This is a genomic window from Paenibacillus sp. S150, from assembly GCF_019352175.1.
GTDB lineage: Bacteria > Bacillota > Bacilli > Paenibacillales > Paenibacillaceae > Paenibacillus_AQ.
Genome location: NZ_JACBYI010000039.1, coordinates 1 through 57,671, shown reverse-complemented (window position 1 = coordinate 57,671; position 57,671 = coordinate 1). Strand labels below are relative to the sequence as shown.

At 52.3% G+C, this 57,671-nt stretch carries 51 protein-coding genes and 3 pseudogenes; 9 read left to right on the top strand and 45 right to left on the bottom strand.

Going from position 1 to position 57,671, the window contains the following annotated elements:
- Window positions 1–460: 460 nt before the first annotated feature.
- Complete coding sequence (locus HYD27_RS25210) at window positions 461–1,294, bottom strand: metallophosphoesterase family protein (RefSeq protein WP_219219789.1); 834 nt, start codon at window positions 1,292–1,294, stop codon at window positions 461–463.
- 202 nt (window positions 1,295–1,496) lie between these two features.
- Between HYD27_RS25210 and HYD27_RS25205 the strand changes: the two genes are divergently transcribed.
- A complete protein-coding gene (locus tag HYD27_RS25205; protein ID WP_219219787.1) occupies window positions 1,497–2,330 on the top strand; it encodes a helix-turn-helix domain-containing protein in 834 nt (277 codons plus the stop codon).
- Between the two features lie 99 nt (window positions 2,331–2,429).
- Here the strand turns inward: HYD27_RS25205 and HYD27_RS25200 are convergent, their stop codons facing one another.
- The 5 genes from HYD27_RS25200 to HYD27_RS25180 form a co-directional block, all read right to left on the bottom strand.
- Complete coding sequence (locus HYD27_RS25200) at window positions 2,430–5,366, bottom strand: glycosyl hydrolase 115 family protein (RefSeq protein WP_219219784.1); 2,937 nt, start codon at window positions 5,364–5,366, stop codon at window positions 2,430–2,432.
- A gap of 202 nt (window positions 5,367–5,568) precedes the next feature.
- On the bottom strand, window positions 5,569–6,267 hold the full coding sequence (locus HYD27_RS25195; RefSeq protein WP_219219782.1) for an SDR family oxidoreductase: 699 nt from the start codon (window positions 6,265–6,267) through the stop codon (window positions 5,569–5,571).
- Between the two features lie 26 nt (window positions 6,268–6,293).
- Window positions 6,294–6,752 (bottom strand): VOC family protein, encoded by a 459-nt coding sequence (locus HYD27_RS25190; protein WP_219219780.1) that lies wholly within the window; start codon window positions 6,750–6,752, stop codon window positions 6,294–6,296.
- Between the two features lie 418 nt (window positions 6,753–7,170).
- Window positions 7,171–7,851, bottom strand: coding sequence for a hypothetical protein (locus tag HYD27_RS25185; protein WP_219219777.1), 681 nt, complete (start codon window positions 7,849–7,851; stop codon window positions 7,171–7,173).
- 134 nt (window positions 7,852–7,985) lie between these two features.
- Window positions 7,986–8,807, bottom strand: a complete 822-nt coding sequence (locus HYD27_RS25180) for a helix-turn-helix domain-containing protein (protein WP_219219775.1) — start codon at window positions 8,805–8,807, stop codon at window positions 7,986–7,988.
- A 142-nt stretch (window positions 8,808–8,949) separates the two neighbouring features.
- On the opposite strand from HYD27_RS25180, the gene HYD27_RS25175 reads away from it, so the two are divergent.
- A complete protein-coding gene (locus HYD27_RS25175; protein WP_219219773.1) occupies window positions 8,950–9,729 on the top strand; it encodes an ABC transporter ATP-binding protein in 780 nt (259 codons plus the stop codon).
- A 251-nt stretch (window positions 9,730–9,980) separates the two neighbouring features.
- On the opposite strand, the gene uidA is transcribed toward HYD27_RS25175, so the two are convergent.
- The 7 genes from uidA to HYD27_RS25140 all read right to left on the bottom strand — a co-directional run bounded on the left by uidA (window position 9,981) and on the right by HYD27_RS25140 (window position 21,212).
- Window positions 9,981–11,804 carry a beta-glucuronidase gene (gene uidA / locus HYD27_RS25170; RefSeq protein WP_219219771.1) on the bottom strand — a complete coding sequence of 608 codons (1,824 nt, stop codon included), beginning with the start codon at window positions 11,802–11,804 and terminating at the stop codon, window positions 9,981–9,983.
- A 45-nt stretch (window positions 11,805–11,849) separates the two neighbouring features.
- The gene (locus HYD27_RS25165; protein ID WP_219219769.1) at window positions 11,850–14,165 is read right to left on the bottom strand and encodes a 3-O-beta-D-glucopyranosyl-beta-D-glucuronide phosphorylase; all 2,316 of its coding nucleotides are present in this window, start codon (window positions 14,163–14,165) and stop codon (window positions 11,850–11,852) included.
- Window positions 14,166–14,215: 50 nt separating this feature from the next.
- Window positions 14,216–16,501 (bottom strand): helix-turn-helix domain-containing protein, encoded by a 2,286-nt coding sequence (locus HYD27_RS25160; protein ID WP_219219767.1) that lies wholly within the window; start codon window positions 16,499–16,501, stop codon window positions 14,216–14,218.
- Window positions 16,502–16,566: 65 nt separating this feature from the next.
- A complete protein-coding gene (locus HYD27_RS25155; protein WP_228745321.1) occupies window positions 16,567–18,087 on the bottom strand; it encodes an extracellular solute-binding protein in 1,521 nt (506 codons plus the stop codon).
- A 108-nt stretch (window positions 18,088–18,195) separates the two neighbouring features.
- The gene (locus tag HYD27_RS25150; protein WP_219219766.1) at window positions 18,196–19,077 is read right to left on the bottom strand and encodes a carbohydrate ABC transporter permease; all 882 of its coding nucleotides are present in this window, start codon (window positions 19,075–19,077) and stop codon (window positions 18,196–18,198) included.
- Between the two features lie 27 nt (window positions 19,078–19,104).
- On the bottom strand, window positions 19,105–20,025 hold the full coding sequence (locus HYD27_RS25145) for an ABC transporter permease (RefSeq protein WP_304623812.1): 921 nt from the start codon (window positions 20,023–20,025) through the stop codon (window positions 19,105–19,107).
- Window positions 20,026–20,090: 65 nt separating this feature from the next.
- Window positions 20,091–21,212, bottom strand: coding sequence for a glycoside hydrolase family 5 protein (locus tag HYD27_RS25140; protein WP_219219761.1), 1,122 nt, complete (start codon window positions 21,210–21,212; stop codon window positions 20,091–20,093).
- Between the two features lie 587 nt (window positions 21,213–21,799).
- Between HYD27_RS25140 and HYD27_RS25135 the strand changes: the two genes are divergently transcribed.
- Window positions 21,800–22,444: a hypothetical protein gene (locus HYD27_RS25135; RefSeq protein WP_219219759.1), complete on the top strand. Its 645-nt coding sequence runs from the start codon at window positions 21,800–21,802 to the stop codon at window positions 22,442–22,444.
- Between the two features lie 99 nt (window positions 22,445–22,543).
- Here the strand turns inward: HYD27_RS25135 and HYD27_RS25130 are convergent, their stop codons facing one another.
- Window positions 22,544–23,116, bottom strand: coding sequence for a TetR/AcrR family transcriptional regulator (locus HYD27_RS25130; protein WP_219219757.1), 573 nt, complete (start codon window positions 23,114–23,116; stop codon window positions 22,544–22,546).
- Window positions 23,117–23,410: 294 nt separating this feature from the next.
- Between HYD27_RS25130 and HYD27_RS25125 the strand changes: the two genes are divergently transcribed.
- From HYD27_RS25125 to HYD27_RS25115, 3 genes are all read left to right on the top strand, one after another.
- Window positions 23,411–24,847: a DHA2 family efflux MFS transporter permease subunit gene (locus tag HYD27_RS25125; protein ID WP_375373942.1), complete on the top strand. Its 1,437-nt coding sequence runs from the start codon at window positions 23,411–23,413 to the stop codon at window positions 24,845–24,847.
- A 349-nt stretch (window positions 24,848–25,196) separates the two neighbouring features.
- Window positions 25,197–26,225 (top strand): HD-GYP domain-containing protein, encoded by a 1,029-nt coding sequence (locus HYD27_RS25120; RefSeq protein ID WP_219219753.1) that lies wholly within the window; start codon window positions 25,197–25,199, stop codon window positions 26,223–26,225.
- A 13-nt stretch (window positions 26,226–26,238) separates the two neighbouring features.
- Window positions 26,239–26,529: a hypothetical protein gene (locus HYD27_RS25115; protein WP_219219751.1), complete on the top strand. Its 291-nt coding sequence runs from the start codon at window positions 26,239–26,241 to the stop codon at window positions 26,527–26,529.
- Between the two features lie 206 nt (window positions 26,530–26,735).
- On the opposite strand, the pseudogene HYD27_RS25110 reads toward HYD27_RS25115, so the two are convergent.
- The 13 genes and pseudogenes from HYD27_RS25110 to sigK (HYD27_RS25050) all read right to left on the bottom strand — a co-directional run bounded on the left by HYD27_RS25110 (window position 26,736) and on the right by sigK (HYD27_RS25050) (window position 35,866).
- Window positions 26,736–27,379 (bottom strand): annotated as a pseudogene (locus HYD27_RS25110) (DNA alkylation repair protein).
- Window positions 27,380–27,487: 108 nt separating this feature from the next.
- The gene (locus HYD27_RS32560) at window positions 27,488–27,739 is read right to left on the bottom strand and encodes an ATP-binding cassette domain-containing protein (protein WP_219219749.1); all 252 of its coding nucleotides are present in this window, start codon (window positions 27,737–27,739) and stop codon (window positions 27,488–27,490) included.
- A 70-nt stretch (window positions 27,740–27,809) separates the two neighbouring features.
- Window positions 27,810–28,364 (bottom strand): hypothetical protein, encoded by a 555-nt coding sequence (locus HYD27_RS25100; RefSeq protein ID WP_228745320.1) that lies wholly within the window; start codon window positions 28,362–28,364, stop codon window positions 27,810–27,812.
- Entirely contained in the window at window positions 28,342–28,896 is a 555-nt protein-coding gene (locus HYD27_RS25095; RefSeq protein WP_228745319.1) for a PadR family transcriptional regulator, read from the bottom strand. Before HYD27_RS25095 ends, HYD27_RS25100 begins: the two co-directional genes overlap by 23 nt.
- A 1,288-nt stretch (window positions 28,897–30,184) precedes the next feature.
- Window positions 30,185–30,691: pseudogene (gene sigK / locus HYD27_RS25090) on the bottom strand (RNA polymerase sporulation sigma factor SigK); the annotation flags it as partial.
- Between the two features lie 68 nt (window positions 30,692–30,759).
- Window positions 30,760–31,358, bottom strand: a pseudogene (locus tag HYD27_RS25085) (ATPase).
- A complete protein-coding gene (locus tag HYD27_RS25080; protein WP_219219808.1) occupies window positions 31,351–31,530 on the bottom strand; it encodes a hypothetical protein in 180 nt (59 codons plus the stop codon). The pseudogene HYD27_RS25085 and the gene HYD27_RS25080 overlap by 8 nt, the downstream one beginning before the upstream one ends.
- A 312-nt stretch (window positions 31,531–31,842) precedes the next feature.
- Window positions 31,843–32,292, bottom strand: coding sequence for a hypothetical protein (locus HYD27_RS25075; RefSeq protein WP_219219746.1), 450 nt, complete (start codon window positions 32,290–32,292; stop codon window positions 31,843–31,845).
- Window positions 32,223–32,657: a hypothetical protein gene (locus tag HYD27_RS25070; protein WP_219219744.1), complete on the bottom strand. Its 435-nt coding sequence runs from the start codon at window positions 32,655–32,657 to the stop codon at window positions 32,223–32,225. The genes HYD27_RS25075 and HYD27_RS25070 overlap by 70 nt, the downstream gene beginning before the upstream one ends.
- 89 nt (window positions 32,658–32,746) lie before the next feature.
- Window positions 32,747–33,247: a DUF4145 domain-containing protein gene (locus HYD27_RS25065; protein ID WP_219219742.1), complete on the bottom strand. Its 501-nt coding sequence runs from the start codon at window positions 33,245–33,247 to the stop codon at window positions 32,747–32,749.
- 270 nt (window positions 33,248–33,517) lie between these two features.
- The gene (locus tag HYD27_RS25060; RefSeq protein ID WP_219219739.1) at window positions 33,518–34,657 is read right to left on the bottom strand and encodes a restriction endonuclease; all 1,140 of its coding nucleotides are present in this window, start codon (window positions 34,655–34,657) and stop codon (window positions 33,518–33,520) included.
- Window positions 34,605–35,000: a hypothetical protein gene (locus HYD27_RS25055; RefSeq protein ID WP_219219737.1), complete on the bottom strand. Its 396-nt coding sequence runs from the start codon at window positions 34,998–35,000 to the stop codon at window positions 34,605–34,607. The genes HYD27_RS25060 and HYD27_RS25055 overlap by 53 nt, the downstream gene beginning before the upstream one ends.
- A 164-nt stretch (window positions 35,001–35,164) precedes the next feature.
- Complete coding sequence (gene sigK / locus HYD27_RS25050; protein WP_036691086.1) at window positions 35,165–35,866, bottom strand: RNA polymerase sporulation sigma factor SigK; 702 nt, start codon at window positions 35,864–35,866, stop codon at window positions 35,165–35,167.
- A gap of 420 nt (window positions 35,867–36,286) precedes the next feature.
- Here sigK (HYD27_RS25050) and HYD27_RS25045 point away from each other — a divergent pair, with 420 nt between their 5' ends.
- Both HYD27_RS25045 and HYD27_RS33085 read left to right on the top strand, forming a co-directional pair.
- Entirely contained in the window at window positions 36,287–36,532 is a 246-nt protein-coding gene (locus tag HYD27_RS25045) for a hypothetical protein (RefSeq protein ID WP_219219734.1), read from the top strand.
- A 233-nt stretch (window positions 36,533–36,765) separates the two neighbouring features.
- Window positions 36,766–37,347: a hypothetical protein gene (locus tag HYD27_RS33085; protein WP_228745317.1), complete on the top strand. Its 582-nt coding sequence runs from the start codon at window positions 36,766–36,768 to the stop codon at window positions 37,345–37,347.
- 198 nt (window positions 37,348–37,545) lie between these two features.
- Here the strand turns inward: HYD27_RS33085 and HYD27_RS25035 are convergent, their stop codons facing one another.
- The 15 genes from HYD27_RS25035 to pxpB all read right to left on the bottom strand — a co-directional run bounded on the left by HYD27_RS25035 (window position 37,546) and on the right by pxpB (window position 54,077).
- Window positions 37,546–38,166: a nucleotidyltransferase family protein gene (locus tag HYD27_RS25035; RefSeq protein WP_219219732.1), complete on the bottom strand. Its 621-nt coding sequence runs from the start codon at window positions 38,164–38,166 to the stop codon at window positions 37,546–37,548.
- Window positions 38,156–39,271: an XdhC family protein gene (locus HYD27_RS25030; protein ID WP_219219730.1), complete on the bottom strand. Its 1,116-nt coding sequence runs from the start codon at window positions 39,269–39,271 to the stop codon at window positions 38,156–38,158. The genes HYD27_RS25035 and HYD27_RS25030 overlap by 11 nt, the downstream gene beginning before the upstream one ends.
- A gap of 51 nt (window positions 39,272–39,322) precedes the next feature.
- Window positions 39,323–41,554 (bottom strand): xanthine dehydrogenase family protein molybdopterin-binding subunit, encoded by a 2,232-nt coding sequence (locus HYD27_RS25025; protein WP_219219729.1) that lies wholly within the window; start codon window positions 41,552–41,554, stop codon window positions 39,323–39,325.
- Window positions 41,551–42,036, bottom strand: a complete 486-nt coding sequence (locus HYD27_RS25020; RefSeq protein ID WP_309242127.1) for a (2Fe-2S)-binding protein — start codon at window positions 42,034–42,036, stop codon at window positions 41,551–41,553. The genes HYD27_RS25025 and HYD27_RS25020 overlap by 4 nt, the downstream gene beginning before the upstream one ends.
- Before the next feature lie 21 nt (window positions 42,037–42,057).
- Window positions 42,058–43,017 (bottom strand): substrate-binding domain-containing protein, encoded by a 960-nt coding sequence (locus HYD27_RS25015; protein WP_219219726.1) that lies wholly within the window; start codon window positions 43,015–43,017, stop codon window positions 42,058–42,060.
- Window positions 43,018–43,047: 30 nt separating this feature from the next.
- On the bottom strand, window positions 43,048–43,887 hold the full coding sequence (locus HYD27_RS25010) for an FAD binding domain-containing protein (RefSeq protein WP_219219724.1): 840 nt from the start codon (window positions 43,885–43,887) through the stop codon (window positions 43,048–43,050).
- 207 nt (window positions 43,888–44,094) lie between these two features.
- Window positions 44,095–44,406 (bottom strand): 2Fe-2S iron-sulfur cluster-binding protein, encoded by a 312-nt coding sequence (locus tag HYD27_RS25005; RefSeq protein ID WP_219219721.1) that lies wholly within the window; start codon window positions 44,404–44,406, stop codon window positions 44,095–44,097.
- Window positions 44,407–45,124: 718 nt separating this feature from the next.
- Window positions 45,125–46,831, bottom strand: coding sequence for an FAD-binding protein (locus HYD27_RS25000; protein WP_219219719.1), 1,707 nt, complete (start codon window positions 46,829–46,831; stop codon window positions 45,125–45,127).
- 22 nt (window positions 46,832–46,853) lie between these two features.
- Complete coding sequence (locus HYD27_RS24995) at window positions 46,854–47,633, bottom strand: LamB/YcsF family protein (RefSeq protein WP_219219717.1); 780 nt, start codon at window positions 47,631–47,633, stop codon at window positions 46,854–46,856.
- Window positions 47,634–48,080: 447 nt separating this feature from the next.
- Window positions 48,081–49,514, bottom strand: coding sequence for a UbiD family decarboxylase (locus tag HYD27_RS24990; RefSeq protein WP_219219715.1), 1,434 nt, complete (start codon window positions 49,512–49,514; stop codon window positions 48,081–48,083).
- Between the two features lie 20 nt (window positions 49,515–49,534).
- Window positions 49,535–50,593, bottom strand: coding sequence for an ABC transporter substrate-binding protein (locus HYD27_RS24985; RefSeq protein WP_219219713.1), 1,059 nt, complete (start codon window positions 50,591–50,593; stop codon window positions 49,535–49,537).
- Between the two features lie 76 nt (window positions 50,594–50,669).
- Window positions 50,670–51,473, bottom strand: coding sequence for an ABC transporter permease (locus tag HYD27_RS24980; RefSeq protein WP_219219711.1), 804 nt, complete (start codon window positions 51,471–51,473; stop codon window positions 50,670–50,672).
- A 14-nt stretch (window positions 51,474–51,487) separates the two neighbouring features.
- Window positions 51,488–52,264, bottom strand: a complete 777-nt coding sequence (locus tag HYD27_RS24975) for an ABC transporter ATP-binding protein (RefSeq protein WP_219219709.1) — start codon at window positions 52,262–52,264, stop codon at window positions 51,488–51,490.
- 47 nt (window positions 52,265–52,311) lie between these two features.
- Entirely contained in the window at window positions 52,312–53,310 is a 999-nt protein-coding gene (locus HYD27_RS24970; RefSeq protein WP_309242126.1) for a 5-oxoprolinase subunit C family protein, read from the bottom strand.
- A complete protein-coding gene (pxpB, locus tag HYD27_RS24965; protein ID WP_219219704.1) occupies window positions 53,307–54,077 on the bottom strand; it encodes a 5-oxoprolinase subunit PxpB in 771 nt (256 codons plus the stop codon). Before pxpB ends, HYD27_RS24970 begins: the two co-directional genes overlap by 4 nt.
- Window positions 54,078–54,452: 375 nt before the next feature.
- Between pxpB and HYD27_RS24960 the strand changes: the two genes are divergently transcribed.
- Window positions 54,453–55,232, top strand: a complete 780-nt coding sequence (locus tag HYD27_RS24960; RefSeq protein WP_219219702.1) for an IclR family transcriptional regulator — start codon at window positions 54,453–54,455, stop codon at window positions 55,230–55,232.
- Window positions 55,233–55,391: 159 nt separating this feature from the next.
- On the opposite strand, the gene HYD27_RS24955 is transcribed toward HYD27_RS24960, so the two are convergent.
- The 3 genes from HYD27_RS24955 to amaP all read right to left on the bottom strand — a co-directional run bounded on the left by HYD27_RS24955 (window position 55,392) and on the right by amaP (window position 56,671).
- On the bottom strand, window positions 55,392–55,838 hold the full coding sequence (locus HYD27_RS24955; RefSeq protein ID WP_219219700.1) for an Asp23/Gls24 family envelope stress response protein: 447 nt from the start codon (window positions 55,836–55,838) through the stop codon (window positions 55,392–55,394).
- A 64-nt stretch (window positions 55,839–55,902) separates the two neighbouring features.
- Window positions 55,903–56,112 carry a DUF2273 domain-containing protein gene (locus HYD27_RS24950; RefSeq protein ID WP_219219698.1) on the bottom strand — a complete coding sequence of 70 codons (210 nt, stop codon included), beginning with the start codon at window positions 56,110–56,112 and terminating at the stop codon, window positions 55,903–55,905.
- A gap of 16 nt (window positions 56,113–56,128) precedes the next feature.
- Window positions 56,129–56,671, bottom strand: coding sequence for an alkaline shock response membrane anchor protein AmaP (amaP, locus tag HYD27_RS24945; RefSeq protein ID WP_219219696.1), 543 nt, complete (start codon window positions 56,669–56,671; stop codon window positions 56,129–56,131).
- Window positions 56,672–57,671: the final 1,000 nt, after the last annotated feature.

The following is a 57,671-nucleotide window of genomic DNA, read 5'->3' as shown; positions in this document are numbered from 1 at the left end:
GTATTACATAGTATTACGACTCCGCACAATAAACCATTTTCAGCAGATAAATAGATTGGGGGAATGCAGTGAAAGGCTTGAGCAATGTAGGGGAAGCTGACAAATAAACAATTATCGCAGCAATAAACTGTATTCCGTACGCAAGCCGGTGGCCCGCCCCGCCCGGATTCAGCCTTATTTTGATCCTGCGCAAGACGGCTTATGCCGATTATGCAAGGATTTGGAAGCTATAACTGCACTGCTCTATTGGCAATCCGTCCGGCTCAGCTCTGTTTAGGAATTCTGCTGCACCCCATACAGCAGAATACGATCCGCCGCCGAATAAGGAGCTTTCTATTGCAGAAAGTACAGCCATTCAACAATGGTACCAGGTTCAGTCTTTACAGAAACCCAAAAAGACGCTCCCGGCATACTCCAAGAACGCCTGCTGCTTATATTCTTATATTGTGTTGCTGTGGGCCTACATAACCTTTATCCCAAACGCTTCAATGCCGGCTTGATTCCCTTTAATCGTCAAAGCGGCATCGTAATAACCCCGGTCCCCGGTCTGCTTGCATTTATAATCTCCCGCGCACCCGCAGACAAAAAACTTGGTCGTGGGGAAGCCCGGATAGATATGATCAAGCTTCCGGTAGAATAAATGCCCATGATGCGTAAAAATGGCCAGCACCCTGTCCCTTGCCCTTGAAGGAATTGCCGAGAAAAACTTGACGGTTTCCGACTGGCTCAGCACATGGCTCGATTCCACCGTAATCCCTTCCAGCCTAAGCGGCCAATGAAAGCCAATCACATAATAATGCTGGTCATCCAGCTTCTTCAGCAGCGCCAGACTGGCCGGACTGAACCGGCCCAATGCGCAATCGAGCCACACATACTTCACCTTCCCCTGCGTGCCCGGGAAGTTCATTTGCCCGGCAGCAGCGCCCAAATATTTGGTGAACAACGTCCGGGTGCCCGCCTCCCAGTTGCCAATCGAAGCTTTATAAGGAATACTCCCCAGCGTGCTTGTCACCGTATCCTTGAAATCCTTGTAAAAAGCTGCCGCATTGCTCCCGCGATCAGCTCCCGCCTGTACATTATCCCCTCCGAAAATTACAAAGCCCGGTTCCATGCCGCGGACCGCTTGGGACAATAGATGCTTAAAAATACCGGAGCTGTTTCCGTATCCCACATGACTGTCCCCGATCACCGCAAAGCGGATAACCCGGGCCTTCGCTGCCGGTCCGGATGCCCGCTTTGCCTTAACCGTCTTGGAAGGGCTGCCTTTTCTGCCTGCCGGGGCCTGTTTTTTCAACTGTTTCACCTCTCTGCAATAAATAAAATGCTTGATATACGCATTTATATTCAATACAGAGTTACATATCCTGGACACGGGAGAGAACTTTGCTTCAATTCATTGCGGACAGAAATTTAAGGCTTGTGCCGGAAAATGGGGGTATGCTATTTATCATTCCAATTCATGATGCTATGATGTACCGGGAGGAGGAAGCGCTGCAATGGACATTAGCAAATATGAGAACTTGGTTCCGAATATTTTTCTGTTCGTGGACCGCAAATGCTTTCCGGACTGGGAGATTGCGAGGAGCCGCATTGATTTCCATGATCTGACGTTCATCCTTGAAGGCAAAGCGGATTATTTTATTAACGGCGATAAGTTCACCGTAGAAGCGGGTGACATGCTCTACGCTCCTTCCGGCAGCGTCCGGGAAGCCCGCACCTTCAGGGAGGCGCCAATGCATTCATATGCGTATAATTTCTTCTGGGAGGGCGCTGACAATCATATCAAGCTTCCTTTTGCAACTGTAACCAGGAACTGGAGAACCAAAGAGATTCTGGAGGATATACGGGAGTTCTCCCATGTCTGGATGGGCAAACAGCCATTCTACCGGATGAAGGCCCGGGCGCTGTTCCAGCTGATTGTGTACCGTTTGCTGAGCATCGCCCACCACCGGGAGACGCCGCTGGTTGATCCGAGAATCCATAAGGTAATGGCCTATATCATGGATCACTATTCGGAGGATGTGACGATTGGCGATCTGGCCGCTTGGGTCGGCCTGAATCCCGTATATCTGGGCAAGCTGTTCAAGCAGAACACCGGCTCGACCTGCAAAGAATTCATGAACAAGGTGCGGGTGAACAACGCCGAGATGATTCTGTCGGCAGGCGGCTTCAATGTGTCGGAAGTGGCCGAGCACTGCGGCTATCATGATGTTGCCTATTTCAGCAATGTATTCAAGAATATAAAGGGATATCCTCCGTCATCCGCGCTGCAAGTGGAAACGGCTTCGCCGTCCTTATATGGACGGTATCCGTTTCAGCGGGAAAGATAAGGCTAATGTATAGCGTGAAACATATACATTCTTATCTTTGAATAAAGGATGCCCGGAACCTGCCCGGGCATCCTTTCCGCTTCCCGTCAGACGGAGCATTTAACGCCCGGCCTGTCCCGTATTGAAGCTTTCCTCCGGACCCAGGTAAGAATAGGGCAGCGGGACAGCGGACAGCACCAGCTTTTGCAGCACCAGCCCGGCATCAAGCCCGTAAAAACGGAGCGTATGCAGCCCTTTTTCCAGAGTATGACGGGTGGCCGGGGTATGAATATTATCGATAACGGCGCGGCACCACGGTTCATTATCATGATCGCCGCCCACATAGCCCGCTGGCAGCGCGTCCGCCACCACCGGCGCTTCATGGTCAAAGCCTGCCGCATATTTCAATCCGCCGCCCGGTGACAGCCGGTTCGTCGGCGCAATATAGGCGGTCAAGGTATACTCTCCGTCCTGCCGCACCAGAAGCCGGTACTCCAGATATGGCGCATGCCCGGGACTGGCAAAGGCTGCACCGTCCGGAAACATTTTAACCGAAGATAAGGTGCGTCCGTAGTTCTCAATTATTCTCCACTCGACTCCGGCTCTTGACACGCGGTTCAGCGCATGCTCTGCCTCAATGGATACTGCATGATGCGTTTCAATGAAGGTCATCGGCGGCACATTCTGAAGATCGGTCCACTCCACCGCCGCTTCTATGTTCACGGTACCTCCGGCACCCGAGAGGGTAATCAGGCCGGATGATGCTCCCGCAGCTTTTTCCCAGTCCACAGAAACCTCAATTGTCACACCCGTGTCTATCCAGCCCTTGCGCTGCTTAATCAGAATCCAGTCCGCGCTGCGCTCCGCCTGGTACTCAAAGCCTGCCTCGCCGCCGTTGCTGATAGTAATGTTATACGCCTCTTGCTGCAGATTGGTAAATACCGGAAGGCGGGCTGTGCCGGACATATACCCCTGCTCCGTCCCCTCCACGTCGACAATCATCCGCGGACCCTTGGCAGGAGAGACGTAGCGCACCTCCGGGTACTTCCAGCCTTCCGCATCCCACTGGACATACCCTACATGGGCGGAGCTCATCATGCCCTTCCATTTCGCTCCCGAGATTCCGGTATTATATTTCAGCTCCAGCCGCTTGTCCTTCTCAATCGCTTCGGTTGTCAGCTTCGCATAGGTGTTGGCCAGCATACTGCCCCGTTCAGCATACAGGCTGTTCAGTCCTGCATAAATCTGCATTTGGACCACATTGGCCGACGCGACAGCGGGGTAATAGACGAGCTGATAGCAGGCATCCATATGCGTCTCCGGAATCAGCGCCTGCAGCGCATCCGCCGCATTTTCGATTTCAACCGCTTGCTGCAGAACTCTCTGTGCTTCATGATGATGAAGAAGACTGAAGGTGGCCGGCCTTACAATTTCCGGCTTGCGCCGGCCGTTCATCCGGGTGTAATCCGACAACAGCTTCGCTATTCCCAGTGCGGCCTCTTTGTCCAGGCCCGGTCCGAACTGCTGCTCCACCCATCTTTGGGTGTACTCCTTAGTCCGGTTTTCTGCTCCGGTTCCCCATGCATCGAAGTCATAGGCCAGATCCATGAAGTACGATATCGGCAGCTCCATAGGCTTCAGATCCCCGACATTGACAACCCATACCTCACGGATGCCGTAATCGAACGCCATGGACATTTGCTCCCAGACCTTCTCCAGCGGAACGGTATTCACCCACTCATAGGAAAAAGGGCCGCCGTGGTAGTCAAAATGGTAGTACATCCCCCAGCCTGCGCTACGGTTCTGCTGATGCGCCGCCGGGATTTTGCGGAGATTGCCAAAGTTGTCATCTGAGAGCAGAATCGTCACATCCCTCAGAGCCTCCCAGTCCTTGAGGCCCTCCACCTCATCCGTACCGTACCAATATTTCTCCACCTCCTTATACACGGCCAGGACTTGAGGCGCTTGCTCCAGATTGTACTTCTTCAACAGAGCCTTTTGCGTAAGGATAATCTCCTTCAAAAGCTCAATATTTTCCCGGTCGGAGCCCTCCAGCGCAGAATCGCTCTCTCCCCGCATGCCAAGTGTAATCAGATTACGGAATTCCTTATTGCGCTTGACTCCATCTTCCCAGAAATCCGTGATGGCCCGTTTGTTCCGGGCAAAATCCCACAGGCTGCTTGTTCCATACTGCCTGTAAACCTTCTGCCATTCACTGCCTGCCCGGAACAGCGGCTCATGATGCGAGGTCCCCATAACGATGCCGTATTCCTCGGCAAGCCTGGCGTTGGCAATGGGGCTGCTTTTGCCGTTCAGGCTGAATTCGGCGCTCCACATAGCCGGCCATAAATAGTTCCCCTTCAACCTTAAGAGCAGCTGGAATACCTTGTCATAAAAGTCTTCGTTGAAGTCGCCGAAGGCATGGGTCACCCAAGAGCCCAGAGACGGCCAATCGTCATTCAGGAAGATTCCCCTGTATTTCACGGAGGGTTCCCGGGAGACGGTATTCAACCGGCTTTCGGGAATCCTCAGGGTCGGGGTCCGTTCGGGGACAACATCCGCCCAGTATACCCAAGGACTGACCCCGATGAATGAGGAGACCGAATAGATGCCGTAGATTGTCCCCAGCTTATCGCTTCCGGCAATGACAAGCGCCTGGTCCACTCCCGCAGCCGGACGTGCAACGGCCTGGATCAGGTAGCATTCCCTCTTGCCTTGAATAGAGGATACATCCAGGGCTCCCTCCGCTATCAAGGCATCGATAAACGCATTGCTGCCGATTGATCCGGCGATGACAACCGTTCCCTCGGGCTGCTCCAATTGCGTGAGAATCGCAGGCACTGCTCCGGTTACCATTTCTATATCTGAAGCAAAGGACTCTGCCACCCGGCGCAAGCCGCTATAATCCCTCCCCTTGGGGTCCACATAAATCTTGGCTGCCTTGCCCTGGTTCACAAGCGTGAATTCCTTGGCAGGCAAGGAGTCGTAATGTTCCTTTTCCCCCGGGCTTCCCGGTGCTTCGGCTCCAGTGTTGTCCAACGCGCGATTTGGTATCATCGTAATATCTCCCCTTGTCATTCTTTAATTCGTATAGGCAGGCCATCCTGTTCTTAGGCACATTATATAGGTAAGCGATTGCATCCTCCATGGGGAAACTAGCGAGTTTTTGTAATTACTAAATGGGAATTAGGCAAAATAAAACGTGGAGGCCCCGGCAAGCACATTCCCTTGCCGGGGCCTCCACGTTTGTTCGGTTCACCTAAATGTCCATATCCTTGCCGGTATAATCCACGAATCTGAAGCGGCCTTCCGGTGCGCGGCGCTGCTCAATCAGGCTGATAATGCCTTCTGCACTTTGGCGCGGATTCGTCGGGGCTTCTTCCCCGCCCATATCCGTATGCATCCAGCCGGGATGCACGCTGAGCACCTGTATGCCGCGCTCCTGCACATACACATGCAGCTGCTGCGAGAACATATTGAGTGCCGTTTTGGAGATGGCATAAGGATAGTCGCCCGGATAGGCATTCGAGATGCTGCCCGCTTCCGACGAGATGTTGATGATCGAACGCTCCGGCCCGGCGAGCAGCGGCAGAAAATGCTTGACCACCCGCATCGGCCCGTACAGATTAATATCCATGGTTGCCAGCATATCCTTCAGATCCAGCTCTTCAATCGGTGTGTCCCGGGCGGTCAGGACAGCCGCATTATTGATGATGGCTCCGAGCGTCCGGCCTTGCCCCTTCAGCTCTGCAGCCAGCGCCGCGACTCCCTCTTCGTCCGTCACATCCAGCGCGGCCACGGTCAGCTTGTCCCCATAGGCGGCAATAAGCCGGGCCAGCTCCGCCTGTGCCTGATCGGGCCGGCGGACCCCGGCGATGACTTCATGCCCCCGTTGCAGCGCTTCGGCAGCCAGCTCCACACCCAGCCCCCGTCCGGCACCGGTAATTAGAATAATCATATCATCCACTCCTTGATTACAAATGTCTATTCATTGTTGTCGTTCTCCAGCAGCTCCACGAGCACCTTCAGCTCCTTGAACGTATCCATATAGGCATAACGTCCTCCCGTATACTCACCCTGCTGCCGGAGCGGGAACCCCTGGCCTTCGAGCAGCATGATCTTTTCCTGCATCCCTTCGGTCACAAAAGCAATATGATGCGGCCCTTCCCCATGCTCATTCAAATAATCGCGCCATGTGCTCGGCTCATGATCCGGCTCGATCAGTTCCAGCTGCAAGGAGCCCATGTCAAAAAAAGCGAGCCTGGCCCGCGCCTCCGTTGCTTCTCCGTTATACCGGGTCCGGGCAATATCCGGCGTATCGGTAACGATAATCTCCGGCTTATCCAGTCCAAAGAAGTCTGCATACGCCCCGCTGACCTTCTCGATGTCATTCACCAAAATTCCAATCTGTGTAACAAAATGATTCCCAAGCCATCCCGGCATCCCCATAACCTCCTTCAAGTCTGACCAGACTACCATACCACCTAGCCCGCATCCGGCGCAATCAGAGGCACTTTTACCCTTCATTCTGCCATTTAGCCCGCATCCGGCGCAATCAGAGGCACTTTTACCCTTCATTCTGCCATCTAGCCCGCATCCGGCGCAATCAAAGGCACTTTTACCCTTCATTCTGCCACCTAGCCCGCATCCGGCGCAATCAGAGGCACTTTTACCTTTCATTCTGCCATTTAGCCCGCATCCGGCGCAATCAAAGGCACTTTTACCCTTCATTCTGCCACCTAGCCCGCATCCGGCGCAATCAAAGGCACTTTTACCCTTCATTCTGCCATCCCGTCTGCATCCGGCGCAATCAAAGGCACTTTTACCCTTCATTCTGCCACCTAGCCCAACTGTAAGTTATCTACCATAGCTCGTTATCCATCAAAGAATGAACGTACTCATACCGGCAGGTTCGATTGCTGCCCCGGGCAATCACAGGTCTTAATTTCCCTTTTACACACAAAGAGTTCATTTGTTTCTTGACAGTACGCGGGTTCACTCCAAGTCCGTTGACCAGATCAACAGGCTTGATGAACCCCTTGGTGCGGCTAGCAATCCGTAGAATGTCCCTCTCCAGCCTGGTATACTGGCGGCTCTCTTCATCCGCGCTCTTCAGCAGGCATGGAGCCAGCAAAGATTTGAATAAAGAAATAGTCAGCTCCGGCACCGACTCCAGATCATCATAGGGAACGGCCACGACACGGTATCCTGCAATTTGCAGATAAGTTTCCCTGTTTAATTCCTGCCGGTATCTGGTCCGGTCCGTATGCTGCACATGAGGGCCATACCCTTTGATTTCAATGGCAAGCCTGACCTGCCCGGACTTCCACACCAGATCAACAAAATAAGGACGTCCCCGCCAATCCGCGACCTCGTACTCCGGATGAAGATCCTCCAAATGTCCAAAAATCGGCCACCACACCCGCTCCACAAACATTTGCTCACCGTGCCCATGCCCGCGCTTCAAACGGTCCAGACGTTCTCCGTTCCTGCGGTTCTTATGATACTCCAGCCATTTCACATGTTCTTCGGCAAATCCCATTCCGAAAGTCTCCTTCTCTGCACAAAAAAATCCCGCACACCAGAATGACATGGAGTACGGGACGTGCTTCGTCCGTTTTGTTAGATTATAATGTCCAATTTTTTCCGCGTCAATGACATCACCGCAGTAAATAACTAGATACTGGTGAATTTGCGGTAATCCGTCGGCGTCATGCCGGTCTGGCGCAGAAAAGCCCGGTAGAACTGCGTAACGCTGGAGAATCCCAAGGCGAAGCTGATTTCCGTCACGGTTTCCTTCGATAGCCGCAGCCTCTCCCGGGCTTCGCCGATTCTAAGTCTTAACACATACTGATAAGGTGTAAGCTTCGTCAAATGTTTGAACGAACGGATAAAATGATACCGGCTCTGCAGAGCGATGACAGCCATGGATTCAATGTCAACGGCAGTCATATAGCAGCTATGCAGATAATCGAGCACCCGGGTCATATGGGGATCAGCCGTATAGGGGCGGGGAAAGGAATTTCTGTCTACAGGCCGGTCTGTTTCCCGGTCCCCCTGAAGCAGCCGCTCAAGGTATCCCCCCACCTGGACCTCCAATTGCTGGACCATCAGAGGGTCCGTTTCATTTCCCAGCAAATCATAGGACCAGTTGCGGAAGAGCGCAGTAATCTCTTCAGGATTAAAATCCTGCATCATTCTATATTCCCGTGAACCTCCCGGCACCGTCTGGTTCATCCGGTTCAGAAGGCTGCCGCGAAACTTGATTACGATAACAGCCGATAAGGCACCAACCTGAAAAGAATGCTCTGTCTGAGGCTGCTGAAGGAAACCTTCTCCGGCCTGGAGCCCGTACCATTTCCTGTTCTGCAGCAAGTCGCATGTCCCTTTTACGGGCAGGGTAACCTGGTACCAGTCCGCATGCTCATGCGGAGTGTTCGCAAAACCGCTTTTGCCTTTCCAAAGCTCAAAGGTATCTGTCAGCACATTAATCTCCATAGTTATCTCACCTGCTGCCATTATAGCAAAAAGTGCTTCGTTTCCGAGCACTTTTCACAATGACTTTCGGCCGGGATGCATTTATCATAATGATAATAGTAGTATTATTAGCTGCATTAACTTGCGGAAAGAAGGTTACCTCATGATTATTGATGTACACAATGTAACGTGGACCCAAGGCAAGCACACCTTGCTGAACGGAATCAACTGGTCTATACGCCCGGGAGAACATTGGGCCCTCCTGGGCCTGAACGGTTCCGGAAAAACCACGCTGTTAAATATGATTACCGGGTATCTCTGGCCCACCACGGGGACTATCTCTGTCCTTGGCGAACGCTACGGCGAAGTGGATCTGCGTGAAATGCGCAAATCCATCGGCTGGGTAAGCTCCTCCTTGCAGGAGAAGCTCTACGGCACCGACCGTACCCAGTACGTCGTCATCAGCGGCAAGCATGCCACTATTGGATTGTACGATCACTTGACGGAGCAGGACAACGCACGTGCTGAAGAGCTCATGAAGCAGCTGGGCTGCTTTCATTTGTGGGACCGGGAATACAGAACCTGCTCCCAGGGCGAGAAGCAAAAGCTGCTGATTGCCCGTGCGCTGATGGCCAATCCCCGCGTGCTGATTCTGGACGAGCCCTGCAACGGACTGGACCTGTTCTCAAGGGAACGGCTGCTGGACAGCATCCGTGGGCTGGCCCTGGGGAAAGAAATGCCGACGCTAATCTATGTTACCCATCACACCGAAGAGATACTGCCGGTCTTCGGCCATACTCTGCTGCTGCGGCGAGGCCAAGCCGTGCAAAGCGGCCTTACCTCTGAAATCCTGACGGCCCCGGTACTGAGCGGTTTCTTTGAATCCGGAGTGATCGTGGAACGTCATGGGGAACGCGTCTACGTGCGGCCGGCCGAAGATTGACAGCCGGAAGAAAATAACCCCACAAAGCCATCCATGCCGCTGACGCGGCACCACAGATGATGGAAATGGGGGCGTAAAGTTATTTCCAGGCCTTCCTGCTGAGGCAAGGCGATAAGCTCAAGTGGAAAAAGTGAACCTAATTCTCCACTCATCCCCTTTTCCGCAAGTGTTGCCTTTTTCCCACTATTCCCTCTGCTTCCAGCTCTTCCGTCCATTTAGGTTACCTAATTCCATTTCATTCTCCATTCCACTTACTTCTCTGCCCCGGCAATGATTTCGGCTGCCCCGGTTTTAACCGGATATTCCCCCATCTCCGCCCAGCGTCTGCGGAGCATTTGGGCTGCTGCCTTGGGCTGTCTTTGGCGGGTGAACACGCCTTTCTTGTTGCCGTTAATTCGGGTAATGCCCTGCTTGGTGGCAAAATCCGCAAACGCCCAGACATGCTCCCCGATCACGAAGTCGAGCCGGTCAAAGACGTTATGATAGCGGGTTAGCAGCTCCTGTTGGTACTCTTCGGTGAACATGGCCGGAGGGTCCTGGTGAAAACCGGCGATGGCATCCGCCCCGTATTCGGTCATGATCACGGGCTTCTGGAAATTGCGGAACCAGTTCGTCAGCTCCCACTCCACCTGATGCTCCACCAGCTCCAGGGCACCCGGGTCCTGATACCAGGAATAATAGCGGTTCACACAGATGATATCAAAAAACTGCGCCACCTTGCATTTATCCGGCAGCGGCCATTGCACAATGGTAATCGGCCGCTGCGGGTCCAGCCTGCGGGCCGTATCCGCCAATTCCTTGAAATAGGGGACCGCTTCTTCTTGAAAGGTAGCCGCTTCATTCGCAAGGCTCCACATGACGACGGACGCATGGTTTTTGTCACGCGCAATCAGATCGCTTAATACCTCCAGATGATGAGCCAGTGTCTCATCGTTGGCCTGGTCGGGCGTATACACCTTGTCGTTATAGTTGAAAAAAGTGAAGCCCACCGCCGGAACCTCGCCGATAACCACAATTCCCTCGCGGTCCGCCAGGTCCAGCAGCTCTTCGGCATACGGATAGTGGGAGGTGCGGAAGGAGTTGGCGTTGATCCATTTCAGCAGGTTCATATCCTTCACATTCACCGCCTGGTCCAGTCCCTTCCCCTTAATATCGCTATCCTCATGCTTACCGAAGCCCTTGAAGTAGAAGGGCTCCCCGTTGATCAGGAACCTTGTCCCTTCCACTTTGACGGTACGGATGCCCACCTGCAGCTGATAATGGTCGGCCAATTGCCCGTCAGGACCCAGAAGCTCTACGTGAAGGGTATAGAGATATGCCTGCAGCGGCTTCCACAGCCGGGCATTCTCTACGCGCAGGTGTCCTGAGCTTCCCTTGCCTGCCGCCGCTTCGATCCCGGCTTCGTCCACCAGCCTGAGCCGGACCTCTCCTTCCGGCCGGGAACACTCCACTGTATAATGGACAATTCCCGTACCGCCCTGCACATCCGCCGTTGCCGTTACATCCTGAATGTGCAACCTGGAGGTCCGGTACAGCTTCACGGGCCGGTGAATGCCGGCATAATTGAAGAAATCATGAAAATATTCCTGCACCCGGTAGCCTGCGGGATGCTTCTCGTCATCGAATGTTTTGATCCGCCCCGGCGGCAGCGTTTGCCAATTGAGGATATTATTGACCACGATCGTTACGCGGTTCTCCTGCCCGGGCAATGCGATGTCCGTAATATCGGCTTCAAAGGGAAGGAAGCCCCCTTTGTGCGAAGCCGCCTCCACACCGTTGACCCACACTGCCGCATGATGGCAGGCGCTTCCCACCCACAGCATGATCCGGTCGCCGGTCCAGGTACGGGGAACCCTGAAGGTCTGCTCGTACCAGACATCCCCGATGTGGTCACGCAGCGCCGCATCCTGGGTGATATCGTTGTAGCTGGCGGGTACCGGCATGAGGATCGTGTCCTGAAGCGGCTCCTTGTACCACTTCTTTTCCCTGCCTTCATTGCCCGGGTCCGCCTTAAAGCGCCATATGCCTGATAGATCCTTAATTTCGCGCGTCATCGTATCTTTTGGAAACAGCATGGGTTTATACGCTCCAATCTATATTTGCTCTGTTATACGCTCCGTTTATTGTTCCGGCTCCAGCCGGACAGCAACCTCATACTCCCTTCCTGCTTCATAAGGAAGGGCGGTACCGATCCAGGCTTCACCATCCACAGTTACCCTTGCCGCCCCCCGGCTTATCCGGTCAGGATTGGCGACATGTATCCGGTAGGTTGCCGTGCGGAACTTCCGCTCCACCCGGTATTCGGGCCATCCGGCGGGAATGCACGGGTCGATGACGAGTCCGCCGGCTGTAGCTCTGATGCCCAGCGCATATTCCAGCGTAGTCCAGAGCATCCAGCCCACCGTACCGGTAGAGACATGATGGCTGGACTTGCCGTAGTTCGGTGAATCGGCCAAGCCAAAATAATAGTTGGGTACAAAAATCGGCACCTGCCCGTTGCTCTCCGGCGGGTTGTCCGGGTGCGTCGGCAGTGTTCTGCTGATCGTCTCCCAGGCCTCGGCTCCCCTGCCTGCGATGCAGTCGGCGAACGCTTTGAACATGGAGGCATGGCAATAGACGGAGCCGTTCTCCGTAGCGCCCGCCAGCTTAAGGCTGATTCTTCCCCACTTGGGATTCCATCCGCGAAACGGCGGCTCCAAAAGCCTCGGGCCAAAAGGGGTGTTCAGGCTGTCGATAGCCGCAAGACACTTGTCCAGCCGCTCTCCTCCGGCGATGCCGCTCATCACGGCCCAGGTCTGGGTGTTCAGGAACAGCTTGCCTTCCTCATCCTGTGCCGTCCCGAACGGTTTCCCGTAATCGTCGAATCCGGCCACATACCAGCCGCCGTCCCAGCAGGTGCTGTTCACAGCGTCCGCAAGCCGTCCGGCAATGGACCGAAGATGCTGTTCGCTGTCCGTGTCGCCAAGCTGTTCACAGAACGGAAGCAGTGCCTGAACGGCATAGGCCAGCGCCATCGTGTTCCAGGCCGATTCGCCGCGGCCCAGCCGTCCGGGGCCGTTGATCGGGTCGTTCCAATCCCCGTCGCCCATAAGGCACAGCCCGTGGGCCCCGGTTGCACTTGCCATATAATCGGCGGCCAACAGCAGATGCTTATAAATGCTGGCGCTCTCACTGGAATCTTTGAACCCGACCTGCCGGTGCAGAAGCTCCGCATCTCCGCATTGATTCAGCAGCGCTGTCATGCAGATGATCAGCCATACCGGACCATCCGTATGGTTAAGAAGGCACAGATGCTTGGGCGGAGATCCGTCCGTCATAATCCACTGCTGAATGAAGCCGCCGGTTTCCTGGCCCTTCAGGACAGATATCATATACTCCGCTGCTCCGGACGGATCGATAAGGGCATAGCCCAGAGCATCCTGAAGCTGGTTGCGGATCGGGCAATAATTGGACATGCGGTTCGTGCGGGTCTGCATTACAATCTGTTTTTTGAGCCAGACATTCATGAACGCATCAACATTCGCATCCGGCGTCGCCACCCGGAAGGTGCCGCTGATCCGCTCCCAGTACGCTTCGGTTTCCCTGCGCAGGCTGTCATATCCCTTGGCGGCAAGCTCCGCCTTGCTGCGGCGGATCTCTTCCGGGGATTGGGCGCAGCCGACCACGAAACGGCTCACCGCCTGTTCTCCCGGCTGAAGCGCGACCGCCTGCTGAAGCGCTCCGAGCGGATGCTCCGCCTCTGCCCGCCGGCCCGAGCAGCTCCCGTTCTGTACGGCGGCCGGCAGCTCATATATGTCATCGCCGCCAAAAAAAGCGCGCTGGCTGCAGTCGTAGGAATCCACCGGACGGTCCGAATAGACATACACATGATTCGTATGGTCGTCGCACCCGGCCTTCTGCTCATAGGTGACATGATAGGGAAAGGAAAAGGCCGACAGAATTTGCAATTCCTCATCGAATTCGCATTTGCTGCCCATGACTCCGCCATTCTCCAGCGCAAATGCTGTGAACAGGGATAGGTCTCTCGGCTTCGCGCCTGTATTCGTCAGTGTGACCGTCCAGATCTCCTGCTGGCCCTTCATGGGCACAAACACATGCACAGAGGTTTCGATATCCTTATATCTGGAACGAATTTCGGTGGCCCCTAAGCCATGAATGCACTCATAAGCCTCCGGTTCAGTCTTCAGCGGCTGGTACATCGGAGACCATGCATTCCCCGTCTCCTGATCCTTAATATAGAAATAGCGGAAGCCCCGTGTAAAGGTGCGGTTCCGGGGCTGAAAAGCAACACTGTCGCCCTGCCCGGTCTGGGAAACCTCCATATAATACGTGTCGTTAAACAAATAGTTGAACCATCTTGCCGGCGTGCGGGGAGTGGTAATGACATATCGTTTCCCCTGATCCTTGAAATACCCGTAAGGCCTGCTTCTGTTCAAATAAATTGCACACCTTTCCTGTTGGCTGAGAGGCTCCTGCAGCCCTTGTTCTATTCCACCAGATTAGTCCGGTATTGACCCGGAGTAATCCCTTCCATCTTGCGGAAATACCGGATGAAGTTCGCCGGATTGTTGTATTTTAATTTCATGGCGATCTCGGTGATCGTCAGGTCGGTGTCTTTAAGCCACTTTTTGGCTACACCCAGCCGGTATTGCGCCAGGTAGTCGGTGAAGCTGATCCCCGTCTCCTGACGGAACACACGGCTGATATATTGCGGATGATAGTTCAGCCTGGCCGAGCATTTCTCCAGCGTAAGATCCGTATCGAACGCTTCTGCGATCAGCTGCTTAACCTCCTCCGAAATACTGGTGAATTGTGTTTCCTGCCGTTCCTCCAGAAGCTGGATCGCAGGATAGACAATGACACTGCGGAACCAGGCTTCAATATCTCTGGGGCTGTGCATCCCAAGCAGCTCCTCGAACAAGGAATCCTCGCCCGCCTTAAGCAGATGATGGGAGATGCCTGCGTCCTGCAGGAGCCGGATGAGATCCATCAGCAGCCGGACCAGCGACATCTGGTATTCCTGATGATCATATTCCTCACTGGAGAGCGCATTCATTACCTGGGACAACGCTGCTTGCGACCGCTCCCTGTCGTGTGATTTGATGGCTTCGGATAATTCATCTTCGAGCTTTTTGGGATACACGATTTCCTTGCGGTTAAGCGGCTGGACATCCTCGATAAACAGAATGACCTCTTCCCCCAGGCGGGCCCTGTACTTCAGCGCATTCTCGCCTTCTTCATAGCCCCTTCCCACCTCGGGCCAGGCTGTGCAGGAACGGCTGATGCCGATGCTGGTCTCAAGCTGGAGATAGCGCTTCACGGAGGTCTGTACCTCGGCCGCCCTGGCATACACGGATTCCTTGAAGGCCTTCTCCGACTGTGTCTTCGTGCCGCTTAGAATCACTACGGACTCCCGGATGACAATCGGCGGGAGCCGGTCCGCTTCCGGGACCACCTCCAGCGCGATATTGCTGATGGCAAACAGCAGCAGATCCCGGTCCTTCTCCGTAAAACGGCTGCTGTCGAGACGGTCAATCTGCACGAGCAGCACCCGCATTGCCGTCCACTGGCGCGTATAGCCGTACCCATAATCCACCAGGCGCTCCTGGATACCCTGGGACCTCGCTTCGCCCAGCATCATTTTGCGCAGCAGAAACTCCGCAAGCTGCTGCTGCTGTCCCGCAAGCTCAAACTTCAGCTTGGTCTGATCGGAGAGAATGCCCTGAATCCGGTCGGAGATGGCAATGAACTCATCTTTTTTGGGCCGCGGCTCCTTATCGGACAACAAGGAACGGTAAATATGCCGTATGGGACTGTACATCCGGCGCGAGCCGATCAGCGCCGTGAGCACCGTGGCCGCAAGTACACCCAGGCTGATCAGAATGGACGTCCTGCCGATGGCTGTGGCCTGGCGGGTAACCGCCTGCGTTGGCACAACCGACACATAAGTCCAGCCGTTGTAAGCCGATTTGCGGAATGAAACAGAAGCCTTGCGCTCCCCGTCCATGCCATTGAATACACCGGCGGCATCCGTCCGGCCTCTAATGGATTCAATATAAGGTTCTCCCGCCAAATCCATACCCAGCAGCGAAGGGTCGGAATGGGTAATTACCCGGCCGTCCCCGTCCAGAATGAACACGCTGCCCATGCCCGGGTCGCTGTCAATCAGATCAATCAGCTGCTGGGAGGACAGCACCACCGCGATCATGCCCCGGGGCCTGCTGGAATTGATCGGCCATTTCTTAATGTTAATGACGGCATGGTCCAGTTCGACCATGCCCTCCGCGCCTTGAATGCTGGCCGAATTGCCGCTGATCCACATGGACCCGTTCGCCATTGCGGAGAAGGGACGCAGCTTCTCCTTCAGGCCCGGCTGGCCGTAGGCATCCATACCGGAATTGCTGATCAGCCAGTTCTGCTCCAGACTGAACAAATACACATCCTTGATCCCCAGCTCGAATGTCTGGATCGACGCGAGATTTTTATACAGCTCATGGATCATTTCCATATCCGCTATGCCGAGCTTTATGGGGATTGCCCGGGTGACCGTGGGCAGCCCCAGCAGCTGCGTCGTGGAGAAATCGATCATTTTGAGCGTCTGTTCTACCCGGAGCTGGCTTTGCCGGAGCACCTGGGAATTGCGTTCCTCGATCTGCTGCAGCACCGATTGGGAGGAGTAGTGATAGGAATACCACCCTAAGATCAGCACCGGAAAAGCGCCGATCATTAAAGTAAGAAGAATTAATTTCAGCAAATAGTTCGATATCCGCATGACTCACTACCCCCGCAATCGTTTGGTTGCCTTTTATTTTAGCATATGGGGATTTTCATTCACGCTTATTGCGCATTATTGTAGGCCTCGGTGTACTCTTCAATCACCTTGTTGCCGCCATCCTGCTCCCATTTGGCCACTGCCTGATTCCACCCGGCCTCATCGATATCCCCCATGATATACCGGACCCGGGCGTCGTCAATAATTTTATTGAGCTCCGAGCCCCGTTCACTGTAAGTGTCGGAGATGAAGGGCTGCACCGGATTCACCACGGCAATTTCCTCGTTCTTCTGCCACATCTCGTCACGCAGATGGACAAGCGGATTGCCGTAAGTCACCACTTTATCTCTTAACACCGCCAGCTGCGAGGAATCGCCCATGCCGTATTCGGCCAGCAGCTTGGAATCCGTTGTTTTGACATAATTTCCGTTCTCCAGCGTGAACTGCCGTCCTTCCAGACCATTGACCAGCATGTTCTGCATATCCTCATCGGACACTTTATCAAAAAAGTTCAGCACAGCCTTGAGATCCTCCTCCGTTTTCACGGAAGTCTTGGGAATCATGAACATGCCGTATGAACCCGACCCGCCGGGACTGCGGAGTCCCTCCGGCCCTTCCAGCGCATTGACCATGGTGATTTTGCCGGCAGGTGTGACCTTCATAACGCTCTCCTCAATGCCGTTGGCATCGTTCAGATTGGCAATCCACGCTCCCGCCTTGCCCGCATTGATCATTTGCTTGCCGTCTTTGACTACGGCGAAATCCAGGTTGATGAGCTTCTCATCATACAGCTTCTTGTAGAAGTTCATGGTTTCCATAAAAGCCGGCGACAGATGGGCCGGACTTGCTTTTCCGTCCTTGATCTCCCAGTCCGCCGGGCCGCCCATCCAGGTCAGCATGGCTCTCCAGCCCGCAGCTACCTGCTGCTCCGCCAGGCCGATGGTATCGGCTTTGCCGTTCTGGTCCGGATCATTCTGCACGAACGCCTTCAGCACCTGATAGAACTCATCTACGGTCCCCGGCTCCTGAAGCCCCAGATTGTCCAGCCAGTCCTTGCGCAGCATCAGGCCGTCTCTGGCCAGATCCCGTGCGCGGTAGATCCCGTACACCTTCCCGTCAATGGAGATGGCATTCAGGGCCACCTCGCTCATCCGGCTCAAATTCGGGTAGTCCTTCAAGTATGGACCCAGCTCCCAAAACATCCCGGAACGCGCCGAATTCACAATGTAGGGGAGCTTCTGATCCAGCACAAGCACGGCGCTGGGCAGTTCTCCCGATGCCACGGTGGCGCTTAATTTATCGGAGTAGGTCGTGGACGGCACCCATGTTATTTTGAGATCGGTGTTGGTCCGTTCCTGGAGCTGTTTATAGATCTCCCCATTCGGGTCCATCGGCTCCGGATTGTAGCTGGTCAGCATGAGGGACATCTTATACCGGGCGGCAGATGGAGCCGTTCCGTCCGCCCCTTGTGCGTTTTCGTCTTTATTGCCGCCGCATCCGGACAAAGCCCCCAGCACCAGCGCCGCAGAAAAAGTCGTCAGTGCCAGCCGTTTCCAGCGTTTTGCCCCTTTATTTATGTTCATCATTATAGATCATTCCTTTATCGTCAGTTGGGTGAGGCGTGGATAAGTCAAACTCAGATTTTCTTGCAAGGGCTGGGCGCGACTCCGGGGAAGTAGTAATAAAAGGATTGGTCAGCCCTTGACCGAACCCAGCAGCACGCCTTTGGCAAAATGCTTCTGCAGGAACGGATACACTATAAGAATCGGAATCGTGGAGATCACGATCACGGCCATTTTCACGGCCTGGTCGGGAGGCACGAAGTTCCCCTCAAGAGAAGAGGTATCCCCGAGGCTGGCACCTTGGGACAGCATAACAATCTGTCTCAGCAGCACCTGAATCGGCCACATTGTAGAATCATTAATGTAGAGTATGGAGCTGAAGTAAGTATTCCAGTGGCCTACGGCGTAGAACAGAGAGAACGTGGCCAGGGCCGGCAGGGATAAGGGAATGACAATCCTCACCAGAATGCCGGGATCGCTGGCCCCGTCAATTTTGGCCGATTCCTCCAGATCCGGCGGAAGCTGCTGAAAGAAGCTGCGGATGATAATCAGATTAAAAGCGCTGATGGCGCCGGGAAGCAGCAGCGACCAGTACGTATCCAGCATCCCCAGTTCCTTGACGACCAGGAACGTCGGGATCATCCCCCCGCTGAACAGCATGGTGAAGATTACCATAAGCTGTATCGGAGAGCGGAAATCCATATCTTTGCGGGATAACGGATAGGCCATCAGGCAAGTAAGCGTAATATTGATCAGGGTGCCCACCACGGTGATGAAGACGGTGACTCCCAAGCTTCGCAGCAGTGTGCTGGTCGAAAAGATGTAGTTGTACGCTTCCATTGAAAATTCTGTCGGGAAGAGAATAAACCCTTTTTCAAGCAGCTCCCGTTGGGTGGCAAATGAACCTGCAACGATATAAATGAACGGGATAATGGTGATGAGAGCGATCACCGCCAGCAGAATCACATTAAACGCATCAAACAGGCGGCTGCCCCACGATGTTTCTTTTACCACAATTCTACCTCCTTTCGCTGTTTTTCCTTAGAGAATTCCTTCCTCACCGAATCGCTTGGCCAGGAAGTTGGAGCCGAAGACCAGAACCAGCCCCACAACGGACTTGAACAATCCGACGGCGGTACTGTAGCTGTACTCCCCCTGGGAGATCCCGGTGGCATACACATAGGTGTCGAAGACTTCGCCTACTTCGCGGTTGAGCGGATTCAGCATCAGCCAGATTTGTTCAAATCCTGTATCCAGGAAATTTCCCAGCCGCAGGATAAGCAGAATAACGATGGTGGACCGGATGGCCGGCAGCGTGATATGCCATAACTGGCGCATGCGTCCAGCCCCGTCGATTCTGGCAGCCTCATACTGCTGTGTGTCCACTCCGGCAAGCGCGGCCAGGAAGATAATAGTTCCCCATCCTGTTTCCTTCCACATCACTTCCCCCGTAATGAACGTCCGGAACCAGCCGGGACTGAGCAGGAACTGGATTTTCTCGCCCCCCATGGACGCAATCGCTTCGTTAATCAGACCGCCCTCGGTAGTGAAGAACAGATAGGCAATCGAAACGATAACGACCCACGACATGAAATGAGGGATATAAACCATAGTCTGAATCCACTTCTTGTACGTCTGCGACCTCAGTTCATTAAGCAGCAGTGCCAGAATAATCGGCAGCGGAAAAAAGAATAAAATATTGTAAGCGGCCAGCACGAACGTATTCTTCAGCAGCCGCCAGAACAGCGGATCGCCGAAAAAACGGTCAAAATGCTTCATCCCCACCCATTCGCTGTCCACGAAGCCCAGAAAGGGCTGATAGTTTTTAAAAGCCAGCAGTACCCCATACATAGGGACATATTTGAAAATGATAAAATACAGCAGTCCGGGCAGCAGCATGATATACAGCCAGCGGTTGCGGACCAGACGCTTCAGCTTCTGCCTGCGGTACACATTTGTCATTGACGGCTTCGAAGCCGCTAATGGATTTCCCATGTTCCTTCCCCATTTCCAGCGTAACCCAAGGGTCAGTTGCCCAGATTCAGCACCTGATCCTTAAGCGCATTGAATTGCCCGGTAGAGCGGTTATAGATTTGATACCAGCCATTGTCATCCCATACGGAAAAAGCAAACTGTCCGGCGATGGCTTTGTTTGCAATCTGCCGGTATGAATCCAGAAGCGTGTCGGTGATGACTCCCCGGTGTTCATATCCGAACTCGCCCAGATATACCGGAATATCATGCACATCTGCAAACTCCCGCTTCACATCGTCCACACGCTTCAGATGATCCTCCAAATTCTGAAAATACGAATGATAAGTGCCTATCACATAGCGGTCCGCCCCCTGCCCCGGCAGGTCCTGCGGATTGCGGTAAGTATCATACAACCCCCAGCCGCTGTTATAGTTGTACCCGCCAAAGATCAGGTTCCGGTAGGCATGCGGCTGCTTGCCGTCTGCGGTGAAGCTGCGGATGGCCGCATATGCACGCTTATTCAATTCGATGACACTGGCTTTGGCCAGAGCGCCGGTATTCAGGCTCAGATGCGGCTCATTGAATAACTCGAACAGCAGCGTTTCAGGCTCATCCTTGAACAGATCGGCAATTCCCGTCCAGATCGTTTCCAGTCTCTGCATATTGGCTTCGAATGCAGGCTCGCCCAGCACCGATTCCATGGCCCATTCTTCATGATGCGTGTTGATGATCAGGATGATTTGCGGCTTGCCTTCGCTTTTCCGCTGGGGGTTCACATCCTTCAGCACATAATCCACCAGCCGCTTCACCGTTGCCACATTCGGAGCGGTGGCGGAGAAATGTCCAAGCTCATCCGCCGTTGAAGGATATTTGCTGCCCCGTCCGCCCCAGTTGACCGGCATCCGGATGTTGGTGTAGCCCGCCGCGATAAAAGCGTCCATGGCCGCCTTCACATCTTCGTAACTCTGGCTGTTCCAATTCCCTTCAAACGTATTGCCCAGATTGGTCCCTCTTCCCATGAGACTGACTATCTCCTTAGCCGTCGCCGGAGGGCTGACAGCGGTTTCTGCCGCATCCTCCGCCTTGACATTTCCTCCCCCCATGACCAGAGAAACCAATAGAATTGTACAGACAAACCATACGGATACAGACCTGGATTTTACAACCGATATCATAAAGGCAGCCTCCTAGGGATGTGATTCAATCTCATTATTCAAATTGGAAAGCGTATTCATTTTTTATCCGCACAGAGACGCTTTTCCTCTGTACATTGTTTGCGGGCAGCAGCTGCTTGCTCTGCCACCAATATAGATTACCTTTTCAATTGCCGTCTATAGTCATCTTAGTACCATCCTTCAACCCTTGCTGCGACGGGATTTCTGAGCCGTTGTTATTCATTCCAGACCCTCCGGTTGTCATTAGCGGATATCGCATTCTGCCGGGACTGCAATGAATCCGGGACGGAAGCACTTTGGTGCACACACAATAACCCCACAAAGTGGGGCCTTGGCTTCGATGATAACTCAGGTACTTTGCGGGGACCCCAAAAACATATAATCCTGAATTTCGAAAGTAAGTATCCACAAATCATCTAAAAAGCTCTACACGAAGGGATTTCTTGCTAAAAACAGCTTGCACCCAATGGGTGAAGGAAAAAGGAGGTTTATCCCTTGTCCGATCTGGATTTGTTCATTTCACTTTCGAAATTCAGGATAAATTCTTATCTTTCAAAAAAGACGCCTACCGGCGTCCTATATTAAGAATGCTGCCATTTCAGTGGGGAGGAGAAGAATCATTTCGCGCTGATTTCACCGTCCAGCCGGCTTCAGGCGAAATCAAGGGTACTTCTGCCTTTGATTCCACCAGCCAGCCGGCTTCGGGCGAAATCAAAGGCACTTCTGCCTCTGATTCCACCGTCCTGCCGGCTTTGGACGAAATCAAAGGTACTTATGCCTTTGATTCCACCAGCCAGCCGCCTTTGGACGAAATCAAAGGTACTTCTGCCTTTGATTCCACCAGCCAGCCGCCTTTGGACGAAATCCAAGGTACTTATGCCTCTGATTTCACCGTCCAGCCGGCTTCGGGCGAATTCAAAGGCACTTCTGCCTCTGATTTCACCTTCCTGCCGGCTTTGGACGAAATCAAAGGTACTTATGCCTCTGATTTCACCGTCCAGCCGGCTTCGGGCGAATTCAAAGGCACTTCTGCCTTTGATTCCACCGTCCTGCCGGCTTCTAGGAGAATCAAAGGTACTTCTGCCTCTGATTCCACCGTCCAGCCGGCTTCGGGCGAATTCAAAGGTACTTCTGCCTTTGATTCCACCGTCCTCCCCGCTGCAGCCAACGCAATCGCGCAGTTTGCTTGGCCGAAGTCCCGATCCATTCGTTCATTTACACCGCAGCCGTGAAATAACGGATAAGCTTCGCTTCCCCCAAAACCTATAAATTCTCATTCAAAAAACAGCCTGTCCGTAGACAAGCTGCCCGGTGCTTACGCTTTCAATTTCTTACTGAGAGCGGAGCGCAGTGATTTGCCTGGCAAGAAAAGACGGCGTATAGGGCATGTCCTTGCGCAGCCAAGCCACGATTGTGCCAATCAAGGCCGCTGATCCATACCAGATGGCAATTTCTCTTTGGATATTTGCTGCCGGGATGCCGGGGATGCTCTGCTTTTTCTCCAGCCTGCCCACAATGATTTCCGATAGCAGCTTGAACAAACGATCCGAAAAAACTGTAATTTGCCGTGTTGTGAGAATAACCTTGTAAAACCTCGAATTTTCCCCGATATGCTTGAGAAGGTTCTCCAGCAGCGGCCATTCTTCTTGGTCCTCCAGCCCCGAATAGTTGTTCAGCACCTGTTGAATGTCCTCGACCATTTCATCCGCCATTTTATCGAGCATATCCGGGATATCCCGGTAATGCAGATAAAAGGTGACGCGATTGATCTTCGCCCGCTCTGCGATGCGGTTGACCGAAATTTTCTCGATATCCATTTCCTCAAGCAGCTCAATAACGGCATTCCGAAGCAATTGGCGTGTGCGCAGCACCCGCGGATCTGTCCGATTCGTTGGATTATCCATCCCGCTCTCCTCCATTTTTTTGCTTTTGCCAAGTAAACTACAATTTTTAAATATTTGTAGTTTTTTAAATAGTAAAGCTACATTTAGCTGAAATCCGTAAACTAATATACACTTTTTCAGAAATCGTTGCTTGATTGCATGAAATTTTCATCTATAATCAACTTTATACATTGTAAACTATACAACACACTGTAAATTTAGTCCATGATCGGCGATTTGAAAGGATGGAGTGAAGTGAGTAAAGAGACAGAAGCAGCAAGCAGTTCCGTGAAAAAGGGGCCCATCTTATTCATTATGATTTTGGGCGCCTTTCTTGCGACACTGAATCAGACGGTAATGAGTGTGGCTGTGCCGGAATTAATGCATGATTTTAATATCTCGGCTGCAACGGCCCAGTGGCTGACCACAGGCTATATGCTTGTTAACGGCGTGCTGATTCCGATTACGGCATATTTGATGCAGCGGTTTACGACGCGTGAGCTTTTCCAGGCTTCCATGTTCATATTTATGGCCGGAACGATTGTATCCGCCGTGGCGACGAACTTCCCGGTGCTGCTGACCGGGCGCATGATTCAGGCCGCCGGCGGCGGGATTATTATGCCGCTGCTCACCAATGTCATTTTAACCCTTTTTCCCCGCGAGAAGCGGGGAGCAGCCATGGGTATGGTCGGGTTGGCCATTATTTTCGCACCTGCGATTGGACCGACTCTGGCCGGATATATTTTGGAGCATTACACATGGGAAGCTATGTTTTACGGCATGATCCCGCTCACTGCCATTGTGATTATCTGCGGATTTGTTTATTTGAGAAATGTTTCGGAACGCTCGTTCCCCAAAATCGATCTCATCAGTGTCACCTTGTCCACTGTCGGCTTCGGCACCTTGCTGTATGGCTTCAGCCGGGCGGCAAGCGCAGGCTGGTCCGGCGCAGAGGTCATTGCATCGCTGGCTGCCGGTGTCGTTTCCCTGGGCCTGTTCACTTGGAAGCAGCTGGCTGCCGCAACCCCGCTGCTTGATCTGCGGGTCTTCAAATACAATATGTTCTCCTTAACAACCATTATCAGTATCGCGGTTACCATCATCATGTATGCAGATATGATGCTGCTGCCTCTGTATCTGCAGAATGCCCGCGGCTATACTGCCATGGAGTCCGGCTTGCTGCTGCTTCCCGGCGCGCTTATCATGGGACTGCTCATGCCGGTTACCGGCAAGCTCTTCGACCGGTTCGGGGCGAAATGGCTGGCTGTTATCGGTCTGCTGATTACAATTGCCACGACCCTAAGCTTTGTGAACCTGACGGATTCGACCAGTTACATGTATCTGGTGTTCATGTCAACCGGCCGGCGGATCGGGATGGCGCTGCTCCTCATGCCTATCCAGACCCTGGGCCTCAATCAATTGCCTTCCAAGCTTAATGCACATGGCACGGCAATCTCCAATACCATTAGACAAGTAGCCGGTGCAGTGGGTACCTCCCTGCTCGTCACCGTAATGACCAGCCGTACCACAACCCATCTGATGGATATGACGGCAGGAGGGGCCGCCCAGAACTCGACACAGGAGCAGCTGATTACAGCAGCTTCCATCCAGGGCATCAATGATGCCTATCTCGTGATCGTAGGCATCGGCGTCATCGGCTTGCTCCTCGCCTTCTTTATCAAGCGTGTGGGGCAGTCCTCCGGGCAGGAGCCCGAAGTGCAGCTGAAAAAGGCAGTGGCCAAAGAAGTCTGAGAGGTATCATTATGCAAAGAGATCAACGATAGCTGCCGTTGGTCTCTTTTTGCTGTGCCCACAGCAATTCCTTGCCCAGCCCGGCTTTTTCTCTGCGGTGTAAATAGGAATGCCGCGCCAGCGGGTCCATCCCGTTTGCCGAGAGAGCGGATACACCAAAATACCTATCCTGCCCGGCCTTGCGGTTCTATTTTCATAAGCTTGACTGGGTTGGCGCCATCTTAATTGATACTTATGATTCATTCTTTAGATTTCATCTAATATATTTGGTTAATTGAACCGTAATATTTCCCATGTCCATTTTCACTGCGACTGAAGTAATTAATGTTTGGGAGGTAATAAATAAGAGATGGCGGTTAAAGAATATGAAGAATTTATAGGGAAGCGTTTGTTAGCTAACATTTATCAGGCGAATGGAACTTTATTGATATCGCAAGGAACCGTTCTCCTCGAAAGCCATATTGAGAAGCTCGCCAATTTCCAAATTAAGACCGGCGCCATTCAAGCTGTGGAAGCAGAACCATCAGAGTCCCCACTGTATTCCAACGACAACGCAATTCAGACTGAGAAGTCTCTATCCGAAATTAATACATACATTCAGACCAGCGGTGTTGTCCCGATTGCCGACATAGAAGATAAGGTCCTCCCCTTCATCAGGAAAACCGCACAGCGGTATAATTTGTTCCAGGTATTTTCCGAATTGCAGCACCAGGGGGACTTCCGGTACGAGCAGAGCCTCGGTGCAGCGGTCATTGCCACATCTCTTGGAGAGCGTTTGCAATTGGAGCAGGAAGAATTGGCTTTGCTCACAACTGCGGCGACGCTGTATGATATCGGCACAGTTAAGCTTCCATCCTCCCTAATCCAAAAGCCCGGAAAATTAGACACCCAAGAATTCAAGCTGCTGAAGAAGCACACGGTTTATGGCTACGAGCTCCTTAAAAATTCCGACATTGATCACCGGGTTGCCCTCGTAGCTCTGCAGCATCACGAGCGGGAGGACGGCAGCGGCTATCCAAGGGGCCTTAAGGGGGGCCAGCTTGACCGGTTAAGCAAAATTGTGGCTCTTGCCGACGTGTATATGGCCTTGATTTCGGATCGCCCCCACAGGCCGGCGTTTACCTTCTTTGAGACGGTTGAAGAAATTCACAGACAAATAATTCTTCACCGGTTCGACCCTGTTATCGGTCTGACCTTTCTGGATATGATGCTGTCCAGACAAGTCGGCTGTGATGTCATTTTATCGGATGACCGTAAAGGGAAGATTCTCCTGACCAACGTCAACCATCCCACCAAGCCGCTGATTGTCTTGGATAATCGCGAATTTCTGGATCTCAGAACGGCGGGGGCTGTTATCATTAAGAAAGTCATTGGATGAGGAGGATGTCCCGATGCTTGAGCTTGCACTTAATCAACCGTTAAAAGCAATTCTGCCCATTAAAGAAGAATACCTGATACAAGATGTTTGGTTCTTAATGGAGATTGATACTTCAGGAAACAACCAATATTCAACCGTAAAACTCATTAATATCTTACGCCGCAACGGCTTGCGCACAATCGGGGATGTATTGAATTCAGAAGCGAGACACATTCAGCTCATGAAAGGCATCGGAGAAAAATCCTTTTTACTGCTGCTGGAGCTGCTGAAGGCCATTTCCAAAAAAAAGCCGCTTGAGCCGTGAAGTATCCCTGACACCGGTTTCTTTTCGGGAAAGGCGGCTGGTTTGCGGCAGTGAGTTCTCAACGTTTAGCTGCGTCTATCTGTAAACTGAAGAATACTTCAGCTGTTCCCCGCGCCAGCTCCCTAATAACCCGGCAGCCACGAGGCTGCCGGGTCTTCATATCCGGGCGGTCGTTTCCAGCGGGGGTCTAAGCTTCCGCCGCCAGCTCAACATCTTACATGCCTGCGTTTGAAGCCAACCTGCCCTTTGCCGGCTGCCTTTTGAATATTTTCGCTGGCGTTCAGAAATTTGCTCTTTGCCTTGTCCTTATTGACCTCTACCGGGCCTACATTCCGTGCGGTCTCACACGCCTGATCATGAAGAGGCAAATAGGATACCGCCACGGTGTATAAAAAGTTGTTCATCGCATATTGGGTGCGTTCCGGAGAAGCATGAATCGTATGCTCCACATTCTCAAGCATCCCGGCAATTTTGCTTTCGGCAAATTCATCGTCCGGCCGGCTGCCGAGCAGCCAGCAGTAGCAGCTCCAGCCTGCCGGCATTCTCTGCTCTTCCCCGCTCGCGATCCATTTATCGGCCACCTCCGCATCCATCCACCGGTCATAACCGGCTTCCGTCATGGCATTGGGACCCGGCAATGATGCCGGCAAAATACATGGCGTCGTAATTCCCGGTGGCATACAGCTGTTCCGCCAGGGGCTGATTGATTTTGGTTTTCTTGAAGATCGGCTTCATTGCCCCTGTCGCCACGCCAAAAAAGCGGTTCATGCGCGCCATTCGCGCTGTACATTTTCCTGGTTCGTTCCTTGCCGAGCGCTTCAAGCTCCTGCATGACCATCTCTGCATTCATTATTTAACACTTCCTTTGTCTGAAGTATTCTCCTCAAAGTTATCTTTCCTTTTCTTATATTGTTTATTTGCCTTAAGCGCAAAATAAAGCCCCCCAGAATGCCTCTCTCTAAATCCCATCAATTCCGGTATGCAGCGAATAGACCCCTAACAGCAGCTTCACCAGCGTGCTTTTGCCGGAACCGCTTCTGCCTACAACCGCTACTCTTGCTTCTGCCTGAATTTCAAAAGAGATGTCAAGCTCATTAATTGCCCCCAACTGAGTGAACATCATTTCATAATATTTCATAAATACCAGCAGGCTTCCGATCGTCATCTCCCCGTGCAGAATAAATAATCCGCCTATGAAGTACATATTCATCCGGGTAATGAAGAGATCCTTGAATTTCTGAAGTACTCGAACTTTTTGAGGTAATGGACACAGCGCGATGTCATTTTTCAGTTAGCCAAACTTGACGAGCAACGGTTTCAGCAGCGCCTTCCCTTGAATTTGGCTTCCTGCCGTTATTAAATTTCTTCTCTATATCCCTAGCAAATTTCCAGCCCTCGTCAGCTAAATGCTTTCTCATAAAAAATCCGCCAAACCCATTTATCCATGCTGCAAAAGCCAACAGCCGGGATGGAAAATCCGCTCCAATCGTACAACTGAATTCGCAAGAGCTGTTATCAATAGGCGTGACCTTCATTTCCCATGGCACTCCAACAATGGCTGGTATCCATCGCCATATATATGCTTCTGTCCTGTCAGAATAGAAACGCAAATGTTCCTCTGTGTGCTCCTTTAATTGATAGTGCTGAACAATCATCTCATTCCCCATATTTTCCACATTAACCATATAGAATTCACCGTCTTCAAAATAACTGCCCATTGCCTTGTGAGCTTTTGAAAAGGATTCATATTCAGCTGGAGTCATCTCAGTTACCCATTTGTACAAATCCACATCTTTAACTGCAAGCTGCAATTTAAATTTCTTTGTCATTCTCATGTTCATTATCCTTCTTTCCTGTAATTTTTCTTATGAGTCCATCGTGCCAATTCATAATCATCTGATAATATTCTTTGCCGAACATCAACGTCGCATGCTCATATGCACCCATCTCGTGAACGTGCTTCTCTTCTATCAAGGCAAGCTTGTTATATTCACTGGCGACAGTGGCTTGAAAGCTGGCAATCAATCGGACAGCCTCAAGATCATCAAGATATTTATAGAAGAACAGCTTATTCAAATACTCATAATTAAAAGGGGAAAAGGTACATGGTGTTTTTAACCATTCAATAAAATCACTCTTCCCTTTTTCTGTGATGCCGTAAGATTTTTTGAATCTGCCTTCCTCTACCACTTCTTCATACCTGATAAGCTCCCCCTTCTCCATTTTTTTCAGCATAGGATATATGCTTCCGAAGCTGGCATCAATAAAGTTGGAAGTACTTAACATCATCTTCTGCTTGATTTCATATCCTGTCATATCCTTTTCACTGAGAAAACCCAGTATTACATAAATCAGCATAAAATCCATCCCTTCTTCCTGTCTTTCCCGGCACAGTGAATGCTCCTTCTGAAATCAAAGGATATATTACAATGTAGCCAAGTCATATGTCCAATCGATATATATCGTTTCGATATATATAATGTATAGGTTGACAAAGGATTTGTCAAGAACAAAACGGCTATGCCGTCCTTGACCGGGCAGCGCAGCTGTTTGCATTTCAGATGTAAGGCCGGCTGCGGTACCCGGGCTCTCCGGTTTCCCTGGCCGGCTGAAGCTCTTCCTCCCCGATCCCTCAGACCTTCCTGCTGAGATCCGGCGGCTAAGCCCAAGTGGAAAAGGTAAACTTATTCCCACATTCCCTTTTTTGCTTGCGTTAGCGGGAAAAAGGATCCCTACCGATCCGTTTCGCCCCCTTAAGGGGATACGCCTAATTTAAGATGAACTTGAAACACATTCATAAAAAGGGCAGCCATTTTAGTGGTAAAAAGTACAACTAAAGCAGCGCATTCGGCTCCTGAATCATCCCTAGTGGGAAAAAGTACAACTAATCCGGCTGAAATCAGCCATTTGGAGGGAGCGGGCTACTATTAAGTGTACAAAATCCCACTAAAGCCCGTTAAAGCCCGAATTCCAGCCTATTAGTGTTACTTTTTACACTTCGCTTTAGTTCCCTATGAACCTCCTTGCGTTCCATCAGCATTTTCAGGTACGCCAGTTCAATTCATATACATTCAATTACCTTTTTACTAAATTACCTTTTTGGCTCAACACCAAAATCAGCGGTTGACGATGTGAATGAAGTCCGCTGCGGGTTCAGAGGGTTCTTCCGGCCGCTGCTAAAGCCCGGTTTCCTGAATAGAATAAGACTACTGGTTGAAACCGGTCTTTAAAGGCGGACACTATCGTTTCTCCGGAATTCCTCTGGCCCTCCGCTATGTCCGCACTTAGTGCCGGCCCCTAATTTTTAGATGGAGCCGACTTTTTTTCACGATTCCTTTAAGAGTTTTCCGTCCGTGTAATTGTACTAATTCTTACGAATTCCACTTCATTCACTTCATTCACTCCATTCCACTTCACGTCCCTGCCCAGTAGCGGCCCCGGTTGGACCCGCTATATCCCCGCTTCCTCCTGCAAAGCATAGAACCCTCAGATTCTGCACCATTCAGCACAATTAGGACGCATTATAATTTTGCCCTAACTTCATACCTGCCTTATCCACAATTATTGAGAAGCATAATTTCCTGAACGATAAAAAAAATCCAAAAGGATATTATCCCTTTAGATTTCTTAAAGTAAGCTGCAATTTTAAATATTTCTACCGCTTCACCTTAAAAAACTCATGATACAGCTTCATGAGTGCTCTTTTCTCTATCCGCGATACATAGCTCCGGCTGATGCCCAGCTCCTTGGCAATCTCCCGCTGCGTCCGCTCTTCCCCGCCTGTATCTAAGCTGAAACGCCCGACTACTACTTCCTTCTCCCGGTCATCCAATATATCAAGATTACGATAAATCTTGCTTTTCTCGATTTTAAGGTCAACTTCTTTAATCACATCATCGGCCTCGGAGCCGAGAATATCAATCAGTGTTATTTCGTTGCCCTCTTTATCCGTACCTATCGGATCGTGGAGGGACACATCCTTGCGGGTCTTCTTCAGAGAACGGAGATGCATCAAAATTTCATTTTCTATATAACGAGCCGCGAAAGTCGCCAGTTTGGTGCCTTTGTTCGGGCGGTAGCTCTCAATCGCCTTGATCAGGCCGATGGTGCCGATGGAGATCAGGTCCTCCATGTCTTCGCCGGTGTTGTCGAATTTTTTGAGGTGTGGACACGATGCGATGTCAAAAAAATAAACCAATTACAATCGTTTCCGATTTGAATTGGTTATTTTTACGTTTTGTATTTAATCTGTAATTGTTTATCGATTATTTTGACCCATTCAGGTAATTCATTTAAATAATATTTTATCCCGCTTTTATCTGCTTCAAAAATAAACTCCCCATCAGCTTTACTATTATCAACAACAATTAATTGATCAATCAGGTCTAAGTGAGATACCAGATTATCCAAACTCGTTACATTTCGTCTAATGATATCCTCAGTCTCAATATGATGACCACCATTCTTCACTCGCAAAGCAACACGTTCAATGTTTAGCCGAACATCCCCTAGACCCACATAAAACATAATGATTTCAAAGCCCTGTTCCTTTGCATCTTTCATCTGCCTTATAACGTTACCACCGGCTAAAGTAGTTTCCACGGTGAAGCCCCATTTATTTCGGATGCATTCCCTGGCTATTCTTATGGCTTCTTTCCCAGCGGATACTTTACTCTTTTCAGGATGTCCATTATTGATTTTGCGGGCTAGTGCATCCGGATCAATATTTACACTTACTCCAAGCCTGTCAACGATCAGGTTGCGGATTGGCTCTTACCACTTCCATTATTACCGGCAAACACAAACATCGTTGCCTTTGTCTCATTCATGGATGAAATCCTGTTCATTCATTTTTTCGATCTTACCCGTACTGTATTCTCTAACAATTTGCCCCTCATTTGTCTTATATACAATATATGTTCCATTTGCTTTAGCATCCAACTTCGCCCGGTCACCCGTTAACCGGATCAATTTAGCAAGGTCCTTCGTAAGATTCATCATTACAGGAACACCTCATTTTCCACTTATAGTTCGAGTATACCACAGTACAGTACTTTTTATATCTGCCTAAAGCTATACGCATAATTCAGCGATCAATGAGTTTTAAAAAAAACTTAAAAGTTCTAAGATAATCTTAAAAATAATTTCTTACATCTTTCTTCTTACAATACACGACACTTCAAAAAAACAAGCATTGCGTCATCTCAAATTGAGAGAACAATGCTTGAATCGAGCTTTATTGCTTTATGGGATACACAAATTGTTCCCCTATCTACTTTATATTGATCCAGTATGAATAGTACTTTCCTTAAGTTACATATTTAGGTGAAAATCCTCTTCATTTGTCTTTAACGAATACATATTTCCATCCACTTGTATCCGCCCAGTATTATTTTCTATTGCATTTGAGGTATCATAGAGCAATTGACCGTCTTGTGAATATTTGAACTCAGCCAATAACCGGTACAGATCTTTGTCTCTCGCTTGTCCTTTAAAGTAGCGCTCCAAAATGTATGCAACAAAGTCATTTTCATTTTTAATTACTGTGTTCGTTAAAGATACCACGATAGAATCATAAGAACCAATCAGTCGTACTTTTTTACTTTTCTTTAACACATCAATAATCAGATCTTCCGTCCATTCCAGATTGTTTTCCAGAGCAGGTAGATGAGCTGAATCCAGCAATTGTTTACTTAAAATATAGTGCTGCCCACTCTGATGTGCAGTTTGCAGATTATATTCCACCCAGTCCAGCAACTCCAAGAAGACGCCATTTCTTCCAGGGGATCATTTACTGCTGCTACAGGTATCCAGCGCTGTGCTGAGGGATTCTGCCCATATATAACCCATGCGGGTTTCCGTTTGGTTGAGTTCCTGCCATTTCGGGCAAACCGGAAACGTACTCCTTGCCCGCCCCATGCACCTAGTGCCTCCTTTAATTCCCAACCGCCAATAACCCATAATGTTCCACCAAATGGCCGTTTATCTACCAGATCATAGTCCAGCTGCTTCAACAGTTTGGCAATTTCAACAACTTCAGTAGCTTGTTCATTTGAGACTGTTTGCTGTATAGGGCCTTCTGCTTCAATACTTCTCACTGGGGCTGTAGTAGTACGAGCATCAGCCATTCTCAGAAGCGTCTCCTCAAGTAAGCGGAATTTCTCATCCAATGAAGGAAGAAGCCGCGATTCCAACTGATCAGAAATCGCCTTCTCGACTATTTCAGCATTGAACACTGGCAGAGTTGCGGATTAAACGATTTCAGGGGTATTTGATATTTTGGCAATTCAGTAGCCAATGAGCCGTATAGCTCAACGTACCAACACGCCAGCTCAAAAACATGCCTATGCGCAGTCAATGCTATGTCAGCATGTATCTGTCTGCTATCATGAGCATCCGTGTTACCATTCCAGCGCAGCCATTCAAATTTCTCACGTATTTCCTCAGATAACAGGCCTTCGCGGACAAGCTTATGCAGACGGTCAACCTGTTTAGTGGAAAACACTGGTTCTAATTTTTCTTGTATGGATATTGTTGTTGCCAATAACTCGCCAAACAGTCTGCCTTGAATAAGTGCGCTTCTCGAATTTTCCCATATGCTGTTCTCCAACTGCTCCGCCACGGACATCAGCTCCGGATGAAGCTCTTTAGAAACTCGAAATTTGATCGTTCCATAGCCGTTCTCCTTAATAGCGGAAATTTCCCGCAGATGTCGCACTTATAGCTTCAGCCTGTTTCAGCACCATATCAATAGCAAGCTGTTCGAGATCGGGCGGATAACCGTATTTTTTAGTAATCGTTTAATTGTAACTTTCATCTGAGCGCATACATTCTGCCTCAATGTCCCAGCAATCATACCCATGCTCTCCCCACGTTGAACGGCCTGATTTACATCCTTGGCCATTTGAATGAGTTTTTCGATTATTTGTGTCGCTTCAATTGCCAGCTACCCAGTTGGCAAAACTTCTTGTCTCAGCCACAGACCATTTCACAACTGAATCTTCGCATGAATCCCCTGCTCCTCTAACATATGCAAAAGTACCCGGCCATCGATTAATTCAATGGGCTTGTCTTTGGCAAAACTTCTGGCATCAGGCCCATACGATGATGTGGTAACCAAAATACCCTTCGATGCATTCTCGTTCATCATGGTACCGTATAAGTCTCGGACTGCAGCAACCTCTACGGTATTTTTATATCTTTTTGCCTGAATAACATATTTCCCACCAAATACAGGGCGCGGGTCAAAAGCAATGACATCTACTCCACCATCTCGGCTAGAGCGTGTCAGTTTAGACTCAAGACCCATTTTCGAAAACAAGTTACATACCAAATGTTCAAAATCAAAAGGGTCCATCTCCAAAAGGTTGGTTCGTGTATCAAGAGTAGCTATCATATCTCTTTCATTTACAAATCGTTTATCGTACATGACAAGATCGACAATTGGTTTGACTGGGGTAAGCTCAGTTACTGAAGGGGAGAACTGGGCTTTAAGACCTTTTACACATGCAAGAATCTCCACTCTGGCGAGATCGAACTTCATGAATTCGTCTTTCCGGGTCTGAATGGTCAATATGCACGGCCGGATGTCAAGCCCTGTACTTAAGTCCACTGTGGATACTACTCCATTAAACACGACAGAATCCAAATGGTTCCCTTGGTCAGCTTCAAAAAGCTCATGGAGTGTACGGAGTGCTATTGAAGCTACAAGTATAGAGTACATCTCATTCAATTCCTTGGGTTTAAAAGGAATGCCTTTAATCTCATCCCGGCTCTGTGTATACTTATATTCCTTATTCTTTGGTACAGCCGTCACATCCGGTAATTCATACTCTACTAATAATTCTTTGCTCTCTTCCAAATAGAATAAATCAAAGGTTTGCGGGAAAATGTCACTGTAATTGGATCGTTCCAGAACCAAAGTGCTATAAGATTCAATGGCCTCTTTGTCTTTATTGAAATAGCTAGTTTTAAAATCATCAATGGAGCTATTATGAGATGCTATTTCCTCTAGGTATAAACGCTTTGCCTCGTCATATTCTGCTCTTGCAGTGCTGAGGTATATTTCATTTTCCTTAATCAGCCGGAAGTGGCTTAACGTAGGGGACAACGAACTCAGGATATTCATCCTTCTTATAAAGTGATTCGAATGAAATCATGTCATCCACACCGATCGTTTCACTTATAATTGTCTTAAATTCATTCAGCCGGTAAAGAATTTCTTCATTATAATCATTCGTTTCTTCTTTACGTCCTTCTATGTATAGCACCTTTTGTTCTTTTACATATGCATTTTGCTCACGGATGGATTGTTTAATCGCACGCTCATTCTCACGTTCATATTGCCGCTGTAGCCTTAGATGCCTTTCCTGCTCACGAATAGCGGCATTTCTTGATCTTTCAGCTGCACGTTGCACTTTCGCAGTTTCTTTAATCATTTTATTAACTGTACTTCCAAAACTCCGAGCCACCTTTACCCCTCCAAATTACGTAATAACAGGATTTGTTTATCCAAATTATAACACCAGATTTCAAATGTTCTACATGGAAACCCTACTTTTTACATAATTCTTTTGAACTATACGTCTAAATTTCGACAACAAAAAGAGTCTGTCAAAAGACAGACCCGATACGCTCACCGCTTCACCTTATAAAACTCATGATACAGCTTCATGAGCGCTCTTTTCTCTATACGCGACACATAGCTCCGGCTGATGCCCAGCTCCTTGGCAATCTCCCGCTGCGTCCGCTCTTCCCCGCCTGTATCTAAGCCGAAGCGCCCGACTACTACTTCCTTCTCCCGGTCATCCAGGATGTCGAGGTTGCGGTAGATTTTGCTCTTCTCGATTTTCAGATCGACTTCCTTGATCACATCGTCGGCCTCGGAGCCGAGAATATCAATCAGTGTTATTTCGTTGCCCTCTTTATCCGTACCTATCGGATCGTGGAGGGACACATCCTTGCGGGTCTTCTTCAGAGAACGGAGATGCATCAAAATTTCATTTTCTATACAACGAGCCGCGAAAGTCGCCAGTTTGGTGCCTTTGTTCGGGCGGTAGCTCTCAATCGCCTTGATCAGGCCGATGGTGCCGATGGAGATCAGGTCCTCCATGTCTTCGCCGGTGTTGTCGAATTTTTTGACGATATGGGCAACGAGCCGCAGGTTATGCTCAATCAGCAAGTTCCGTGCTTTGGCATCTCCCTCGGCCATCATCCCTAAGTATTTGCTTTCATCCTGCTCCGAGAGCGGTTGGGGAAAAGCGTTGTTCCTTACGTAGGATACCAGCAGTGTCAGTTCTTTGATCAGCAGCGCGATTGTACTTATTATTCCCGGCAACTTGGCGACACCTCCCGCACATGTACAATGAAACCGGTCAGTAGTGAGAACTGCGGGTTCATGGTCATTTTATTGTATGTGGGTAAGTGCCCAGAAGTGCATGTACTCGGGAAATAGGTACGGGCTGAGGAACGCTCATTCCTTAAAGCGGGCCTCAGGCGCTTCCGGCTGCATGACAGGCCAGACGCCGTATGTGGACGGAGGCTGGACCCGGGTGTAATCCCAAACGGGTACCCGGCCATGAATACATCATTCAGCCTGCAGAAGGCCGTCCCCGGTCCGCTCAATTCGCGGACCGGGGACGGCCTATACGTTCATTTGTCAGTGATGATCGAGAAATGCCAACAGGGCGTCTACCCGGCCGGTGCTTGAGCCAACGAGGGATTCGCCCTGGAGCAGTGGCGCAGCCGTATTTTGCAGATGATGAAAACCAATATACCGGCAGTAAGGCAATGGATTATTGTAGAAATAGAAACCAATGTATTTGGCCTGTTGGCCAATGCTCCGCAGCTTGCCGACCGTCAGAAGGAGCTGGAGCCGTATTTTGCTGTCCTGGAAACCGGTGTCTGCAGCAATGAAGAAGTCCTGAGCTTATCCGTCGGAGTCGGGCATATTCATAAAGGATTTGAGGGCTTGCAGCAGTCCTATATGGATGCGATGCGATGAAGGCCATGTGACGCACCTCTCCGTTCCAGAAGGAACGAATCCATTATTCAGGGAGCGAGGAATCGGAAACGGCGGCAACGCTGCTGGGAACGGTCCTTAATGATAACGTGCCCGGAGGAATAAGTGATATTGAGCTGAAGGAGCTTTTTTTACAGCTATTTGTAATCGGGTCTCAAGTTCTGAAGCATAAAGACGCCACCTTGTCCGAAGCCGTATACCGGGATTATATCCGGGTGATCCTGTCGGATGCGGCTTTGTCAATGGATGGGGCAACGGAGTTCATCACCCGTTTCTTTACTGCAATTATGGATGCCGTGAATCCGGAGGCCAACCGGCAGGAGTATCTCATCTATAAAGAATTTATCGATACGCATTATCATGAGGACATTCATCTCGAGCCGCTGGCCGACAAGTTCCATACGACCTCCAATTACATGTCCCGGTTGCTCAAAAAGAGCTGGGGCGTCCGTTTCACCAGTATTTACAAGAACTGCGGATTGGAAAGGCGAAAGAACTGCTGGCCCGGTCGGGCATGCCGATTCAGGACATCTGGGCTTCGGTCGGGTTCAATAACCGGAATTCCTTTATCCGGGCGTTCAGAAAGCTGGAAGGAATCTCTCCGACCGATTACCGCAGCCAATATACTCAACCGGCAGCTCCTGCAAAACTCCCTTAACAGCTCTTTTAACGATTCGCTTCCTGTTATAAATCCGACCTGTGCAAACAAAGATGACTCCCAGCCATTATCTGCGGGCAGAGAAGTCATCCTTGCTGCTCTATCTATTCTTATTCAGCACAAAAGCCCGCTGCCTTAGTCCCGGGCGAAGGGGCTGCTCCATTCCCGGCGCTGCCGCTCTCTTCTATACAAGCCCGTCAAAATAACCCCACAAAGTGGGGCCTTGGCTTCAATGATTACTCAGGTACTTTGCGAGGACCCAAAAACATACATCTTAAAAAAACGGCTGCACCGCCCATTTCGGGGGTACAGCCGTGATGCGCTGCGGGATATGCCTTTAGCAGTTCCCCTTGTTTCCAAGTCCTGCATTCAGGAGATAATTCCGGTATTCCTCCGGAGTGTCAATATCCTTCGGGCCAGGACCAGCCACCGGAAAGTAATGGATCTGCTCCGCATATTTGCGCAGCAGCCCCTTGGCCCCATTGTCTCCGGACAGCTCCAGCAGCTCCGGGAACAGCCCGGCATGGAATAATACCGGATGCGCCGGCCGGTCATCATAGCGGGCTTGGACAATCAGCGCGCCGGTCTGCCTGAACCGTCCGGCAACGCCCCTGATGGCTTCGCTCTGCACTTCAGGCTGATCTCCCAGGAGAACCATCAGCGCCTGCGGAGAATACAGGGACATTAATTCCTGCAGACCGGCCGCAAGCGAAGCGCCCAGGCCCGACTCCGAACGGCCGGTTGTAATGAAATGGACGGGCAGCTCCTCCAGATGGGCACGCTGAACCGGACCGTTCTGCGCCGCGACCACCGCTACGCGGCAAGAATCGGCGGCAAGGCTCCGCCTCACCACCTGCTGCAGCAGGCTTCCTTCCGCCGCCGGCAGCAGTTGCTTCGGCTGCCCCATCCTCCGTGAAGCACCGGCAGCAAGGACAAGCGCCCAGATCTCATTTGCCATGTTGGCCTCCATGGGCAACCAGCTTGTCCCGGGCGGAGATTGGAAGTGGAAGCCCCTTCCGATCTCGCAGCGGTCCGCCGGATTTGCCGTTGCGCAATGCGGTGGCCTCAGCAATAATGCTCATGGCGATTTCCTGCGGAGTTTCGGCACCGATATCCAGTCCGGCCGGGGAATACAGCTTGCCCAGCAAGGTACGGTCAAAGCTGTGATGCTCCGCTTCAATACCTTCAAGAATACGCTCCAGCCTGTAGCGGGAACCCACCAATCCAATATAAGCCGCATCCTCAGGCAGCAGTCTCCGTACTGCCTCGCGGTCCAGCTCCAGATTATGGGTCAGAATCACCACATATTTGCCTGCTGCATCAGCCTGCTCAAAAGCCAGCCGGGGAATAATCCGGATTTCATCGGCATCCGTGAAGCGCTCCCTGCTGACTTTATCTGTTAAATGATAAAGGATGGTCACGCGCCACTGCAGCATTTTAGCCATGCTGCAGAGCACTCTGGCATCTTCACCGGCTCCGATAATAACCATCTCGGGACGCGGGGTAATGCGTTCAACCAGCAGCTCCAGCCGGACGCCATTAACCCTTCTTTCGGCCATTCCGGCTTTCCGGACTTCACCGGGCTTCTCGGAAAGAGTGCCGCCGCTTAATGTCAGGCGGGTACCGGGAGGGTAGACGCTGCTGTCTGTTGAGGACAATACCGTAGCCGTTTCATAGGCATTCCGTGTTAGCAGGCGGCTTCGCAGGTCTTCCAGAATCCTCTCCGCCTGCCCGGGAAAACGGCTGGGAGCATAAGGCTCCAGCCAGACGGTAATGGCTCCGTTGCAGCCAATGCCGGTTCCCCAGACATCATCTTCCCCTGCCCGGAAATCATAGAATACCCGGCAGGGCTCTCCCGACTCCAGCACCCCGGCCGCATGCCCGCGGAGATCCTCTTCAATGCAGCCTCCACTGAGAATTCCCGTAACTTCCCCGTCCGGCATGATCAGGCACCTTGCCCCTTCCCGGCGGTAGGCAGAGCCATCCACCTTCACAATGACAGCCATTACACATTCCCTGCCCTGAAGCCGGCAGTCCAGCAATACCTGCAGCAGCTCTTCCACATCCACTCACCTCCACAGCATATTTTTTATAGCCTTGCCCCGCAATGCTTCTTATTCCGGATGCAGCATTCTCCAGACCCGCTCCGCCGACAGCGGAAGATCATAGCCGCGCTTGCCTGTGGCATGGGCAATAGCATTGGCAATCGCGCCGGGTACAGGATCAAGCGCAACCTCGCCAATCGATTTGGCGCCCATAGGGCCGTGGGGATCGGCTTCCTGGATAAAAGCTACCTCGATTTGCGGGATATCCTTCGCACCCGGCATCCGGTAGTCCATCAGGGAGGGATTCATTACGCGCCCCTCTTTGACCACGAAATCCTCCATCGTTACCCAGCCGATCCCCTGGGCGACCGCTCCAAACACCTGGCCCTTGGCCATCGTCTCGTGAATGATGGTGCCAGAGTCATGTACGGCCCAGTAGCCCACTACCCGGGTCCGTCCCGTATCCGGGTCCACTTCCACTTCGGCAACATGTGCCGCAAATGGATAGTTGGGGGAGGGATGCCCATAATAGGTTGCATCCGGCAGCACGGTATCCGGAACATAGGTCTCCTTGATCTCCAGCTCTTCACCGGCATGTCTGGCACGGTACCAGGCTGAGGCATCAGACAATGAATATGACCGTCCTTCATGAATAAGGGTACCTTCCTGCCACTGCACCCCTTCACCCAGAACCTCCGCCGCAAGCTCCAGTATCACCCGCCGGATGGACCCGGCAGCCATCCGGACGGCATTGCCCCCCATTACCGTACTTCGTGAAGCCAGCGTGCCCAGCCCATACGGATAACGGCCGGTATCGCCGGATTTCACCAGCACCCCGCTTTCCGCAATTCCGAGTGTGCGGCTGGCAATCCGCGCATACGTCAGGGACATGCCTTGGCCCAGCTCAATCTCCCCTGTCTCCACCTCCAGTGTTCCGTCGCTCTTGAGCCGGACTACCGACGTAGAGCCGTCGAACCGGGGGTCAATGGCCCGAAAGCCGGAGACATGGTTCGCTACCGCAAGTCCGAGCCCCCTGTACTGCGGAAGCTCGTTCCTTCTCGACCAGCCGGACAGCTCCTTCACCTTCTCAATGCACTGCTCCAGCTCGCAGGTATCCAGCTCGTACCCGTGGATAGTGGTGTCGCCTTGATGGACGATATTATTCAGGCGCAGCTGCGCCGGGTCCATGTTCAGCTCAAGGGCAATTTCATCAATCACGCTCTCCACAGCAAAGAGCATTTCGGCATTTCCGAAGCCGCGCATGCAGGTCGTCGGACTGTTGTTGCTGTAGCATAAATGGCCCTCCGACCTCACGTTGCGGAAATGGTAGATATTATCCGGCCGGGTGCAGGCCGTGGAGATTACATTGGGACTCCAGTACACTCTTGCACCGGCATCGGCATAGACAGCCAGCTCTTTGTAGACAAAGTTGCCGTCCCGGTCCGCACCGATTTCAATATCAAAGATAAGCGGCACGCGGGGATGCGCCGTAATCATATCCTCATAGCGGTCCATGACGATTTTGACCGGACGGCGGGCGGCCATGGCCAGCGCAGCGGCGATGACATGCACCTTCAGCACATACTTGGAGCCGAACGATCCGCCGATGGGGGGAACGATAATCCGCACCTTATCCTCAGGCAAGCCGAAGCCGGCTGCATAGGTTTCTCTGGCCCGGTAGGGGATATGCGAAGGGGCCCAGATGGTAATGCCTTCTTCATCGGACCAGCTGGCAATGGCTCCGATCGGCTCCAGGTGGCCCTGATATATCCGGTTGGAGCGGTAGCGCCCGCCTTTGACAACAACAGCCTCACGTTTCCCCCGCTCCACATCTCCGCGCTCCAGTTCAATATGCATAGGCCGGTTCAGCTCCGCATCCTCATGAAGCGCCGGGGCATCCGGGGCCATGGCCGCTTCAGGATCGAATACGCCGGGCAGCGGCTCGAAGTCGGCCTCGATCAGCGCCAGCGCCTTGGCGGCGGCCTCTTTCGTCTCGGCAGCCACCGCCGCGATCTCGTCCCCGATGAACAAGACCCGGTCCTTCGCCAGAATGTTCCAATCCTTGAACTTGGTAGGTCCGTATTGATGCTCGGGGACATCCGCTGCGGTAATGACGGCAACTACACCTTCCACTTCCCGGGCGCGCTCCACATCCAGTCTTGTAATCCGGGCATGGGCATAGGGACTGCGGTATATTGCCCCTACCAGCTGCCCGGGCAGATTCATATCATGCACATAACGCGTCTGCCCTTCCAGCTTCGATTGCAGGTCCAGCGGTGATTTGGTCTTGTTGTCTCTCATGGTCTCCCGCCTCTCAGCGCAATAACCCGCTCTGCCGCAGTAATAATGCCCAGATACCCGGTGCAGCGGCAGAGATTGTTCTTCAGCGCCGCACCGGCATCCCCTCCGAACAGGGCCGGATTCTGCAGATAAGCCCATACCGTGACCATGACGCCGGGAGTGCAGAACCCGCATTGGACTCCGCCCTCCTCAAGCATCAGCCCGGCCAGGGTTTGGAACTCTTCACGCTGTGACAAGCCTTCAATGGTCTCTATGCTCTGTCCCTGAGCCGAGCCGGCGGGGACCAGGCAGGACACTACCGGCTGCCCGTCCAGCAGTACGGTGCAGGCACCGCACTCTCCGGTCCGGCAGCCTATTTTGGTTCCGGTCAGACCTTGTCCTTCACGGATGACATCTGCGAGTGAGGCCGCCTCATCCCCCGCCCATGACCGTTCTCTGCCGTTGATCGTTAATTGGATCAGGCGGTCTTGTTCTGCCTTCACTTTGATCGCGCCTCCTTACCGTTATGTGTTCAATACGGACGGATGAAATACTTCCTCTAAGGCAAGCTCGCGCGCAAGCAGACCATCCTCCCGCAGATAGGTCATGAATTTTTGGATTTGACTCCAATTCTTGCTGATCCCATACGGCCAGATACCGCCAGCCATAAGACCGGAGGAACGCTCTGCAGATTCCCAAACCCACGGATCTGAGGTTTGGTTCTTGATCGTTTCAAGCAGCCCGGCGATGCCTTCGTCCTTAATGTCCAGCAGCAGATCATACAGGCGGACCGGCAGCTCCGGATAAGTCTCTGCCGTATCCTGCTTAAGCGATACCAGGTGCATAATCGGAAACAGCTTGGTACGCCCGTAATACTCACGTTCGGCATTCCATACATCGGGAATCAGCCGGCGGATCACTCCGCCCTCTCCAGAGGACGGAAAGAGATTCGCCGGAGGACGGCGGGCAGACATGACAGCATCCACTCTGCCGTCTGCCAAAGCCGCAAAGATATCCCCTTCGGTCAAAACCGCAGGAATCTTCACCGGCACACGTTCGGGCCGGAAGGTGAACCACTGCATGTCCTCCTGGCCGATGCCCCATTCCTCCCGGAACATCCCTCTTACCCAGACTGCCGCAGTCATTTGGTATTCCGGGAATCCGAAACGGCGGCCCTTCAGCTCCGAAGGATGCCGGTACGGGCTGTCCGAACGCACATATATCGCATTATGCCGGAACGAACGGGACAGAAATACGGGAATGGCCGTCAGCCTCGTATCCCCGCCTCCTTTGGCGATCAGATACGAGGCCAGCGACAGCTCCGACACATCATAAGCCGCTTCTGAAATTTGCTTCACAAAAATCTCTTCAATGGAGGCCTGCTGGGCCTCCAGCTGAAATCCGGGAAGACGGCGGCTGCCTGCAAGCAGCTTGGCTGTCCGGTCACTCTCGGACATTGCTATCGTAAGTCTGGTATCCGGCATATCTCTATCCCCTCCACTGTAACCTGCAGGCTATCCAATCAAGGTATGGGCTGCACGTTTAATATAAGTATTGACCAATGACCGCCTGTAGGCCGCACTGGCCCTGATATCCGAAATCGGGGAGCTCCGCTGTTCATAGAGTTCGGCAAGCTGCTGCAGCTTGCTGTCATTGAGGCCGCCTCTCCACAGCAGCTCCTCCTCCTCGCTCAGCGTAAAAGCTTTGGGAGCCGCTGCTCCCACCGCTGCGGAAGCCCAATCCACCTCTTTTCCCGTGCCGGCAAGAACCAGCGCTACCGAAACAATGGAGATGTCTGTCGCCGCCCGCTGGTCATGCCGGAGAAAGATCTGGCGCACGCCAAGCATCCGCTGCGGAATGAACAAAGAGACAATCAGCTCTCCCGGCTGAAGCCCTGTAAGCTTGGGGCCCTGGATGAACTCCGCCACCGGCACGCCCCGGGTTCCGGCTGGACCGCTCAGCCGCACCTCCGCACGGTATGCCACCAGCGGCACAACCATATCGGCCGCCGGGGAGGCATTGGCGACATTGCCCCCCAGCGAAGCCCGGTTCTGGATTTGCCAGCCGCCAACAATCCGCGCCGCCTGCTGCAGCGCGGGAACAATGCCGAAGGCTTCGTCACCCCAGATCTCCGCCGCAGTGATGCCTGCGCCGATCTCCAGCCCTTCTTCTGTGAGGCTGACCTTATGCAGCTCCGGGATTCCCCGCAGGTCCAGCCAGTCCATATTTACCGGTGCCGTCTGCTTGACCTGTCCGCCTACGAACAGATCCGTCCCCCCGCAGACTGGGCGGGGCTGCTGCTCCTGCAGCAGCTCAAGCGCTTCCGGCAAGCTGCCGGGCCGTAACCAAGCCATAGCGGACCTCCTAAAAGTTTGGTGAGCTTACTCTATCTGTCTTCACTTCGTGCAAAACTCGCTTTGGAAGCATACACCCAAGTTTTGTTAGCATGCTGCTTGTCTTCGCCCCGAACAAAATTTGCTTGGCAGGCATACGCCAATTTTATTGGAATATACTCCCAATAATCATTTTGGAAGCATACGCCAGTTTTGCGGAGCTGTGCTCTACTCCAGCGCAGTGGCGAGATCCTTGATCCAGGGACGGCCGGTCAGCGGCTCAATCTTGACCTCGCTGTTCTCGACCGCGCGGATGCTGCACAGAAAGCCGGCCTTGCCGTCAACAATGGCGGAGCATTCCTTGCAGGCATTGGCCGAGCGGCAGGAATATCTCACGGAAAAGGAAGGATCTTTATGCTCCCTGATCCAGAACACCGCGTCCAAGAGGCTCATTCCATCTCTGTAGGGTACCTCATAAGGGACCAGGACAGTCCCGCTCCCAGCGTCGCCACGCACAACATTCAACGTAACCGTAGACATTAATGACTCTCCTCCCATCTTAACTAAGCTCAAAATATCACTGTTCCGGGCTTCAACCGCAGCTCGCAATTGAAGGCGAAAAGTCGCTTTGCCCATCCGTTTCTCAGGCAGAACGTGTTTTCACACAGTTTAAGTTCCGCCTCGCAGCTGCATTTAATCCACCCTGTAGCAACAGAGAATTAAGTGGAAGATGGCAAACTAATTTGCACGTTTTTGCAGCTTTCCAGTATTTAAGTGGAAAAAGTAAACCTAATAACCTTCACTTCGCCCAACACCCTGATTTTGGTGCGATTTAAGTATACTTTTTCCCACTATTTGCTTATGGAACGCCAACCGGTACACTTTAGTTGTACTTTTTCCACTTCACTTGGACCTAAAGCTGGCGCAGACCACCATAACCCTACATTCCGCTAATCCAAGGATGCCAGGCTACCTTTTCTGCACGCAGCCGACAGCCTCATTAGCTCTTCACTTCCCTGCCCCCAGCCGACAGCCTCATTAGCTTCTATTTACTTTCCCTGCTCCCAGCCGATAGCCTCATTAGCTTCTATTTACTTTCCCTGCCCCCAGCCAACAGCCTCATTAGCTTCTATTTACTTTCCCTGCCCCCAGCCGACAGCCGCATTAGCTTCTCTTGACTTTCCCTGCCCCCAGCCGACAGCCGCATTAGCTTCTATTTACTTTCCCTGCACGCAGCCAACAGCCTCATTAGCTCTCCTTACTTTCCCTGCAGCGTGGACGGCAGCTGAATAAGCTCTATCTTCCACGCTCCTGCGTCATCCATAGAGAAGCTGGAGCTGACCGGCACCTCAAGGGAGGGCTCGTAGTCCAGCCGCACATGGGCGCCCCGCGATTCCTTTCTTTCCAACGCGCCGATAATAATCGCTTCGCTGATTTTCAGCAGATTGTCCGCCTCCAGCTTCTCGATCAGCGTCAGGGCAAACAAGCTCTGCCTGGAAAGAGAGATGCTGTCCAGTTCTCCGCGCAGCGCCCGGATCTCCTCCAAGGCGGCGGTGAGGCCGCTTTCTGTACGAAGCGGACCCGCCCCCCTCCACATTACCTGCTGGATTTTCCGCTTGAAGGTCTGCAGAGACGCGGTATCCCGGTCTACCGGCTGCGGATGCCAGAATTGCTCCAGACGTTCAAGCTCGGCGTCAAGAGCCTTTATGACTGCCGATCCATCCCCAGCCTCCTTAGCCCTTCCCGCAGTCTCGCCGGCAATGCGCCCGGTAACGAGCGCTTCCGTGATGGCATTGCCCGACAGGCGGTTGGCCCCGTGCATGCCGTAGATGAGCTCGCCCGCAGCCAGCAGGCCCGGAACCCGGGTTCTCATGCCGTCGTCCACCCGGACGCCGCCCAGCATGAAATGCGCCATCGGGGCCACTTCAACCATATCCTTGGTCAGATCAACGCCCTGATTGCGCAGAATGCCGATCACGGGTCCGAAGGCTTCCTTCAGCTTGTCCTCAGGCACCATGCGGAAGTCAAGGTAAGCTCCGCCATGCGGTGTGCCGCGTCCCGCTTCGACCTCGCGGAAGATCGCGAGTGTGGTCTGGTCGCGCGCCGCCGTATATTTTCCGGCTACTTCTCCGTTGTACTTATCCATGAACTCTTCATGCTGGCCGTTAAGCAGCCGTCCTCCCAGCTTATAGCGGAAAGGGTCCCACATAATCGGATCAATCCCCACCAGAGGCGGGAACAAATGGGCAATGGGGAAAAACTGCACCATCTCCATGTCTCTCACCTCGGCGCCTGCCTCCGCAGCCAGCACAAAGCCGTCCCCTGTCATATTGGCGGAAGCGCTGTTCCGCTCATACACCTCGGTCAGCCCTCCGGTCGCGAGTATTACGGAACCCGCGGCGATGCTGACCGGCCGGAAGGCTTCCATTTCGAAACCGACCGCACCGACCGCGCGGCCTTCTTCCACCACGATTTTGGTAATCATCATATTCTTCAGCCGCTTGATCTTCGGCTCCTTCCAGATCGCCTTCTTCAATCCACCGGCTGTGGCTCCGCCGGTATTCAGAATATCCACATAGACGCAGCGGGCCTTGGAATGCCCGGGAGCAAAAGCCTGTGAACGCTTGCCGTCGGCGGTTCTTGCCCACCGGACGCCATAGCCCTCAGCCTCCAGAATCACTTCCGGCCCTCTCTCCACAATGGCCCGCACAATAGCCGGATCTGCCATCCCGCGGCTGCCCTCCATCGTATCCTTGAAGTGGATGTCCGGATTATCCTCTTCCGCTTCTCCCAGTGCCACGGCTACAGTCATCTGCGCCAGAATCGTAGCACCGCCCCGGCTGATCAGGCTTTTGTCGGCCAGAACAACCTCTGCCCCTTCATCAGCGGCGGCCCTTGCCGCCATCAATCCGGCTGCCCCGGAGCCGATGACCAGCACATCGGTCTGTAAATGCAATGCTTCCATGGGTTGCTTCCTCCTCTCTTCGTCAGCCTCTCCCGGCCAGTGTAACGCCTATCGGCTGGACTGCCACCCCGTCTGCCTTGAGCGAGCTGTTGATTTTCGCAGCGAATTCCACCGCATGGATGCCATCGCCATGAATACAGATGGTATCCGCCTGAATAGCGATATCCGCTTGCCCGGCGGCGAGAACCTTGCCTTCGGTCACCATCCGGATGACCTGTCTGATCGACTGCTGCTCATCGGTAATCACTGAATCCGGCAGTCTTCTGGAGGTTAGCGAGCCATCCGGCTGATAGGTGCGGTCGGAGAAAACCTCACTCGCCGTCCGCAGTCCTATCTTCTGTCCGGCCTTGACCAGCTCACTTCCGGCGAGTCCAAACAGAATAAGCTCCGGCTCTACCCGGTACACCGCTTCAGCAATGGCTTCGGCCAGGGGGGCGCTGCGGGCGGCCATATTGTACAAAGACCCGTGCGCCTTGACATGCTGCAGCACAGCGCCCTCCGAACGAACGAAGCCCCATAGGGAGCCGATTTGATAGACCGTAATGTCATACGCTTCTTCCGGTGAAATGTCCATATCCCTGCGGCCAAAGCCGGTCAGATCCTGAAGTCCAGGATGCGCGCCGATGGCTACCTTATGCTCAAGCGCAAGCCGTACCGTGCGCCGCATCGTCGCCGGATCACCGGCGTGAAATCCGCAGGCGATGTTCGCCGAGGTTACATATTCCAATACTTCCCCATCACTTCCCAGCTTATAAGCGCCGAAGCTCTCACCCATATCACAGTTCAGATCTACAACCTTCATCTAATACATGCCTCCTGCCTGCAAGAAATAATATTGGGATTATATAAGGGACCCGAAAAATTCAGGGTCTGTCAAGCTGTATGCCGGTTTAAAACTCCTTCAGCCAATCTGAAACTCCTTCAAATAAATCCCGGGCGGGCGTGTGCCTGTTGCATTTTCTGCAGCAGATCACCCCTAAATCAGCCGAAAAACTGATGCTGCTGCACAAAGTACAGTCATGCGGCTGATCCTCAACGGATATCGGACAAAATGCTACAGATATCAGGTTCAATCTATATAGTTTTACTTTTTCCGCTCAGCTTCAGCTCTCTGCAGAGCCTGAATGCCTCCACGAGCCCTCAGCCTTACCGGCTTAATTCATAAGGCGGCTTCCCCTGCTCCCGGAAGAACAGGGCGGCCTCAAACCGCGGAGGCGTTCTTCCGCAGTCTGAGGCCATATATCTCCTATTATGGCTTCTCAAGCCACCGGTTCTTCTCGTCTGCATTCAGATCACGCAGCGCCTGCAGGTCGGCGAGGTCCACATGGTCCCGGGGAACCACCGCGCGTTTGGGGAACATGACCGGCGGTGCCGGCTTGGTGGCATCCACAATAACCGCACTGGACATTCGCGGAGTGTTCTTGCCCTCCTTGTTATAGTCCCAGTTGGTAGGCAGCAGGCCGCCGGGGCCATTCCATTGGGGAATGACCAGCAGATCGCGCTCCGCGTCAAAGCGCGTACCGATCGCCCAGGCCACTTCCTCGCCGTTGAACACATCAATATCCTCATCGACAACCACGATATGCCGCAGATTCTCGGGTTCGGTGTTCAGTGCGGCGAAGGCCGCCTTCTTCACATCCGCGTCCCGCTCTTTATGAAGCGAGATATAGCAGTTCATCCGGCTGTAGAATGGAACATTGACCGTCTTCAGGCTTGGGACCACCTCTTTAACCGTCTGATAAATGCTTCCCGAGCGCGGAACTCCGCCAACGACGAGATGCTCTCGGCTGGAAGCGACAATGTCCTGAAAAATGGCATTTTTACGGTGGGTGATCCGGGTAATGCGGATGATCGGAACGGAGCCGCCGCCCAGATAGTGGCCGGGCCATTCGCCGAACGGCCCTTCGGGGTGGTCCTCATCGGCAAGAATCTCGCCTTCCAGGATAAACTCGGCATGGGCCGGAACGAGCAGATCGGAGGTTTCCGCCTGCACCAGCTCCAGCGCTTCGCCCATCAGAGCGCCAGCGGCTTCATATTCCCCGCCGATGCCCTGCACACGGGAAACGGCGCCCATAACGAAACCGGGATGGTGGCCGATGGCAATGGCAACCGGCGCAGGCTTCCCCTGCTTTTTATATTTCTTATAGATTAATCCGCCATGATGCGCGCCGAGGAACCAGACGCCCATATCGCGCTCGTTAAAAATCTGATGACGGTATATCCCGGCATTGATCAGCCCGGTATCCGGGTCGCGGATAATCATGACGCCGGCGGAAAGGTACGGACCTCCGTCCATTTCGTTATGCACAGGAATCGGCAGCTTTCCGAGGTCCACATCCTTTTCCTCAATGACCGTCTCCTTCACCTTGGCCTTCGAACGGTCAATGACCACGGGCGCAATCGGCTGCTCCAGCTTTTCGCCGTACACCCGGGGAATGTCCTGCACTTCACAGTCCAGGTAGACGGCGATCCGGTCGTAGGATGTAAGCAGATTGGAAATGCAGGCCAGCTCCGAGCCCTTCACCTGATTGAACAGAAGCGCGGAGTAGTCTCCCTTCTCAGCCAGCGCCGAGGCATATGCGGTAATTCCAAAGCGCGGGTCCACTTCCGTATCCACCAGTCTGACGCTCTGCGCATCCGCCTCTGTCAGCTGATGAAGATAGGTTCTTAAATCCTTTGCCATAAATCGCACACATCCTTTCTTTATGGGAGTAAGGACAAATCGACAGTCTGGTCAAAAGGAATCTCTTCCGTAAGAATTCCCTGGTCGAGCTGTGTCTTCTGCACAATCGCTGCGCCCTCTTCACTCAGGACCAGACCGGCCGGAACCTTGGCCAGCTGGTTCTTGACTGCGGATTCCATAACCTCCTGCGGTACCTGATCGAATTCCTTCAGCATGGCGGTTACCGCACTGGCCGGGTCTGCCTGTGCCCGCTCGTTGATCTCGTTGTTAACAGCCAGGAAACGGCGCATGGCATCCTCATTTTTGCCTACCCAGTCGGTTTTCGCCATAATGATGATCCCGGCGTAGTCAAACGGCGGATCATACAGCACCCGGTAATCCCCGGTAGCCAGCATTTGCGAAATATTCGGCTCCGAGACCATGCCCCCGGCGACCTTGCCGCTCTCGATTGCAGCCAGCATTGTGGCTCCGCTGCCGCCGTTGATGATCTGCACTTCTTTCTCAGGGTCAATGTTCGCTTCCTTCAGACCCTCGCGCAGCCCGGTATCCGAGAGGCTTCCCACCTTGGTTACGGCAAGCGTGGCTCCCTTTAAGTCCTCAAGCGTTTGATACTCGGAATCCTTTTTGACCAGCAGGGTGTACCCTACGCCATTGTATATTTCTCCGTAAGCCTTCACGCCCAGGCCGTTCTTCTGCTGTCTCAAGACATGCTCGTAGGAGCCGAGCACAACATCAAGGCTGCCCCCGACCAGCGCCTGAACCATATCGGCGCCCGAGTTGAAGCTCTGCATTTCAATCTTGATCCCGGCCTGTTCAAAAGAGCCGTCGTTGATGCCGATCTGCGAGATAATCGGAGTCATTCCGCCGCCGACCAGACCGAGACGGATTGTAACCTCTTCCTGCGGCGCATCCGTGCTTTCCCCGCCGCTGCCCGCATTTGCGGTTTCCGCAGGGGCAGTGGTTGCCGGAGAATCCGTTGCCGCGGCATTATTCGCCGGAGCGTTGTTCCCGCCGCAGGCGCTGAGCACCATGATCATCAGAATAAGCAGTGCAGCAGTCATCGTTTTTGTTTTTTTCACAGTGATTCCTCCCAAGTAATATTTATTTGGTTTTCCTGCTCCGCCCAAGGCCCTGTATAAGAAATCGCAGCGGAGTCTAACGGTATTTCAACAGACGGCGTTCCAACTGAATAACGATTTGCTCCAGAACCACGGCAATGAGCATAATCAGCACCAGACCGGTGAAGATGCCTGTGGTGTCCAGCATGCTCGACGAATAAGTAATATAATAGCCGAGTCCCCGGTTCGAGCCGACCAATTCGGCAATGACCGAACCAATCAGCGCCATGCCGATGTTCAGCCGGAGACTGGTCAGAATCCAGACTGTAATGGACGGCAGCACCACCCACCGCAGCTTATGGGTCCATTTCCCTTTGAAGGTGCTCATCATGTCCATCAGGTCCCTGTCGATATTGCGGATTCCCTCATAGGCATTGTAGAAAGCCACAAAGATGACCATCGCCACCACCATCAGAATTTTGGAGGACATGCCGATGCCGAACCAGACGATAAACAGCGGGGCAAGCGATACGCGCGGAAGACTGTACAGCGCCATAATATACGGGTAAATCCATTTCTCAACAACTCCGCTGAAGGCAAGCACAATCCCCAGCAGCGTACCGGCGACCATACCGATCAGCAGACCGACCACCGCTTCCTGCAGCGTGACGCTCATATGGAACCAGAGGTCGCCGTCCACAAGCATATCGTAGATCCGTTTCAGGATTAAGGAGGGCTTGCTCACCCAGAAAGAATTGAAGGCTCTGCCCGATAACAGCTCCCAGAGGCCTACTGTCAGAAGGAACACCACGATTCTGCCAATCCAGATGGTAGCCTGGCTGGGCCGCTGACGCCTGGATGAAGGGCTGCGGGAAATAATGCTCTTTGATTTCTCTGCCATTCCTTGTCTCCTTCCTAGCTTCCATCAGCCATTTGCAACCAGATTTCCTTCTGCAGCTCCTTGAACACCGGGTCAAACCGGATATCGTAAAAAGGCCGGGGGCGTTCGAGATTGATTTTAAAATCCGCTTTGATCCTTCCCGGACGCGCGGACATTACAATTACCCGGTCCGATAAGGCAATCGCCTCTTCGATATCATGGGTGATGAACAGTACGCTTTTGCCGACACGCTCCCAGATTTTCAGGAACTCTTCACCGATCTTCACCCGGGTCTGGGCATCCAGAGGACCAAACGGCTCGTCCATCAGATAAATATCGGGATCATAGGCAAAGGTGCGGGCCAGCGCAACTCTTTTCCGCATGCCTCCGGAGAGCTGCTTCGGATAATATTGTCCAAAGCCGTCCAGGCCGACCATCTGCAGCAGGCGCTCTGCCTCCCGAAGCTGCTCCTGTCTGGACAAGCCCTTGATTTCCAGGGGCAGCCGCACATTATCGACAACTGTTTTCCACGGCAGCAGCGCATCATTCTGGAAGACCATGCCCACCTGGTCAGGAACGCCTTGAACCTTCTTTCCGTCGATATAAGCACCGCCTTCAGCCGGCTCGAGCAGGCCGGATACGACCTTGAGCAGTGTGGATTTCCCGCAGCCGCTGGGTCCGACCACCGATACAAATTCGCCATCCTCTACCGTCAGACGGACATGCTCCAGGGCAACGGTGTGCTGCTCCTTGGTATAATACTCTACCTTCAGATCATCGATCAGAAGCTTCGGCGGGTTGATCTTCTCCATGCAATCACTCCTTTCTTCCTACCGTTATGTTTTTGCTGCCATCCTTTCTACAGCTGGCTCAGCGCACTGCGCAGCCTGCTTATCTCCAGCTCACGGAGTATATTCAGCTCCTGCGCTTCCCGCAGGGAAACGCAGCTGAAGCGGACGGCGCCTCCCAGATTAACCTGTGCGAGCAGCGGCAAATCCACTGAAATTACCTGAGCCAGCTTCGGATAGCCTCCGGTGGTTTGCCGGTCAGCCATCAGTACAATCGGATTCCCCCCCGCAGGTACCTGAATCGTTCCGAAGGTCACTGCGGAGGAAATCATCTCCTTCTCTTCCGCAAGCCTGAGAGTGCCGCCGGAAAGGCGGTAGCCCATGCGGTCGGATTGCGTCAGTACCGTGAAGGGCTCATTCAAGAAGGTGTGCAGGCTGCCGCCTTCAAACAAATGATATTCCTCGCCTTCCGTCACCCGTATGACGGGCTCGCCGGAATAGGCAGGAAGCAGCTCGGGGGCAACGAACCAGCTGCTGGCCGCCGCGGCTCCTGATCCTGCTCTTCCAGTCAGCCTGTCGGCCAGACGGCGGCTCCGGCTGGATAATGCTCCTGCGGGCAGCACATCGCCTGCCCGGAGGGCTCTGCCCTGGTGTCCTCCAATACCGGCGCGCAAATAAGTGGAACGGCTGTTCATTTGCAGCGGGACATCAAGCCCGCCTGCGACCGCCAGATAAGCGCGGCAGCCGCTCCGCAGCCGTCCGAAATGCAGGCGGCTTCCCTTGGGCGCATACACGGTTCGCCAGAGCGGAACCGGAATTTCATCCAGCATAGGGGAGAGATCACCGCCGCAGACCGAGATCACCGCCGGGCTGTCAAAGGTCAAATCCGGACCCAGCATGGTAATTTCCAGGCCGGCCTCCTTCTCTGTGTTCCCGACTAACAAATTAGCCATACGCAGAGCAAAGCTGTCCATCGCTCCGCTGGCGATTACACCGTATTTTTGGGTTCCGAACCTGCCCAAATCCTGGATGGTTGAGAGCAGGCCCGGCTTCGTAATTAACAGACTCACCGCTCTTCTTCCCCCCATTTTCCGAATTCACGGAGGGTGATCGGGTAGAAGCGTACAATGTCCCCGGCCTGCAGCAGTGTCGGCGGCATGCACTCCGGCAGGAACAACGCTTTTGGCGTCTTGCCGATAAGCTGCCAGCCGCCTGGCGTTTCAATCGGATATACGCCGGTCTGGTCACCGGCAATCCCCACCGTTCCGGATGGGATGACCACCCTCGGGGTTTGCCGCCGCGGTGTGGCAATTCTCTCCGGCAGTCCGCCCAGGTACGCAAAGCCGGGAGCAAAGCCCAGCATATATACGAGATAGTCGGCGGAAGTGTGAATGTCTATCACTTCCTGCGGAGTCAGCCCGTTATGCTCCGCGACATAATCCAGATCCGGGCCACCCTCTCCGCCATAGCATACCGGGATATTCACAATCCGCGGCTGCCGGACCGCAGCATCTTTTACCTGACGCAGGATGTTCTCCAGTATCTCAGCCACTACGGCAAAGGGATAGTTCTCATTTCCCGGAGCGATCTTGCCGGCATGCTCCATAAGAACAGCCAACCCGTCGTAATATACCGCGACCGAAGAGAATGAAGGGACATATTCGATCATTCCTTTAAAAGGGTGCTGCTCCAGGTATTCCGACAACGCCCGGACCCGGCCGTAGATTTCGGTGCTGATGATATCCCCCAAGATCACTGCAGCCCCCGAGTCGCCCAAAGGGGCGATTTTTACTTTGCCTAAGGGTTCAAATCCCCTGACTTCAACAACATCACTCATCGGCAGCCATCACTTCGCAGACAGTCTGCATCATTTCCGTTCCTCATAGAATGTCCTCCTGGAATCGGCTTCAGGATTTCTCGAAATAAATTTTTCTTCTTCCACCGCCTTTATCCCTTTAGTGTGGTATAATGTCTAATAATTCCGAATTTCGGATTACATTTACCGAATTTTGATATCCTATATATACGATCATTATAGTTGGTATTCAATAAAAATCAAGGTTATTTTCAAATTTTGTCGTATTTTGTTGAATGTCAGGTATTTAAACCAGCCGGGGCAGGATTCAATCCCGGCTTTATTCGGTGTATACTTGTATTGCCGTATTATAAATACCGGATTCTATGAATGAACAGAAAGTGCAGGAGGAACAAAGTGCAAAATAAAAACAAAACCGTTGTAAGATCCATGGATCTTCTGAATCTCTTCTTAACCGAAACCAGATTAAATATAAATGACATCGTCCGGCTGTCCGGCATCCCCAAAACCTCGGTCCTTAGAATGCTGGGCTCACTGGAAGACATGGGATTTCTGGATAAAAACAAGGACGGCTATTACACGCTGGGTCTCTTGTTCCTGCAGTTTGGCAATCTGGTGGCAGAACGGCTGGATATCCGCCACGTGGCCCTGCCGGAGATGGAAAAGCTGCGGGATGAGCTCGGGGAAGCCGTGCACCTGGTGATCAGAGACGGCTGGGAGTCCCGGTATATTGAGAAGCTGGATACCCACCATCCGGTCAGGCTGTTCACCAAAATCGGGCGCAAGGCCCCGCTGTATGCCGGAGCCTCTTCCCGGATCATTCTCGCCTTCATGCCGGAGGAGGAGCGCCGGGAATATATGGATGAAATTGAGCTTGCTCCCATCGGCTCCGGCACTATCACCAGCAAGGAGAAGCTGCAGAAAGCACTGGAATGGACAAGGGAGAACGGCTACAGCTTCAGCCTGTCCGAGCTGGAGAACTATACCGCCGAGCTGAGCGCGCCTATCTTCGACCACAACGGCCAGATTGCCGCCGCACTGAGCATTGCCGGACTGGATGTACGGTTTGGGGATGAGCATATGCCTGAATTAATCAGCAGGCTCCAGGAGTCGGCAGAGAATGTGTCCCGCAAGCTGGGATGGTCCGCTCCTCTTTCTCTCCACATACAGCACTAGGGACAGTTTGCCTTTTCATTCGGGAAAGCATACACAAAAGACTCTGTTTCATCTGCCTCAATGCAGCGTCAAAACACAAATAGCCCCACAATGTGGGGCTTTGGCTTTGAAGCTTCAGCAGGTGCTCTGCAGGAACTCCGAAAACACTCTATTGTTAATTCACTTCACGCGGAGTTCTTCAGGCGAGGATTCATTGCCGCCGGTTTTGCTCTTCGCTTCAAATTCAGCCCGGGTCATGACATCTTCGACATGCATATTGACCTCGACGACTTCCAGACCTGTCATATCATACATCGCTTTTTTGATTTTGCTGACTGCATCCTGGAAAATTGCCGGAACGTTTTTGCCGTATTCAACGATAACCTTCAAATCAATGGCAACCTGAAGCTCTCCTACCTCTGCGCCAATCCCTTTCGTAATATCTTCTGTGCTGCGAAGAAGATTGGTCAGTCCGCTCATAAACCCGCCGCTCATTGACAAAATGCCATCAATTTCGTTCGAGGCAAGCCCGGCTATCTTTTTAATGACTTGATTCTCGAACGTCAGTTTGTTTTCGTGTGCTGTCCCGTTTGGCTTGGCTGCTGTGTTAACTTGTACATTTGTCATTTAAATTTCTCCCTTGTCAATCTATTTTATTTGTTATGAAGCTTCAGCTGTTGGTGAATCCGGGTCAGCCTCTTCCAATAAATCGAATCCAACCCTTGACATCCAATAACCCGTCACGCCACTTCCCGATCAAAAAGCCGACCGAGGCGAAGACGAGGAGCAACAGCGTCGGCCCCCATCCAATCGTTAGGTAAAAGACAGCAGTCGCAAGCCCAAGGAGAAGTCCGCTGATTCGCCCCCGGTACGGGTAAAGCCACTTTCTGATTTCATTCATTTATAATGCGCCTCCCTTAAACAACACGCTCAATCACCTTAGACTTCACATCGCTGATATTCACCTTTGTACTGGTCACGGGAATTTCAAGCAAAGACTCCACGGCGCTTCTGACGCACTGCTGCATCTCTTTCGCCATTGAGGGCAGGCCGGTCTGGCCGAATACCGAACAATTGACCGTTAACGTAACGGTTTCTTTCCTGGAGTGGATATCTGCAGACACCTGCGGAGTGCGAATCCCCTGAAAACCGCGCAGCGCTTCGAGTGCCATATGCTCAATGGTATCGCGGGAAATAGTGATGCTTCCGTCTCCGCTGCGGATGAATAAACGGCTCCCCTTTGAACGGCTGAAAAGTCCTGTGAACAAAAGCACAAGGAATGCGAGACCTAAAAACACACTAATTGACAATATGGAATAGGTAAACCACTGCTGTTCCTGCCACTTCTCAATCAATGGACTGATATGCGGCAGATCATATACACCCAGTGCGAGAATGATAACGCTGACGAGTCCGGTTATTCCAATTACACTCAGCAGCAAACGGTTGAAGCCATTCATATGCCACCTTCTTTCATACTTTTTTTATGGAATTATTAATCCCTCAAAAAAAAAAAGACACCCGCGCCGTTCGACTCAAGTGCCTTGCCTTTTAATTTCCGATCCATTATCGCCTGTTATTATATATACCCACAAAAATATACTTTTGAACCAAATTATATTTTCCTGCTCATAAAAAGCATACAAGTGGAAACGGCTTCGCCGTCCTCTGAAAGAGGCGGCACTCGTTTCTCCAAAAATAGAAGGATACTTGATAGCGTAAAACATATAAACCTGAATTTCGAAAGTAAGTATCCACAAATCATCTAAATAGCTCTACATTGGTTCCATTCACTTTCGGAATTCAGGATGAATGGAACCGGCGAACCTGAACAACAAGCTGACGGAACGCAAGGAGGTTCATAGGAAACGAAAGCGAAGTGTAAAAAGTAACACTAATGGGCTGGAATTCTGGCTTTAACGATTTTTAGTGGGATTTTGTACACCTAATGGAGGCCCGCTCCCCCATATGCCTGAATTCAGCCAAATTAGGTGTACTTTTTCCCACTAGGGATAATTCAGGATCCGAATACGGTGGATTAGTTATCCTTTTTCCCACTAAAATGGCTGCCCTTTGGATAAATAGTTCAAGTTCCATCTTAATGTAGGCGAATTTCTCTGCAAGGGAGAGAGCCGGATCGATTAGGGAGCCTTTTTCCCGCTAACCCTTGCGAAAAAGCAGCTGGGGGAATATGAAGTGACCTTTTTCACTTGGCTTCCCGCCTGGCTTCAGCAGCCAGCCTTACACCTGAAATGCAAACAGCTGCGCTGCCCGGTTAAGGACGGCGCAGCCGTTTCAGCGGGAAAGATAAGGTTAATGTATAGCGTGAAACATATAAATTCTGCTATGAACAAATCTGTCAAGCACACCGTTGCATACAGGGGCTAAACGGCTCGGCACGGGACAAAAATACAGTCGTCGGCTTGCACACTGCTATTCGTGGGTTGGATACCACCGGGT

Excerpts from the sequence above, each read along its gene's own strand:
- HYD27_RS25205 (WP_219219787.1), top strand. The coding sequence starts at position 1,497 with ATGGACATTAGCAAATATGAGAACTTGGTTCCGAATATTTTTCTGTTC.
- HYD27_RS25200 (WP_219219784.1), bottom strand. The coding sequence starts at position 5,366 with ATGATACCAAATCGCGCGTTGGACAACACTGGAGCCGAAGCACCGGGA.
- HYD27_RS25195 (WP_219219782.1), bottom strand. The coding sequence starts at position 6,267 with ATGATTATTCTAATTACCGGTGCCGGACGGGGGCTGGGTGTGGAGCTG.
- HYD27_RS25190 (WP_219219780.1), bottom strand. The coding sequence starts at position 6,752 with ATGCCGGGATGGCTTGGGAATCATTTTGTTACACAGATTGGAATTTTG.
- HYD27_RS25185 (WP_219219777.1), bottom strand. The coding sequence starts at position 7,851 with ATGGGATTTGCCGAAGAACATGTGAAATGGCTGGAGTATCATAAGAAC.
- HYD27_RS25180 (WP_219219775.1), bottom strand. The coding sequence starts at position 8,807 with ATGGAGATTAATGTGCTGACAGATACCTTTGAGCTTTGGAAAGGCAAA.
- HYD27_RS25175 (WP_219219773.1), top strand. The coding sequence starts at position 8,950 with ATGATTATTGATGTACACAATGTAACGTGGACCCAAGGCAAGCACACC.
- uidA (WP_219219771.1), bottom strand. The coding sequence starts at position 11,804 with ATGCTGTTTCCAAAAGATACGATGACGCGCGAAATTAAGGATCTATCA.
- HYD27_RS25160 (WP_219219767.1), bottom strand. The coding sequence starts at position 16,501 with ATGCGGATATCGAACTATTTGCTGAAATTAATTCTTCTTACTTTAATG.
- HYD27_RS25155 (WP_228745321.1), bottom strand. The coding sequence starts at position 18,087 with ATGATGAACATAAATAAAGGGGCAAAACGCTGGAAACGGCTGGCACTG.
- HYD27_RS25145 (WP_304623812.1), bottom strand. The coding sequence starts at position 20,025 with ATGACAAATGTGTACCGCAGGCAGAAGCTGAAGCGTCTGGTCCGCAAC.
- HYD27_RS25140 (WP_219219761.1), bottom strand. The coding sequence starts at position 21,212 with ATGATATCGGTTGTAAAATCCAGGTCTGTATCCGTATGGTTTGTCTGT.
- HYD27_RS25135 (WP_219219759.1), top strand. The coding sequence starts at position 21,800 with ATGCTGCCATTTCAGTGGGGAGGAGAAGAATCATTTCGCGCTGATTTC.
- HYD27_RS25130 (WP_219219757.1), bottom strand. The coding sequence starts at position 23,116 with ATGGATAATCCAACGAATCGGACAGATCCGCGGGTGCTGCGCACACGC.
- HYD27_RS25125 (WP_375373942.1), top strand. The coding sequence starts at position 23,411 with ATGATTTTGGGCGCCTTTCTTGCGACACTGAATCAGACGGTAATGAGT.
- HYD27_RS25120 (WP_219219753.1), top strand. The coding sequence starts at position 25,197 with ATGGCGGTTAAAGAATATGAAGAATTTATAGGGAAGCGTTTGTTAGCT.
- HYD27_RS25115 (WP_219219751.1), top strand. The coding sequence starts at position 26,239 with ATGCTTGAGCTTGCACTTAATCAACCGTTAAAAGCAATTCTGCCCATT.
- HYD27_RS32560 (WP_219219749.1), bottom strand. The coding sequence starts at position 27,739 with ATGAATATGTACTTCATAGGCGGATTATTTATTCTGCACGGGGAGATG.
- HYD27_RS25100 (WP_228745320.1), bottom strand. The coding sequence starts at position 28,364 with ATGAGAATGACAAAGAAATTTAAATTGCAGCTTGCAGTTAAAGATGTG.
- HYD27_RS25095 (WP_228745319.1), bottom strand. The coding sequence starts at position 28,896 with ATGGATTTTATGCTGATTTATGTAATACTGGGTTTTCTCAGTGAAAAG.
- HYD27_RS25080 (WP_219219808.1), bottom strand. The coding sequence starts at position 31,530 with ATGATGAATCTTACGAAGGACCTTGCTAAATTGATCCGGTTAACGGGT.
- HYD27_RS25070 (WP_219219744.1), bottom strand. The coding sequence starts at position 32,657 with ATGGCTGATGCTCGTACTACTACAGCCCCAGTGAGAAGTATTGAAGCA.
- HYD27_RS25060 (WP_219219739.1), bottom strand. The coding sequence starts at position 34,657 with ATGAATATCCTGAGTTCGTTGTCCCCTACGTTAAGCCACTTCCGGCTG.
- HYD27_RS25045 (WP_219219734.1), top strand. The coding sequence starts at position 36,287 with ATGATGAAAACCAATATACCGGCAGTAAGGCAATGGATTATTGTAGAA.
- HYD27_RS25035 (WP_219219732.1), bottom strand. The coding sequence starts at position 38,166 with ATGGCAAATGAGATCTGGGCGCTTGTCCTTGCTGCCGGTGCTTCACGG.
- HYD27_RS25025 (WP_219219729.1), bottom strand. The coding sequence starts at position 41,554 with ATGAGAGACAACAAGACCAAATCACCGCTGGACCTGCAATCGAAGCTG.
- HYD27_RS25015 (WP_219219726.1), bottom strand. The coding sequence starts at position 43,017 with ATGCCGGATACCAGACTTACGATAGCAATGTCCGAGAGTGACCGGACA.
- HYD27_RS25010 (WP_219219724.1), bottom strand. The coding sequence starts at position 43,887 with ATGGCTTGGTTACGGCCCGGCAGCTTGCCGGAAGCGCTTGAGCTGCTG.
- HYD27_RS25005 (WP_219219721.1), bottom strand. The coding sequence starts at position 44,406 with ATGTCTACGGTTACGTTGAATGTTGTGCGTGGCGACGCTGGGAGCGGG.
- HYD27_RS25000 (WP_219219719.1), bottom strand. The coding sequence starts at position 46,831 with ATGGAAGCATTGCATTTACAGACCGATGTGCTGGTCATCGGCTCCGGG.
- HYD27_RS24995 (WP_219219717.1), bottom strand. The coding sequence starts at position 47,633 with ATGAAGGTTGTAGATCTGAACTGTGATATGGGTGAGAGCTTCGGCGCT.
- HYD27_RS24990 (WP_219219715.1), bottom strand. The coding sequence starts at position 49,514 with ATGGCAAAGGATTTAAGAACCTATCTTCATCAGCTGACAGAGGCGGAT.
- HYD27_RS24980 (WP_219219711.1), bottom strand. The coding sequence starts at position 51,473 with ATGGCAGAGAAATCAAAGAGCATTATTTCCCGCAGCCCTTCATCCAGG.
- HYD27_RS24975 (WP_219219709.1), bottom strand. The coding sequence starts at position 52,264 with ATGGAGAAGATCAACCCGCCGAAGCTTCTGATCGATGATCTGAAGGTA.
- pxpB (WP_219219704.1), bottom strand. The coding sequence starts at position 54,077 with ATGAGTGATGTTGTTGAAGTCAGGGGATTTGAACCCTTAGGCAAAGTA.
- HYD27_RS24955 (WP_219219700.1), bottom strand. The coding sequence starts at position 55,838 with ATGACAAATGTACAAGTTAACACAGCAGCCAAGCCAAACGGGACAGCA.
- HYD27_RS24950 (WP_219219698.1), bottom strand. The coding sequence starts at position 56,112 with ATGAATGAAATCAGAAAGTGGCTTTACCCGTACCGGGGGCGAATCAGC.
- amaP (WP_219219696.1), bottom strand. The coding sequence starts at position 56,671 with ATGAATGGCTTCAACCGTTTGCTGCTGAGTGTAATTGGAATAACCGGA.